Genomic DNA, 56,744 nt, shown 5'->3' with positions numbered 1-56,744 from the left:
GGGATTCGGTACGGGATGCGCGCATCGCGGATCTTCGCCTTCGCGCGCGAGATCCGCTGCGCCATGGTCGGCTCGGGAACCAGGAAGGCGCGAGCGATCTCCGCCGTCGTCAGGCCGCCGAGCAGACGAAGCGTCAGGGCGACCCGCGCCTCGGGCGACAACGCCGGGTGGCAGCAGGTGAAGATCAGGCGGAGGCGGTCGTCCGGGATGTCCGTGCCCGCATCCTCCTCGCCGCCGGCGGTGAGCTCCGCGAGCAGCGCAGCCTCGCGCTCCCTGTCGCGGCCGATCGCGTCCCGCCGCATCCGGTCGATCGCGCGGCGGCGGGCGGTGGTGATGATCCAGCCGGCGGGCGCCGGCGGCACGCCGTCGCGAGGCCAGCGGGCTACGGCGACGGCGAACGCCTCCTGCACCGCGTCCTCGGCGCGGTCGAGGTCACCGAGCACGCGGTACAGGACGGAGACGGCGCGGCCGAACTGCTCGCGGAACACGAGCGCGATCGCGGCCTCGTCCATCCGGTCAGTCCCGGAAGGGCCGCACCTCGATGGGCAGCGTCGTGGCGAGCGCCACCCGGCGGCCCCACTCGAGCGCCGCATCCAGGTCGGGCACGTAGACGATGGTCAAGCCGCCCAGGTGCTCCTTGCCCTCGGCGAACGGACCGTCGGTGACGAGCACTTCCCCGTCGCGCGGCCGCAGCATCGTCGCGGACGACGGCGGCAGCAGCCCGTCCGAGAACACCCACACTCCGGCGGAGCGCATGTCGGCGTTCACCGCGTCCACGTCGCGCATGATCCGGGACAGCACCTCCGGCTCCGGGATGGGGCCGTCGGGCTCGTAGACGCTGAGCAGGTACTGGGTCATGATCCTGATCCTCTCCGCGCCGCCGGGATGGACGGCGCTCTCACCGTCTACACGAACAGGCTGCCCCTATTTCGACACGTCGTGCTCCAGCAGCGCCACCCCGATCTTCGAATCCGCCATCCCGTAGAAGACCCAGGTGCGACCGTCGACCTCTTCGATGGCAGTCGGGAAGACGACGTTCGGCACGATCCCGCTGCGCTCGTCCTCTGTCTCCGCCGACAGCAGCGGCTCGCTCGTTCGGTCGATGACGCGCCAGGGTTCGTCGGCGTCGAGGATCATGGCGCCGGCCGCGTAGTTGACGTTCTTCTGCTGGGCGACGCCCGACTCCAGCCGGCCGGTCACGCCGTGGTGAAGCAGCAGCCAGCCCTCGGGGACGCGGATCGGCGCGGGTCCTGCACCGATCTTGAGCTCCTCGAACGGGAACTCCGGTCCGGCGAGGAAGCGGTTCTGGCGCCAGCGTGCCAGCTCCCCGAGGTCGCGCTGCACCGCCTCGAGCGGGATGAAGGCGATCCAGATGCTGGGACGGGTCTCGCCGGCGGGTGGATGCTCGCCCTCGCCGGGCCGGATGTCGCCCAGATCCCAGACCGGCCGGTGCAGCACCGCGAGGCTGGGAGTGCCGTCGGGAGCCGTGACCGGCTCGGGGAAGAACACGGTGTCCTTGTTGATGAACAGGGCCAGGTCGATCCCGAGAGTGTCGTCGTACTCGAACGACACCGGGCCGAGCCGCCGCCAGGCGCGCAGGTCCTCCGACACCGCGACGGCGGTGCGCGGGCCGAGCGGGCCGTACGCGACGTAGGTCATGACGTGGAGGCCGAGCGACGGGATGAACGTGACCCGCGGATCCTCGACGCCCGCATTCGACCGGCCGCGTTCGAACGGCCGGTCGGGTTCGAGGACCACGCCCTCCCGCTCGACCCCGACCGGGGTCCCGTCCTCCACGACAACGCGGGCGAGGCCGACGCGCGACACGTTGCCCTCGGCCACGAGCCTGGGGAGCAGATACAGCTCGCCGTCCGGGCCCCGGCCCGACGCCGGGTTGAGCACCCCCTCCGCCTCAAGCGGGTCGCCCGCGACCGGCGTCATCACGACGTCGGCGCGAGACAGTCGATACGGAAACGCGCTCACGCGTCCACCTCCCGGTAGAAGTACAGTTCACGGACACCGGCGGGCGCATCCCAGCCCTGGGCGAAGGACCACCGGCCGCCCAGCTTCTGGAGGCCGCCCCAGGCGAGCGAGCCGCCGCGGTTCAGCTCCAACTGGGTGAACGGGTCGTCGACCCGGTACAGCGCCTGGGCGGCGGCGAAGTCGCCGTCGGCGTCCGCGTAGAAGAAGTCGAGCACGAGGTCGTCCCCGTCGACCACTGCGCAGGCGACCTCGAAGAGGGAGCCGTGCAGCGTCGTCAGGTCGAGGTACGGCTGCGCCTCGAACGACCAGTCGAGGCCGTCCCGGCTGCGTCCGACCGTGGGGCGGCCGCCGCATCCCTCCGAGAGGAACATGAGGTACTCGCCGCCGATGCGCACAGCGCGACCCCGCTCGTCGCGCGGAATCACGGCGCCCTTGGCCCAGTACTCGGACACGTCGTACGGGACGACGAGCCCGCGCTTCTCCCAGTGATCGAGGTCGTCCGACACGGCCGACATGATGTCGACCGCGACCGAGCCGTCCTCGCGCCGCCAGATCGCGTTGTAGAACAGCACGTACCCGTCGTCGAGCGCGTAGATCTTGGGATCCTCGCAGCCGAGCGTCTCGTTCTCGAACGTCGGGTAGATCACCGGGTTGAGCGGCGAATCGTGCCACACGCCGTCCCGCCGGACGGCGTGCCCGATCCGGCTGGCCGTCGACTCCTTCCGCGGCGACGCCCGGTAGAACAGGTGCAGCTCGTCGCCGCGCTCGATCACCGTCGGGTTGAAGATCGAGTCGCTCGTCCATCCCACCCCGGTCGGGTCGTCCCACTGCCCCTCCAGCCGGAAGGTCAGCTCCTCGTCGCGGGCGAACGGTCCGATCGCCCAGCCCGGGCGCGTGGGGTAGTGCGCCGAGAACTGGTCCGTCGAGATGCGGTCCGTGAGCGCGTTCGTGTGCGCGAGCGCCTCGCGGTAGCTCTCCAGCAGCGCGTCGTGGTCCGCGAGAGGGATGCGGTCGATGTCCATGGTCTCCTTCGGTCCGCTCATCCCTTGACGGACGAGCCCAGGTCGGTCGAGGTGAAGTAGCGCTGGAACACGATGAACAGCACCACGACGGGAGCGGCCAGCACGACGGCGCCGGAGAGGATGGCGCCGTACGGGTTGGCGGTGGAACCCGCGACCGTCGAGATGTAGTTCGCCAGCGAGACGGCCAGCGGCTGCAGGCTCGCCTCCTTGGTGATCAGGAACGGCCAGAGGAACTCGTTCCACGGCCCGATGAACGTCAGCAGCAGCACGGTCACCAGCGCGGGCCGGACCAACGGCAGCGCGACCCGCCACAGCAGACGGAACTCGCCGGCGCCGTCGATGCGGGCCGCGTCGAACAGCTCACGCGGCAGCTGCAGGAAGTACTGCCGGAAGATGAGCACCGCAGCCGAGTTGATCGCGAACGGCAGGATCATCCCGAGGTAGTTGTCGGCGAGCCCGTAGTTACGTGCGATGAGCACATACAGCGGGATCATCAGCAGCTGGAACGGGATGGTCTGCACCAGCAGCGCCAGCGCGAACGTCACGCCGCGTCCGCGCCACTGCAGCACCGCGAGCGAGTACCCCGCGAGCACTCCGAACACGGTCGTCCCGAGGAGGACGCCGCCGGTGAAGATGCCGGAGTTCACCAGGCCGGTCACCAGGTTGATGCGGGAGTTGATCTCCGCATAGTTCTGCAGGGTCAGGTTCCCGGGATTCGGAAAGGCGCCCGCGATGGAGGTATCCGGCGCGGTCTGCAACGACCCGACCAGCATGTAATAGAAGGGGAACAGGAACGCGATCGCCCCGAGGGCCAGCACGATCCCCTGCAGGATGGCCTGGCCCCGGCTGAGGCGCCTCGGCGTTCCGAGATCCTTCCGGCGGCGCGTCCGCACCTTGGGCGCCGGCCGCGGTGTCGTCTCCGTGGTCATGACTGGTCCCTCCCTCCGACGAAGCGGTTCTGCAACCAGCCGATGATGAGCACGCCGATCACGAGCACGACGCCGATCGCGGCCGCGTACCCGGGGTGCCCCTGCTGGATGCCCTGTTGATAGATCAGCAGCACCGGCGACGCCGAGCGTCCGTCCGGTCCGCCGCCCCCGGTGAGGAGGTACGGCTCGGTGAAGAGGTTCGCTCCCGTGATCGTGGCGAGCAGCAGGACCAGGACGGTGGCGGGCCGGACCCCCGGCACGGTCACCGAGAAGAACTGCCGAACCTTGCCCGCGCCGTCCGTGGCCGCCGACTCGTACAGCTCGGTCGGCACGTTCTGCAGCGCAGCGAGGTAGAGCAGGATGTAGAACCCCAGCCCCTTCCACGTCACGTAGATCGCGATGGACGGCATGGCCAGAGTCGGACTGGACAGCCAGCTCGGGCTCGGCGCCAGCGATCCGAGGATCTGGTTGACGAGTCCGTTCTGCCCGAAGAGGAACAGCCACACGGCGATCGTCGCCACACTCGCGGTCACGTAGGGCACGTAGTAGCTGACGCGCAGGAACGTGCGGAACCGGACGATGCTGTTCAGCCCCGACGCCAGCAGCAGCGACAGGATGACGGTCAGCGGGACGTTGATGATCAGGAAGATGCCGACGTTGACGAACGACTGCAGCACCGCCGGGTCGGTGAACGCCTGGACGTAGTTGTCGAGGCCGACGAACGGCCGGTCCACATTCGCACCGGGGGCGGCGAAGAAGTAGTCGAAGAACGACATGTAGACCGAGAAGGCCAGCGGGAACGCGAAGATCGCGATCACGAACACCAGGTACGGTGCGCTGAACAGCCAGCCCAGCGGGTTGGCGCCCAGGATGCGCTGGATGAGCGGCGCCTTGTGCTTGCGCCCCTGACCGGCGGCGGATGGTCCACCCGCCGCCGGTCGTGCAGCCGTCTGGCCGCGAACGGAGGTGCTCATGGTTACTTCTGGGCCTGCAGCTTGTCGATCTTCTGGGCGGCCGTCTTGAAGGCGTCCTCCACCGAGCCGCTGCCGTTCACGACCGCCTTGGTGTAGGCGTCACGGAGAGCCTGCATCTGCGCGATCGTGTTGGTGCCGGTCGGGTCGTCGACCGTGCGGGCGCTCTGCGCGCCGAACTCCTTGTACGCGGGGTGCGACGAGAAGTACGAGGCGTAGGTGGTCGCCAGGTCGGAACGGATGGGCATCTGGCCGCTGACGTCGAGCAGCTTGCCGTCCTGCTCCTTGCTGGTCGCGAACTTGAGCACATCCCACGCCGTGCCCTGGTTCTTGCACGAGGTGTACATCCCGATGTTCTTGGCGTCCGGGAAGGTGTAGGTCTCATCGGCCGACTTGCCGTCCTTGGTCGGGACGGGGACGGAGCCCCACTGGACCTTGTCGCCGTAATAGGCGATGGCCCACGGTCCGACGATCGCCATCGCGGCCTTGCCGTCCTGGAACGCGTCGCCCTGGTACTGCTCCTTGCCCGCCAGGCCGTCGCTGTAGATCGTCTTCCAGAAGTTGGCGACGTCGAGCGAGTCCTGACCGGTGATGGTGGCCTTGCCGTCCTCGATGAACGTCTTGCCGCCGGTCTGAGCGGCGAGGAGCGGCAGGTAGTCGAAGTTCACCTGGAAGAACTCGCTGGTCGGCGCCGGGTAGACGGCGTACGGCGCAGCGCCCGAGGACTTGATCTTCTGGGCGGCGGCCAGGAACTTGTCGTAGGTCGACAGGTCCGGCTTCTCCGGGTCGAGTCCGGCCTTCTGGAAGATGGCCTTGTTGTAGAAGATCATCACCGGGTTCTGCTTCCACGGCATCTGGTAGTAGTCGCCGTCGGCCGACTTGTACTGCTTCGCCGCGTCGCCGCTGCGCGCCTCGATGTACTTGGCGCCGTCCGAGAACTTGGACAGGTCGACGAGGCCGCCCTGCTTCTGCCACTGGCCGGTGGCTGCGGGGAGGTTGTTGAAGACCAGGCACGGCGTCGTGCCGGCGGTGATGGCGGCGCCGATCACCTCTTCGGTGCTTTTACCGGCCGGCACCTCCTGAGCCTTGATCTGCTCCTTCGGGTGCGCCGAGTTCCAGGCCGAGACCATCGACTTCCCCCATTGCACCTCCTGGGTGTTGTTGGAGTACCAGATGGTGATCGGTCCGTGCGCCTTCATGGCGTCGCTGGACCCGCCTCCGCTCGAGCCGCAGGCGGCGAGGGTGCCGGCGATCAGGCCGGCGGTAACGAGGGAGACGGCGATTCTGCGCTGTCGCATGGTGAGCCTTTCCGGGTTGTGAGGGTGTTCAGCTGTTGGCCGGCGGCGCCGTGGAGGCGCGCACCACCAGCCGTGCCGGGGGGAGTGCGACGTCGTCCGCTTCGCCGTGGTCCGCCAGCCGCAGCAGCGCGGTGGCGGCGGCGGTGCCCCAGCCGGCCGGGTCGTTGTCGAGGGTGGTGAGGGAGGGGTAGATGAACGACCCGATGTGCGAGCCGTCCAGTCCGGTGACCGAGAGCTCGGCCGGAAGGTCGAGTCCCCGCTCGTGGGCGACGCCCATACCGGCGATCGCCATGGGGTCGTTCCCGTAGACGATCGCGGTCGGGTGGTCCTCCCGATCGAGCAGGGCCTTGGTTGCCTCGGCGCCCTGCTCGGGGGAGAAGTCGGTGGTGAGGATGACGGGCGAGATCCCGGCGGCACGGGCCGCGCTCTCGAAGCGCTCGCGCCGGCGGAGCCCGTGCAGCATCCGCTCGTCGCCGGAGACGTGGGCGATGCGCCGGTGGCCCAGCCCAACGAGGTGGGCGACGAGCTCGTCGATGCCCGCGTCGTAGTCGCGGGTGATGACCGGGAACGGGCTGCCGCCCGGGGGAGCGCCGAGCGAGACGGCGTACGAGGCGAGCCGGGCGATGAGCGGGATGCGCTCATCCGCCGAGCGGAGGTCGGTGAGCAGGAAGCCGTCGACCCGCTTGTCGGCGACGAGCCGCTCGTAGGCGCGCTCCTCCGCCTCACGGTCGGGCACGACGGTGAGGACCAGCACGTGACCGCGTTCCGACAGCACCGTCTCGACACCGGCGATGAATGCGGCGAAGAACGGGTCCACCTCGATCGTCCGGGGTTCGCGCCGGAGCACGAGCCCGAGGGCGTACGCGCGCCGGGTGGTCAGTCCCCGGGCGCCGGGATGCGGGGTCCAGCCGAGGTCGCGCGCCGTCTGCAGGATGCGTTCCCGCGTCTCCGTCGCCACCCCCGGACGCGAGTTGAGGGTCAGCGACACGAGCGACTTGCTGACGCCCGCGGCGCGGGCGACGTCGTTGATCGTGACGTTGGCCGGACTCATCGCGGGCTCACCGTGGTGAAGCCTCCCGGCTGGACGAGCACGATGCCGCGGGAGCCGACGGTCTGGGCGCGTCCGACCTGGTGTCCGGTCGAGTCGTACCGGGTCACGGTCACGGGGCCGGCCGCGTCGAGCTTCTGCGGCACCGGCAGCCGGGTCGCGTTGACGTAGACGTCGAGCGACGTGCTTCCCGCGAGTCCGAGGTGCGAGACGACCGGCTGCACGAGCAGCGCGTCGAGGCGCGCTGTGCCCGACACGCGGGCTGTCACCGACGTGGCCTGCGCGGGGACCGGGACGGGGAGGGTCTGCGGCAGCAGGAACACCGGGCTGGGCGCGATGCCCTGCGCGCCGGGGCGCACGTTGTCGGTGCGTCCGAGCGGGAGGGTGAAGCGGCCGACGGAGGCGGTCCAGTTGGTGGTGCCCGAGCCGCCGGGACCGAGGTCGGCGATCGGCAGGATGCGCGCGGCCGGGTGACCCGCGGGGAGCGCGATCGTCACCGTCGACCCGTTGCCGGCCTGCAGGTAGGCACCCCCGGACCAGTTGGCCGAGCCGGTCCATGCGGACGGCGGGGTCACGACGGTCGCGGGCCCGGTCGTGGTGCCGGTCTCCGCCTCGGCCACGGTCAGCCCGACCGTCGCGGTGGTGCGGGTGAGGGCGGTCGCGGCGCGGGCGATGGCGGGATGCGCATCCAGCGCCAACATGCTCAGCTGCGTGTGGATGACGGACTCGGCGCCGCAGTTGCGGTTGACCGTGCCGTCGGCGGCGATGCCGTCGACGCAGACACCGGTCGCCGGGTCGTAGGCGGGCGTCCCGGCGCGGTTGGCGCCGAAGTACCAGGCGCCCTGTGCTCCGGCGAGGGCCGCGAGACCGGTTGCGCCGGTCGCGTCGGACGCGGCGACCAGGCCTTCGAGCCGCGAGTCGACGCCGTAGGCGATCTGGGTCCGGTCGGCCGGGGTGGGCGTCCATCCGTTGTCGGGTCCGCCGGTGGCGAGCAGTTGCGCGGTGAACTGGGCGAGGTCCGTAGTGGCGGCGCGCTGCAGCGAGGAATCGCCGAGCACGGTGGCGGCGGCGGTCAGAGCCGCCGGCTCCATCCCGGCCCAGGCGTGCCAGAAGGTCGGGGAGTTCGCCTCGGGGAGCAGGGCGCCGAACGGCCACTGACCGATCCCGCCGCTCTGCAGCTTGGCGATGCCCGCGGAGTAGTTGGCGAGCGCGGTTCGAGCCGCGGTGTCGGACGGCCGTGCGGCGGCGTAGGCGCTCAGCCCGAGCACCGCCTCCGCTGTCGCGCCGGCACTGCCGACGATCAGCCAGCCGGGGACGGTGACGCCGTTGGCCACCTGGGTCTGCGGGTACTGGGCGAGCGACTGACGGCCGAGCGCGGCGAGCGCCAGGTCCATCCGGTCGGCCAGGAAGGACGCGAAGGCCGGATCCGCGGTCCGGAAGCCGGCGTAGCCCTCGCCGAGGGCCCACACCGTGCGCGCCAGCCAGAACGACTCGGCCGAATCGGACGGGTCGGGCAGTTCCTTCGGGATGGCGGACGGGTTCAGCGTGCCGTCGTGCTGCTGCCACAGCACAACGTTGCCGGCGTTCGGTCCGTCCGCGGTCTGCAGGTAGGTCAGGGAGCGCAGGAGCTGGTACGCGCTGGTTCGGCTCGTCGCGGTGCCGTTCTGCTTCCAGTCGCGGAGGTAGACGACCGCGGCGCGCGAGATGTCGTCGGCGTCGTAGGCGCCCTGGGCGTACCAGCCGCGGGCCGCGTCGGTGATCGGTCCGCCGCCCACACGGTGGAAGGTGCCGTCGGACTGGCGGTCGGCGTACACCCACGGGGCGCGGGCCACGGGTTCCTCCGCGACGCGGTAGGTGGTGTGTCCGGCGACGCCCGGGAGCAGCGGGTCGTCGTCGAGCAGGAAGTCGAGGTGCGCCAGATTCGTCAGCTTCGGCTGAGGCGATGGAGTCGCGGCAGCGCCGGCGGCCGGCGCGGTTCCTGTGCGGGCGGCGGCCTCAGCGGCCTGCGCCGGCAGGCCCGTGGCCGTCACCGCGAGTGCGGCGCCCAGGGCGAGAGCGAGCGCCGCCCACGGCATCGTCAGTTGTCGGTTGCGCATCATTGCGTACCCCTCATGGAATGGGGCGGCTCCGATCGGAGCCGTCATCTAAACCGGTTTAAAGGACGGTATGCCTTCGTATCGAGAAAGTCAACGTGAGTCTTGTGAAGCGCCCGGTCGCACGACCAGACTGGCCGCACCGCGACCGACGACGCCGCACCGATGGGGCAGGAGGAGCTTCCGTGGAGTACAAGGACATTCCCACCAAAGCCGACGTCGAAGGGTTCGCCGCGATGCGGCAAGCCGGCTGCGTGAGCATCTACCTTCCGACCGGCACCACCCCGCCGGAGGCGGACCGGGCCCGGATCGAACTGAAGAACCACCTCGCCAGCGCCGTGCGAGCACTCGAGAAGCTTTCGGTGCCGCGGGATCGCATCCAGGCCGTGCAGGCCGAAGGGGAGCTCATCCTCGAGGACCGCGACTTCTGGCGATATCAGTCCCGCTCCCTCGCGGTCTTCCTCGACGGCGACCTCGCGCAGACCTTCCGCCTGCCCAACCGTCTGACGACGGCGTGCGAGATCGCCGACCGGTTCTACATCAAGCCGCTGCTGCGCGCGCTGACCTTCCCCCAGTCCGCGATGATCCTGGCGCTCGCGGGCAACTCGGTACGGTTGCTGCACATCACACCCGACCGCCCGCCGGAGCGGATCGACGTGCCCGGAATGCCGCGGAACGTCGCCGATGCGGTGGGGCTGGACTCCGTGAGCGGCCGGTCGCCGGACGGGCGGATCCAGGGGTCCGAGGGTCACAAGGTGCGGATGCTCGAGTACGTCCAGGCCATCGAGCGCGTGCTGCACCCCGTGCTGGTCAACTCCACCGAGCCCTTGATCCTTGCCGCGGCGGAACCGCTCGCGGGCATCTTTCGCGGTGCCGGCGAGCATCCCCGGCTCGTCGCCGAGACGATCAGCGGAAACCCGGAGGACAAGACGGATGAGGAGCTCGCCGCCGCCGCGCGGGGCGTGCTCGACCGCCTCTACGCGAGCAAGGTCGCGGACCTCCGCGAGGCGTACGAGGCCCGCATCGCGGCGGGGACCGCGCTCGTCGACCTCAGCGACATCGCCCGCGCGGCCACGTTCGGAGCCGTCGAGTCGCTCGTCATCGACATCGACCGCCGCGTGCCGGGCGCGGTCGACGACGAAACCGGTGTGATCGAGTTCGGCGACGACGACGAGCCGGGAGAGTATGGCGTCGTGGACGAGATCCTCCGCCGTGCGCTCGGGTCCAAGGCCAAGGTCTATGCGCTGCGTGCCGAGGACGTCCCGGGCGGGGGAGCGGCGGCCGCCGCCGTGCGGTACCCGGTCTAGTCGAGCGCGGGGAGCTACCGGCGCGGACGGACGGCCAGCACCAGCAATTCCTGCACGCCGGCCAGCCAGTCGTAGACCGCCCGCTGCATCGCCGACTCGTCGTCGTGCACGTCCCCCTCGTCGCCGTCCTCACGGATGCCGAGGCGGGCGGCGAGCACGAGGCGCAGGTCGGTGATCGTCCGCAGCCACGCGGTCGCCTGGGCCTGGTCGAGCACGACCTTGACCGAGCCGGTCGACGGCTGCGAGAGACTGTCGATCAGCGCGCGGGCGTTGAGCTCCTTGCGGTCGGCCAGTCCCGCCGCGGTGAACCGCCGGAACTCGGCGGATGCCTCCGGGTCGTCCGGGTAGGCGTCCGGGAGGAGCCTGCCGAGCGCCGGGTCGGTGACGTGGTTCTCCGGTGCGGCCGCCGCGCGTGCCAGCTCGACCGCCTCCTCGGCGAGCGAGAGCAGCAGCCGGGCCTCGTCGCGCGAGAACGTCGCCGCGACCGTGCCGTCCCGGCGGCGGCGGAACGGGATCACGCGTCCGCCTTGGTCAGGGTCGCCCACAGCCCGTACTCGTGCATCGCCTCCACGTGGCGTTCCATCTCCTCCCGCGTCCCCGTCGCCACCACGGCCCGGCCCTCCGTGTGGACGAGCATCATCCGGCGCTCGGCCTCGGGCCGGGGGAACCCGAAGTACGTCTGGAACACGTAGGTGACGTAGCTCATCAGGTTGACGGGGTCGTTCCACACGATCGTGACCCACGGGGAGCCGAGCTGGAGGAGGTCCTCGGTGCTCGTCTCCTCCGCGATGCCGGGCTGCTGCAGGGTGCCCGGGCCGGCGTTCACGACGAGGGTCACAGCTGCGCCCCGGCGATCGCGTCGGCCGCGCGGACCAGCGCGAGATGCGTGAGCGCCTGCGGGGTGTTGCCCGCATGGGAGCGGGCCTCGACGTCATATTCCTCGGAGAGCATACCGACGTCGTTCGCCAGCCCGACCAGCCGGTCCATCAGCCGCACGGCATCGTCGTGACGACCCGAGGTGGCGTACTGCTCCACCAGCCAGAACGAGCAGGCGAGGAAGGGATGCTCGCCCGGCGGCAGGCCGTCCACCCCGCTCTCGGTGCGGTAGCGGAGCAGCAGGCCGTCGCGCAGGAGGTCCTCCTCGAGCGCGCGGACGGTCCCCAGCATCCGTGGGTCGTCGGCGTCGACGTAGCCGACCTGGGAGAGCTGCAGGAGTGACGCATCCACCTCGGTGGTGCCGTAGTGCTGCACGTACGTGCCGCGGTGCGCATCCCACCCGTTCGCCTCGATGTCGGCGCGGATCGCTTCGCGCTCGCGCTTCCAGCGCTCGACCGGTCCGTCGAGGCCGAACTCTTCGACGCCGCGGATGGCGCAGTCGAAGGCCGCCCACACCAGGGCGCGGGAGTGCGTGAACTGCTGCGGTTGGTCGCGGATCTCCCAGATGCCGTGGTCCGGCTCGCGCCAGTGCGCCTCCAGGTAGCCCATGAGCGCCCGCTGCAGCGCCCAGGAGAACCGCGTCTCGGCGTTGCCGGCGCGACGGCCGTGGTCGAGTCCCAGCATGACCTCGCCGATGACGTCGGCCTGGAACTGGTGCGAGGCGTCGTTGCCCACCCGGACCGGATGCGCCCCCTGGTAGCCGGGGAGGCTGTCGATGATCCGCTCGCTCAGGTCGCGCTCACCGGCGAGGCCGTACATGATCTGCACATCGCCCGGGTCGCCCGCGATCGCGCGCAGCAGCCAGTCGCGCCAGTGGTCGACGTAGTCGTTGTAGCCGTGGGAGAGGAGCACTCCGATGGTGAGGGATGCGTCCCGCAGCCACACGTAGCGGTAGTCCCAGTTGCGCTCGCCGCCGAACGCCTCCGGAAGGGAGGTGGTGGCCGCGGCCACGATGCCGCCGGTCTCCAGGTGCGAGAGGGCGCGCAGGATGATCAACGAGCGGACGACTTCGTCGTGGTAGGGCCCCTGGTGGGCGCATCCCCTGGCCCAGTCCGTCCACCACTCGCGCGTGTGCTGCAGCGCGGTCTCGACATCGAGTGCGGCCGGGGCATCCCGGTGCGACGGGAACCAGGTCATGGTGATGTCGACCGTCTCGCCGGCCCGCACCGTGAACTCGCCCTGGTGCGAGTGATTGGCCGGGTGGAGCTGGGCGCCCCGCACGACGATCGCGTCGGGCCCGGCCACCGCGATCAGCGTGTGGGGGTGCTTGGTCTTCTCCTGGCGCACCCAGGGCATGGCGTCCGCGTAGCCGAAGCGGATGCGCAGATCCTGGCGCATCCGCACCGTGCCGCTGACTCCGCGCACGCGGCGGACGATGTCCGCGCGGTGGTCGTCCATCGGCATGGCGTCGACGACTTCGACCTCGCCCTCGTCGGTGCGCCACCTGGTCACGAGGATCATCGTGTCCTGCTCGTACCGGCGGCTGCTGGTCGCCGACGCGTCGCTCGGGGCGAGCAGCCAGCGCCCGTGGTCCTCGGTGCCGAGGAGCGCGCCGAAGGTGGAGCGCGAGTCGTAGCGCGGAAGGCACAGCCAGTCGATGCTTCCGTCCTTCCCGACGAGGGCCCCGGTGAAGCAGTCACTGATCAGGGCGTAATCCTCGATGGGGAGCGACATATTCCCAGTATGGACGTACTGTGATCGGCATGACGCAGTCCGTGGACACTCTTGTGATTCTCGGAGCATCCGGCGACCTCACGTCACGGCTCCTCCTCCCTGCCATCGGCCAGCTGCTGACCGACAAGCCGGACCGGGCTTTCACGTTGATCGGCTCGAGCAGCGACGGTCTCGACGACGACGGGTGGCGCTCCGTCGTCGAGAAGTCCTTCGCGACGGTGGACGCGAAGGGGGAGGCGGTCGAGCGGCTGCTGAAGGAGACCCGCTACGTGAAGGCCGACGCCACCAGCGCGGACGACCTGAAGAAGCTGCTGTCGGAGACGAAGGGCGTGCCCGCGCTGTACTTCGCGCTGCCGCCCGCGGTCACCGCGAAGGCGTGCGAGGCCCTGGGGACGTTCGACCTGCCGAAGGGGCTGACGCTCGCCCTCGAGAAGCCGTTCGGCACGGATCGCGAGAGCGCCATCCGGCTCAACGAACAGCTCGCCCGGCTCGTCCCGGAGGACCAGATCCACCGGGTAGACCATTTCCTGGGCCGCTCCAGCGTGTTCAACATCCTGGGAGTGCGCTTCGCCAACAGCATCCTGGAGCCGATCTGGGACGGCCTGCACATCGAGCGCGTCGACGTCATCTACGACGAGACGCTCGCTCTCGAGGGCCGGGCGCGCTACTACGACGGCGCAGGCGCGCTGATGGACATGATCCAGAGCCACCTGCTGCAGGTCATGGCGGTTCTCGCGATGGAGCCGCCCTCGACCCTGGGCGCAGCGGACCTGCGCGATGCCAAGCAGCTCGTGCTGCGCGCGACCCGGGTGTGGAACGACGACCCGGTCACCGCGAGCCGCCGGGCGCGGTATGCGGCGGGCGAGATCGACGGCAAGAAGCTCCCCGCGTACACCGACGAGGAGGGCGTCGACCCCTCGCGCGAGACGGAGACGCTGGCGGAAGTGACCCTGGAGGTCGACACGTGGCGGTGGAAGGGCGTGCCCTTCACGCTGCGCTCGGGGAAGGCGCTCGGCAGTCGCCGCCGGGAGATGGTGATCACGTTCGCGCCGGCCCGGCACATCCCGACGGGGTTGACCGGGAGGACGGAGCCGGCCAAGCTGCGCCTGATGTTCGCCCCCGACTCGATGTCGTTCGAGATCAACATCAACGGGTCCAACGATCCGTACGAACTGGAGCGCGCCTCCCTCACCGCTGATTTCGGCCCCGGCGAGCTACTGGCCTACGCGGAGGTGCTCGAGGGCATCCTCGACGGCGACCCCACGCTGTCGGTGCGGGCGGATACCGCTGTCGAGTGCTGGCGCATCGTCGAGCCGGTGCTCACGGCATGGCATCACGGGCGCGTGCCCATCGAGGAGTACCCGGCCGGCTCGGAAGGTCCGGAGGGGTGGAAGGAACTCGGCTGACGCCGACCCCTGATCCGCTCTAGGCGGGAGGGAGATCAGGCGGCGGTGCGGTGCGAGACGACCGGGAACTCGCCGGTCACCGGCTTCCGCAGGTCCGTCCACTGGGTGATCGGAGCGGGCTCCCAGCCGAACGCGGCAGGCTCGAGCTCCGCCTCGGGGACGGTCTCGGTCACAGCGGTCGACGGTTCGTCGGCGAGCGCAGAGGCCGTCGGCTGCTCTTCGCCGCTGACAGGGGCGTCGGCGACCGACGGGGCGAGGTGCTGCGGCTCGGAGAGCGCTTCTCCCGCCTCGAGGCGGCGACGCGCCTCGGCGAGGGCAGCGGCGATCCCGACCGAGACCGACTGCGCGAGGATCGAGTGGAAGATGGTGTCGGTGTCGTCGTGTGCGCGGCGGATGACCGTCCACTCGCCGTTCACGCCGATCAGCTCCGCCACCTTGGTGTGCACGAGCTCGAGGATCTGGGCGTCCGTCAATTGAGGGACTGGAGCCGCCGGAACTACGGCGGCGTGCCGCCTACGACCAAACATCGCGCAACCCCTTCCAGGTTCACCTGAATACAAGTGTCCTGGACGGATACGCAACGAACCTGCTGGACACGCCGAGAGATTCGGCGGAAATCAGCGGGTCAACGGCCCTTTCGGGCTCCGACGGGGTTGGATTCGCGCTCGGACGCCTCCCGCGACTCCTGGATGACCGCTCCGACGGCCAGCGCGAGCGAGATCCCGGCGTTGATCCACATGAGGGGCACGCGCCAGTCGCGGACGCCGTTCCTCGATGACTGGACCGTGGTCCACAGGCCGAACGCCGCGCTGATGATCGCGCCGTTGAAGAGGTACTTGCGCATCCTGTTCCTTTCGATGTCGCCCCGTAGCGTACGCTTCCAAAGTCCGGACCGGGAGGAGGAGGATGCGCACCGCAATCGTCGGCGCCGTGCTCCTCGTGCTCGGTGGGATCGCCGTGGCGACGGGCCTGCTGCCCGCCTCGGAGGCGGTCGAGCTGTGGGACCGTGTCTGGCCCATCCTGCTGTTCGTCGTGGCCATCACCGTCGTGACGGAACTCGCGGCCGAGGCCGGCGTGTTCACCGTGCTGGCGCAGCAGACCGCGCGCTGGGGCCGCGGCCGCGCGTGGGTGCTGTGGCTGCTCGTCGTGGTCGTCGCCGCCCTCAGCACGATCTTCCTGTCCCTCGACACCACCGCGGTGCTGCTCACGCCCGTGGTGATCGTGATGGCGCGGCACGCCGGCCTGAATCCGCTGCCCTTCGCGCTGACGACCGTGTGGATGGCGAACGCGGGCTCCCTGCTGCTGCCGGTCTCGAACCTGACCAACCTGCTGGCCCAGCACGCGATGGGCGATCCGTCTCCCGCCGCGTTCGCGTCCCTCATGCTCGCTCCCGCGCTGGTCGCGATGATCGTCCCGATGGTGGTCGTGTTCCTGATCGCCCGGCGTTCGCTGCTCGTCCGGTACGAGACGGGCGAGGAGGACGGCATCGAGGACCCGGTGCTGTTCTGGGTGTCGGGCGCGGTCGTGGTGGCGCTCATCCCGCTCCTCGTCTCCGGGCTGCCGGTGTGGCTGCCGACGACCATCGCCGCCGTAGCGCTCGGCGTTGTGTTCCTGTTCCGCAAGCGCGGGGTGCTGCGGTTCGGCCTGCTGCCCTGGCAGCTGGTGCTCCTCGCGTCCGGCTTGTTCCTCTTCATCGAGGCGCTGCACGCCGTCGGCCTGGGCGTGCTCATGGCCACGATCTCCGGCTCGGGGGAGTCGCCGCTGGCACTGCTCCGGCTTTCGCTGACCGGCCTCGTTGGCGCGAACGCGATCGACAACCTTCCGGCGTACCTGGCGCTCGAGCCGGTGGCGAACAGCCCCGCCCGTCTGGCGGCGCTGCTGATCGGCGTGAACGCCGGGCCGCTGATCACGCCGTGGGCGTCGCTCGCGACCCTCCTCTGGCACCAGCGGCTGACGTCCTTCGACGTGGAGATCCGCTGGAGCCGCTACATGCTCCTGGGGCTGATCGTCGCGCCCGTCACGGTGGTGCTCGCCACGCTCGCGCTCGCCGCGACCACCTAGTTGGCGCAACACGCCGCCCGGCGGGGTGCCGTGACGGCGTGTTGTGACAACTGGATGCGGCGGTGACGGGCCCGGCGGCTACTCGGCGGGGAGCAGTTGCGCGGCATTGACGACGCGGCGGCGGGCGACCGCGATCAGCGCGAGCGCGAAGCCGAACGCCGCCCACAGGAGCAGCCCGCCCAGTCCGCGCCAGGCATCCGCCGACCCGTCGATCGCGCCCTGCATCGCCGTGATCGCGGGAGCGGTCGGCAGCCACGGCACGGCCGCCCCGAAGAATCCGGGCGCGGTCGACACGATCCCGGAGGCGAGGGTCACCACCACGACGAGCATCGACAGGAATCGTCCGACGCCCCCGAGCAACGCGACCAGGCCGTGGTTGACGGCGGCGAAGGCGACGCCCGAGGCGGCCGCGAGAGCGGCGAAGCCGAACCACTGGCCGACGTCGAGCGAGAGGGCCCGCGTCATGATGCCGGCGACCAAGACGCCCTGGACCACGCCGAGCGCGGCGGCCGGGAGGAATCCGTCCAGGGCGATCCGGCCGGCGGCCCGGGAGGTCAGCAGCGCGCGCCGCGAGAGGGCCTGCAGCACCAGGAAGGTCGCCAACGCGCCGAGCCACAAGGCCACCGAGGCGAAGAGCGGGATGCTGGACGTGCCGAACGCCGTCTCGCCGGCGGTCTTCTGGGTGACGGGCTGGGCGGCGACGTCCGCGAGGCTGGTCCGCTCTCCGCTGTCGTAGCTCGGCAGTTGCTTGACCGCGGTGTGGAGACCGGTCGCGAGCGAAGCCGCGCCCGCTGCGGACTGGTCGGCGCCCGAGGCGAGGGCGGGGATGCCGTCGCTCAGCTGCTGCACTCCGGCGGCGAACTGCTGTGCGCCGTCCGCCGACTGGGAGGCCCCGGACGCCAGCTGCGATGCGCCGGACGCCGACTGCGCCACACCGCCGGACAGCTGGGATGCGCCTCCCGCCGACTGCGCGATGCCGTCGACCAGCGCCGGCATCCCGGCGGCCAGCTGCGACGTGCCGCCGGCGACCGTGGACGCCAAGCCTGTGAGGCTGGGCTGTCCACCCTGCCCCGTGGTCATGCCCGCGCGCGTCGCGGCGATGCCCTGGCACGTCGGATCCGCGGCCGTGTGCAGCGCGACGCACTGCGTGTACAGGCCGCCGAGGCCGTCGGCCGTCTTCTGCACGCCGGTCGACACCCCGGCCGACCCGGCCGCGAGCTGTTGCGTCTGAGCAGGGAGCGAGGAGGTGTTCTGCTGCAGCGTCTGCAGACCACCGGCGAGAGAGGATGCGCCGCCCGACAGCTGCCCGAGTCCGTCGGACAGCTGCGACGTGCCGTCCGAGAGCTGGGAGACTCCGCCGGCGAGCGAGGAGGCGCCGGTCGCGAGCTGGGCGGCTCCGTCGGCGAGCTGATGGGTCCCGCCCGCGAGCTTCGTCAGGCCGCCGGACAGGCCGTCCGCTCCGGTCGCGGCCTTTCCGAGCTGTTCGCCGAGCGTATTGAACCCGACATAGACGTTCGCGATGTACGTCGACGTCAGCTGCTTGTTGAGGACGGACGTCGCGGTGCTCGTCACGGCCTGGCTGATGGCCGGATCCACCAGCTTCGACTGCCGGCTCGTGCGCACATCGATCGTCGCCTGCGTCGCGTCCGCTGCGGCTCCGGCGGTCGAGGTGGCGGCCTTCGAGAAGTTCTCAGGGATGGTGACCACGGCCACGTACTCCCCGGAGGCGATGCCCTTGTCGGCATCCTTCTTGTCGGTCAGCACCCAGTCGAAGTTGTCGTTCTTGGTGTCGAGGAGGCCACCGGCCAGCTGCCGGCCGAGCGGGACGGTCTGCCCGTTCACCTTCACCGGCTGGTCGAGGTTGACCACGGCCGCCTTGACGTCGCCGAGGCGCTCGGTCGGGTTCCACAGCGCCCAGACGAGCAGGCCGCCGATCACGATGGGGACGAGAAGGATCCCGACGACGGTCAGCCACGTGACCCGCTTGTCGGAGCGCATCCGCTCCAGCGAGAACAGGGAACCCGGGCGGCGCAGGGGAGAGCGGGGGATGGTCATCGGGCGTCGGCCTTCTCACGGTGGGCGCCGTGGTCGGCGCGTTCGATGTCGGTGAAGTCGGGTGTGGTGCGTGGATGCGAGGCCGCGTCGAGGTCGACGGCGGTCGGCTCCGCTCCGTCGGGGAGCAGGTCGTCGAGCGCCGACGGCTCCACGCAGCTGACGACGAGGGCGAACGGTCGTTCCTCCACCCGGGCACGGGTGAGAGCGGCGGCGAGTTCGCCGCGGATGCGGCGGCGCTCGCCGGGGTCGGTGACCGAGTCGACGCTGTCCAGGGCGAGCAGCTGCGGGCGGCTGGCGAGGGCGAGCCGGATGTCGTCCACGGGCGTTTCGGCCGCATCCAACCGGACCAGGGAGGTGCGGGAACGCACCGCCGCTCCGCGCGTCGGGAGCACGAACCCGGCGACCTTGACCGTCCCGGCGTCCACCCGCGTGTGCCCGGTGACCGCCATCAGGACGGCGAGCGCCGCCGTGCGGTCGCCGCCGTGCACGACGAGCACTTCGCCGTCACCGAGCCGGAATGAGACGTCGCCGACCAGGCGCCGTCTGCGTGCGCTCACGCCCAGCCCGTCGGCCGCCGCAACGATCCCGGCGCCGGCCTCCGGCCAGTCTGCGAGCTCGAGCTCCTTCTGCAGGCCGTCGCCCTCCACGTCGAACGAGGGGAGGATGCGGTCGAGCCATCGCGGCATCCACCAGGCCTTGTCGCCGAGCAGTTGCAGCACCGCGGGCACGAGGGTCATGCGCACGATGAAGGCGTCGACGAAGACGCCGACCGCGAGTCCGAGGGCGATGGGCTTGATCGACGCGTCCCCCTCCGGGACGAAGGCGGCGAACACCGAGATCATGATGATCGCCGCAGCCGTCACGACCTTCGCCGAGCTGACGAACCCGCTCTGGATGGCACGGCGGGCGTTCCCGCCGTGGACATAGTCCTCGCGGATGCGGCTGACCAGGAACACCTCGTAGTCCATCGCCAGGCCGAACAGCACGCCCATCAGGATGATCGGCATGAACGAGATGATCGGTCCCGTCTTGTCGACGTGCAGCGCATCCGACAGCCAGCCCCATTCGAACACGACCGTCACCGCTCCGAAGGCGGCGCCGACCGACAGCAGGTAGCCGAGCGCGGCCTTGATCGGGACCGCGATCGACCGGAACACCATGGTCAGCAGGATCAGAGAGAGGCCGACCACGAGGACGCCGAACGGCAGCAGCGCGCCGCCCAGCCGGGTGGATACGTCGATCTGCGCCGCCGTGTTGCCAGTCACCTTGAGGTCGACGCCGTACTCGTCGAGGAAGTGCTGGTGCTTCGCCCGGATCTCGGAGACGAGCTCGGCGGTCTTGGCGTCATCCGGGCCGGTGGTGGGCACGACCTGGACGATGCCGGTGTCCGCCGTCGCGTTCGGGGTGGCGAGCGGCACGGAGGCCACGCCCGGGAGGTCGGCGATCTCGGCGCCGATCTTCTTCATGAGCCCGACCGGGTCGTTGCTGGAGATGATCGAGCCGGTCACGATCAGCGGGCCGTTGTAGCCGGGGCCGAAGTGGTCGGACACCAGGTCGTAGGCGACGCGCGCGGGGGCGCCTTCCGGCTGCGAACCGGCGTCGGGCAGGGCCAGGCGCAGTTGCAGCGCCGGAAGCGCGGCGATGCCGAGCGCGACGACGACCGCCACGACCGTCACGATCGGGAAGCGGATGACCGCGCGGACCCAGCCGCGGAAGAAGCCCGGCGGGATCTCTGCGGTCGCGGCGTGCGCGATCGACGGTGAGGATGCGGGTGCCGGTGTGGGCGCGGGGTCGAGCGACTCGGCCTGCACTGCCGGCGCGCCCTCCGTCGCCTGCGAGCTCTTCGCGCCCTTCGCGGCCCGCGCCGCCTTGCGACGCCCCGGCGTCAGCCGGGCCCCGGCGAACCCGAGCAGCGCAGGCGTCAGCGTCAGCGCCACGAGCACCGCCACCGCCACCGCCACCGAGGCGGCGAGCCCCATGGTCGTCAGGAAGGGGATGTTCGCCACGGCGAGCCCGGCCAGCGCGATGATCACGGTGATCCCCGCGAACAGCACCGCGGAGCCGGCGGTCGCCACCGCGCGTGCCGTCGATTCCTCCGGGGGAACGCCCGCCTTCAGCTGCGCCTGATGCCGGGAGATGATGAACAGCGAGTAGTCGATCCCGACCGCGAGCCCGAGCATGAGCGCCAGCATCGGCGTGGTCGACGAGATCGATCCGAACAGCGTCGCGATGAAGATCAGGCACATCGAGATCGCGACGCCCAGGATCGCGGTGAGCAGTGGCATCCCCGCGGCCAGGAACGACCCGAACGTCAGGATCAGGACGACCAGCGCGACTCCGACGCCGATCAGCTCGATGAGCGACAGGGTGGGCAGGTTCTGCGAGAACAGCTGACCGCCGACGGCCGACTGAGAGCCCTCGGGCAGCTGTTTCGCGAGGTCCGCGCCAGCCTCCTTGAGCGCCGTCTTGGTGTCGGCGGTCACGGTGGTCATCTGACCCTTCAGCTGCACCGTGACGATCGCCGCCGAGCGATCGTCCGAGATGAGGTTCTTGACCTGAGCCGAGTAGGGGGAGCTGACGCCGGAGACACCGTCGATGTCCTTGATCGCAGCGACCGCATCCTCGACCGGCTGCTTGATGGCCGTGTCGTCGACCGTCTGCCCGTCGGGCGCGACGACCACGATCTGGGCGCTGGTCCCGCTGACCTGGGGGAAGGTCCGGCTCAGCGTGTCGAGCGCCTCCTGCGACTCGGTGCCCGGGATGCTGAAGCTGTTGTCGGTGCCCTGGTTGAAGAGCAGTGCGCCGCCACCGAGCAGGGCGAGGATGGCGATCCAGATGATGACGACCAGCCTGCGGGCGCGAAAGGCCCACCGGCCGATCGAATACAGAAGCGAGGACACGCGTTCTCCCGTGGGTGAGTACCGAAAGCGATGGTGGATGTTCGATACACCGTTGTATCCATGCATGACCGTATCCGATACACTTCTGTATCGAAAGTTGGATTCAGGAAGGTTTCAGCTTGGACAGCACGACTCTCAGTGACGACGTGACGACGGACCAGCGCGAGGAGGCGCCGGCCGAGTCAGCGCGCCGCCAGCGCACGCGCGCCCGCCTCCTGGACGCCGCGTTCGACGTGTTCGCCGAACACGGCGTGCGCGCCGCCAGCGTCGAGACCATTGCGGAGGCGGCGGGCTTCACGCGTGGTGCGTTCTACTCCAACTTCTCCAGCAAGGAGGAGCTGTTCTTCGCGCTCATGGAGCGCGAGAAGACAATGCGGCTGGAGCAGCTGAACTCGGGCGTCGCGCAATTCCTCGCGCCCCTGGTGAGCGACGGCGTCCCTGACCTCGGCGACCAGGACGTCCTGCAGACGATCACGCGCATCCTCGAACTGCAGACCGACGATCGGCGCTGGTGGCTCGTGCAGGCGGAGTTCCAGCTCATGGCGCTGCGTGACCACTCCATCGCCGCCGATTACCTCCGCTACCAAGACGAGTTCTTCTCCGACCTCACCGAGATCGTCGTCGAGGCGCTCACCAGCGCCGGCCGCCGCTTCACGATCAAGGCGGAGGAGGCGGTGCGCGTCATCGCCGAGCTCTGCGCGAGCGAGGAGGCCCGCGCCGTGCTCGCGGGGGACGAGCGCACGTTCCCGGAGCGTCTCTCCGAGTCGGTGCCGGCCATCCTGCTTGCCTTGACCGAGCGCGTTTGAGCGTTCGCCAAGCGTCGACCACTACTGTCTGAGGGATGCGACCCGAAGCATCCCCGAACCCGCGCGCTCGCCGAACCCGGCGCGCGCTCGGTGCTGCCGGCGTGCTCGCGTCGGCCGCCCTCCTCGCCCTGCTGACCGCCTGTTCCGGCGCCCCGACCAGCGCCGAGACTCCGCGCGCCGCATCCACCGCCGCTCCCGCGCCGACGGCGACCCCGGATCCGTTCCCCACGGAGCCCGTCACCGCATCGACCCGCTACGTCGCCCTCGGCGACTCGTTCGCGGCGGGCCTCGGGGGAGGCGACGAGCAGGGCAAATGCAGGCTCAGCCCCAACAGCTACCCGTCGACGTTCGCCCGCAAGACCGGCGTCGACCTGGTCGTCAACGCCGCGTGCGCCGGAGCGACCACCTCCGACCTCCTGAAGCACCAGCTGATCGCGCTCGACGACCGGACGGATCTCGTCACGCTCAGCATCGGCGGCAACGACCTCGGCGTCGCCGCCATCGCGGGCGACTGCGCTGCCGGCAAGGCGACCGCCTGCCGGAACGAGGTCACCGCCGCGCTGTCGCTGCTCAACGTGCTGCCCGATCGCCTCGACACGGTCTACAGCGCAGTCGCGCAGGCTGCCCCGAACGCACGGATCGTCGTGACCGGCTACGCCCCCCTCTACGACGCGTCCGACCCCAGCGCCCCCGACTTCCAGACGGCGGCGGCGATCAACGCGGCGACGCTCGGACTCAACGAGGTCATCCGCCAGGCGGTCGAGGAGCAGCGGGACGCCGGCAAGCCGATGATGTACCTGCCCGTCGCCTTCGCCGGGCATGCGATCGGCGATCGCAGACCGTGGCTCAACACGACGGGCGCCGACGTCTTCCACCCGACCGCGGAGGGATACGCCGAGTACGCGAGCCGACTCATCCAGCTGCTCGGGAAGGGGCACTAGCCCGGCTCGCCCGCTCGGGCGATCCCTCGGTGCGGACCGGGAGGGGGCTTGGAGGACGCTGGTACCCTGGCTGGTGTCCACCGCGACCCCTCGAGGGAGTTGACCCACCATCACCACGACGCCTGACTCGACGACGACGAACGCGACCGACGACGACACAGAAACCTACGACCTGGTCATCGTGTCCAACCGGCTACCCGTGGACCGGGTGCTGGACGACGACGGCAATGCCGACTGGCGGCCGTCTCCCGGCGGCCTCGTTGCGGCGCTGGAGCCGGTCATGCGGGCCGAGGACGGCATCTGGGTCGGCTGGGCCGGAGTCGCGGGCGAGGACATCGAGCCCTTCGAGGCCGGCGGGATCAACATCCTGCCCGTCCCGCTCTCCGACCAGGAGCTGCAGGAGTACTACGAGGGCTTCTCCAACGACACCCTGTGGCCGCTGTACCACGACGTCATCGCGCAGCCGAGCTATCACCGCGAGTGGTGGGAGACGTACGTCAAGGTCAACCGCCGGTTCGCGCGGGCTGCGGCGTCCGTGTCCGCCCCGGGGGCGGTCGTCTGGGTGCACGACTACCAGCTGCAGCTCGTCCCCGCCATGTTGCGGGACCTGCGACCGGACCTGGTGATCGGCTTCTTCAACCACATCCCGTTCCCGCCGTACGGCATCTACTCGCAGCTGCCGTGGCGCCGCCAGATCATCGACGGACTGCTCGGGGCCGACGTCATCGGCTTCCAGCGCGTCGCCGACGCGGGCAACTTCTCCCGCGCCGTCCGCCGTCTGAAGGGCTACGAGACGCGCGGCCCGATCATCGAGGTGCCGATCGACACCGACGACCCGGAGGCCGGTTCGCACCGCCACGTCACCACCGACCGCCGCGGCGGCCTGGTGCGCACGGTGCTCGCGCGGGCGTTCCCGATCTCGATCGACGCCAACCAGTACCAGGAGCTCGCCCGGCGCCCGGAGATCCAGGCGCGAGCCCGCGAGATCCGCGAAGAGCTCGGGAACCCCGAGAAGATCATGCTCGGCGTCGACCGGCTCGACTACACCAAGGGCATCGGCCACCGCCTCGCGGCGTTCGGCGAGCTCCTCGCGGAAGACCGGCTGAAGGCCGAGGACGTCACGCTCGTCCAGGTCGCGAGCCCGAGCCGCGAGCGCGTCGAGACCTACCGCCAGCTGCGCGACGAAATCGAGCTGACCGTCGGCCGCATCAACGGCGACTACTCCACCCTCGGGCACACCGCGATCGCCTACCTCCACCACGGCTACCCGCGCGAGGAGATGGTGGCGCTGTACCTGGCCGCCGACGTGATGCTGGTGACCGCACTGCGCGACGGCATGAACCTGGTGGCCAAGGAGTACGTGGCGACGCGCGTGGATGAGGACGGCGTGCTCGTGCTCAGCGAGTTCGCCGGCGCCTCCGACGAGCTCCGCCAGGCGCTGCTCATCAACCCGCACGACATCGAGGGCCTCAAGGACGCCGTGATGCAGGCGCTCGCGATGCCCAAGCGCGACCGCACCCGCCGGATGCGTGCGCTCCGCAAGAAGGTGCTCACCAACGACGTGGCGCGCTGGTCGGCCTCCTTCCTCGACGCCCTGACGCGCCGCGCGCACGGCGACCACCCGCTGCAGGATTCGCCGGTCAACCGGCGCTGACGCGCATCCTGCTGTCCTCCTCCCTCTGAAAGACCCATGACAGACACCGCTTCGCACCGCCCGCCCGCCTCCGCCGTCGCCCTCGCCTCCGCGCTGCAGGAGCTCGCGCGGACCGACCGGCTGCTGCTCGCCCTCGACTTCGACGGCACGCTTGCGCCCTTCGTCGACGTCCCTCGCGGAGCCCGCGCGCTCCCGGAGTCGAAGGCGGCGCTCGACCGGCTGGAGCACCTGCCGGACACCTGGGTCGCGTACGTGTCCGGACGGCCGCTGTCGAGCCTCGAGACCGTGACCGAGGCCGACGAGGATGCGCTGCTCATCGGCTCCCACGGGGTCGAGATCCGCTTCGGGCGCGACGGCGTCTCGCTCGACCTCACGGCGGAGGAGCAGAACACGCTCGCCCGGCTCGGGGAGGCGCTGCAGGCGCTCGTCGACAGCGTCCCGGGGACCAAGCTCGAGATCAAGCCCGTGGGGTTCGGCGTGCACTACCGGCAGGTGGCGGAGGAGCGCGGCGACGAGGTGCGCGCCCGCGCCCGCGAGGCCGCCGCGGCGGTGAGCCCGGACCTGACCATCCGCGATGGCAAGGACATCATCGAGTTCTCGGTGCGCGAGGCGCACAAGGGCGACGGCGTCGAGCGGCTGCGCGAGTACACGAAGGCGACCGCCGTGCTGTTCGCGGGCGACGACGTGACCGACGAGGACGGCTTCTCCGTGCTGCGCCCCGCGCAGGGCGACGTCGGCATCAAGGTGGGAGAAGGCGAGACGGCGGCACAGTACCGCGTCGCCGACGAGCGCGCCATCGCCACCCTGCTGGGCCTGCTGGCCCAGGCGCGCGAGGCGCACCTGAAGTCGTCCACAGACTGACCACCTCCGGGGCTCTCCACGAGTGCCTGACACATGGTCCGAGCGGCATTCGAGACGTCCTAGAGTTGACCTATGCCAGAAGTCGATTGGAAGCCGCGTTCGCGCGTCGTCACGGACGGGATCGAAGCCACCACCAGCCGCGGTATGCTCCGCGCGGTCGGCATGGGTGACGAAGACTGGGAGAAGCCGCAGATCGGCATCGCCAGCTCGTGGAACGAGATCACCCCCTGCAACCTCTCGCTCGACCGTCTCGCGCAGGGGGCGAAGGAGGGCGTGCACTCCGGGGGCGGCTATCCGCTCCAGTTCGGCACCATCTCCGTCTCCGACGGCATCTCGATGGGCCACGAGGGCATGCACTTCTCTCTCGTGTCGCGCGAGGTCATCGCCGACTCGGTCGAGACGGTCATGATGGCCGAGCGCCTCGACGGCACCGTCCTGCTCGCCGGGTGCGACAAGTCGCTCCCCGGCATGCTGATGGCAGCGGCCCGGCTCGATCTCTCCGCTGTGTTCCTCTACGCCGGATCCATCGCGCCCGGATGGGTGAAGCTCTCCGACGGCACGGAGAAGGACGTCACGATCATCGACTCCTTCGAGGCGGTCGGTGCGTGCAAGGCCGGCAAGATGAGCGAGGAAGACCTCAAGCGCATCGAGTGCGCCATCGCCCCGGGCGAGGGCGCCTGCGGCGGCATGTACACCGCGAACACGATGGCCTCCGTCGCCGAGGCGCTGGGCATGAGCCTCCCGGGCTCCGCCGCGCCGCCCTCGGCCGACCGTCGCCGCGACTACTACGCGCACCGCTCCGGCGAGGCCGTGGTGAACCTGCTCAAGAAGGGCATCACCGCGCGCGACATCCTGACCAAGAAGGCGTTCGAGAACGCCATCGCCGTCGCCATGGCGTTCGGTGGCTCGACCAACGTCGTGCTCCACCTGCTGGCGATCGCGCACGAGGCGGAGGTCGACCTCACCATCGACGACTTCAACCGCATCGGCGACAAGGTGCCGCACATCGGCGACCTCAAGCCCTTCGGCAAGTACGTGATGAACGACGTCGACCGCCACGGCGGCGTGCCCGTCGTGATGAAGGCCCTGCTCGATGCGGGCCTCCTGCACGGCGACTGCCTGACCGTGACCGGCAAGACGGTGGCCGAGAACCTGGCCGAGATCAACCCGCCCGCGCCGGACGGCGAGGTCATGCGGTCGCTCGACAACCCCATCCACCCCACGGGCGGGATCACCATCCTCAAGGGTTCGCTGGCTCCGGACGGCGCGGTCGTCAAGACGGCCGGCTTCGACGCCGAAGTCTTCGAGGGCCCCGCCCGCGTCTTCGAGCGCGAGCGCGAGGCGATGGATGCGCTGACCGAAGGGCGCATCTACGCCGGCGATGTCGTCATCATCCGGTACGAGGGCCCGAAGGGCGGCCCCGGGATGCGCGAGATGCTCGCCATCACGGCTGCTATCAAGGGCGCAGGCCTCGGCAAGGATGTACTACTATTGACGGACGGACGATTCTCAGGCGGCACAACCGGCCTGTGCATCGGCCACATAGCACCCGAAGCGGTGGACGCAGGTCCCATCGCCTTCGTGCGCGATGGTGATCTGATACGGGTCGATATCGCGGCTCGCTCCCTCGACCTACTTGTCGACGAGTCAGAGCTGACCGCCCGCCGTGAAGGCTGGGCGCCTCTTCCTCCGCGCTATACCCGTGGCGTTCTCGCGAAGTTCTCCAAACTCGTGCGCTCCGCAGCAGAAGGAGCGGTCACGGGCTGAGCTCGCGCCGGCACCAGAAACCACCACCGTACGTAAGGACTGAAACAGGCATGTCCACGGATGCAACCCCCAGCAGTGTGTTGCCGTCCGCGGCGCCCAGCAGAGCGGCGTCGCCCGAGAATCTGACCGGCTCGCAGTCGGTCGTCCGCACCCTCGAGCTTCTCGGCGTCACCGACGTCTTCGGGCTCCCCGGCGGTGCCATCCTCCCCATCTACGACGCGATCATGGACTCCACCCGGATCCGTCACATCCTCGTCCGCCACGAGCAGGGCGGCGGCCACGCCGCCGAAGGCTACGCGGTCGCGGGCAACAAGGTCGGCGTCGCCATGGCGACCTCCGGCCCGGGGGCGACCAACCTCGTCACCGCGATCATGGACGCGCACATGGACTCGGTCCCGGTCGTGTTCATCACCGGACAGGTGTTCTCCACCCTCATGGGCACGGACGCGTTCCAGGAGGCTGACATCGTCGGCATCACGATGCCGATCACGAAGCACTCCTTCCTCGTGAAGAGCGTCGAAGACATCCCCTCGACGATCGCGGCGGCGTACCACATCGCCGGCACCGGCCGTCCGGGGCCGGTGCTCGTCGACATCACGAAGGACGCGCAGCAGAACACGGCGCCGTTCGTGTGGCCGCCGAAGGTCGACCTTCCCGGGTACCGCCCGATCACCAAGGCGCACGGCAAGCAGGTGCTCGCAGCGGCCCAGCTGCTCGCGGAGGCCAAGAAGCCGGTCCTCTACGTGGGCGGCGGCGTGATCCGGGCGCGGGCCTCGCAGGAGCTCCTCGAGCTCGCCGAGACCACGGGTGCTCCCGTCGTCACCACGCTGACCGCGCGCGGCGCCTTCCCCGACACCCACAAGCAGCACCTCGGCATGCCCGGCATGCACGGCACGGTGCCCGCGGTGCTGTCGCTGCAGGAGGCCGATCTGATCATCTCGCTCGGTGCGCGGTTCGACGACCGCGTGACCGGGAACACCTCCCTGTTCGCGCCCAACGCGAAGATCGTGCACGTCGACGTCGACCCCGCCGAGATCTCTAAGATCCGCATCGCCGATGTCCCCATCGTCGGCGATGCCAAGGACGTCATCGTCGATCTGACCGCCGCCTACCAGGACGCATCGCGCGCGACCGCGCCCGACACCATCGAGTGGTGGACGTACCTGAACGGGCTTCGCGAGGAGTTCCCGCTCGGCTACACGCCGACCACCGACGGCCTGCTGGCGCCGCAGTACGTGATCCAGCGGATCGGCGAGCTGACCGGTCCGGAGGGCGTGTACGCCGCCGGCGTCGGCCAGCACCAGATGTGGGCCGCCCAGTTCATCAAGTACGAGCGTCCGAACTCGTGGCTCAACTCCGGCGGCGCCGGAACGATGGGCTATGCGGTTCCCGCGGCGATGGGTGCGAAAGTGTCGCAGCCGGACCGCGTGGTGTGGGCGATCGACGGCGACGGCTGCTTCCAGATGACCAATCAGGAGCTCGCCACCTGCACGATCAACAACATCCCGATCAAGGTGGCGATCATCAACAACTCGTCGCTCGGGATGGTGCGCCAGTGGCAGACGCTGTTCTACGACGGCCGCTACTCCAACACCGACCTGAACACGGGGCACGACACCGTCCGCGTCCCGGACTTCGTGAAGCTGGCCGAGGCGTACGGCGCTCTCGGCATCCGCGTCACGAAGGAGGAAGAGGTGGATGCGGCGATCAAGCTCGCGCTCGAGACCAACGACCGCCCGGTCGTCATCGACTTCGTGGTGAGCGCTGACGCGATGGTGTGGCCGATGGTCCCGCAGGGCGTCAGCAACAGCTACGTCCAATACGCCCGCGACCACAGCCCGTCGTTCGGAGGGGAGTGACCATGAGCACGCACGTTCTGAGCCTCCTCGTCGAGGACAAACCCGGTCTGCTGACTCGTGTGGCGGGGCTGTTCGCCCGCCGCGGGTTCAACATCCACTCGCTGGCGGTGGGGACGAGCGAGGTCGACGGACTCTCGCGCATCACCGTCGTCGTCGACGTGGAGGAGCTCCCGCTCGAGCAGGTGACCAAGCAGCTCAACAAGCTGATCAACGTCATCAAGATCGTCGAGCTGGATGCGGCCCAGTCGGTGCAGCGCGAGCACCTGCTCATCAAGGTGCGCGTCGACAACTCCACCCGCTCGCAGGTGCTGGAGGCGGTCAACCTCTTCCGTGCCCGCGTCGTCGACGTCGCCACCGATGCGCTCGTGATCGAGGTCACCGGCGACAGCGGCAAGACCCAGGCGCTGCTCAAGGTGCTCGAACCGTACGGGATCAAGGAGATGGCCCAGTCCGGGCTGCTCGCGATCGGCCGTGGCTCGAAGTCCATCACCGAGCGCGTCTTCAAGAACTGACCCGCCTCCGGGCGGCGCACGAACTCACTCTGAACCGAAACCAGCAAGGAGAACCACGAAGTGGCTGAGATCTACTACGACAACGACGCCGACCTCTCGATCATCCAGGGCAAGAAGGTCGCCGTCATCGGTTACGGCTCGCAGGGGCACGCGCACGCGCAGAACCTCCGCGACTCGGGCGTCGAGGTCGTCATCGGCCTCAAGGAGGGCTCGAAGTCGAAGCCGAAGGCCGAGGAGGCGGGCTTCCGCGTCCTGAGCGCGGCCGACGCGGCCGCCTGGGCCGACGTCATCGTCATCCTCGCGCCGGACCAGGTGCAGCGTCACCTGTACTCCGACGACATCAAGGACAACCTGCAGGAGGGCAACGCCCTCGTCTTCGGCCACGGGTTCAACATCCGCTTCGGCTACATCGAGGCGCCCGAGGGCGTCGACGTGATCATGGTCGCGCCGAAGGGCCCGGGCCACACCGTGCGCCGCGAGTACGAGGCGGGTCGCGGCGTTCCCGTGATCGTCGCCGTCGAGAAGGACGCGTCGGGCAACGCTTGGCCGCTCGTCCTCTCGTACGCGAAGGCGATCGGCGGTCTCCGCGCCGGCGGCATCAAGACCACCTTCACCGAGGAGACCGAGACCGACCTGTTCGGTGAGCAGGCCGTCCTCTGCGGCGGCGTCTCGCAGCTCGTCCAGTACGGTTTCGAGACCCTGACCGAGGCCGGCTACCAGCCGCAGGTCGCCTACTTCGAGGTGCTGCACGAGCTCAAGCTCATCGTCGACCTGATGTGGGAGGGCGGCATCGCCAAGCAGCGCTGGAGCGTCTCCGACACGGCCGAGTACGGCGACTACGTCTCCGGCCCGCGGGTCATCGACCCGCACGTCAAGGAGAACATGAAGGCCGTGCTGTCCGACATCCAGGACGGCACCTTCGCAAAGCGCTTCATCGCGGACCAGGACGCCGGCGCGCCGGAGTTCCTCGCACTCCGCGAGAAGGGCGAGCAGCACCCCATCGAGGCCACCGGCCGCGAGCTGCGCAAGCTCTTCGCCTGGAACGCCTCGAACGACGACGACTACGTCGACGGCGAGGTCGCGCGCTGACCTCGGTCCGCATCGCGCACTAGTCTCGGGGTGCCGCACGCGTCGCGTGCGGCACCCCTTTCCGCGTCAGGAGCCGCATGGGCATCGCCGTCGAGATCGCCGTCCAGGACGTCACCGGTGTGCGCGTCGCCCTCGCCGAGGGCGCCGACCGGGTCGAGCTCTGCAGCGCGCTCGGCATGGGCGGTCTCACCCCCTCGGCCGCGCTCCTCCGGGCGGCGGTCGCGGAAGCGCGGTCCGCGGGCCGGAACGCATACGTGCACGTCCTGGTGCGGCCTCGCGGAGGCGGTTTCGTCTACGACGCCGACGAGCTGCGGACGACGCTGGGGGATGTGCGGTTCGCCCGCGAGACGGGAGCAGCCGGGGTGGTGATCGGCGCACTCACCGAGGCGGGCGCGGTCGATGGCGACGCGGTGCGCAGCATCGTCGCCGAGGCCGGGCCGCTCGAGGTCACCTTCCACCGCGCCATCGACATCGCGACCGACCCTGTGGGCCTGGCCGAAGAGCTCGCTGCGCTCGGCGTGACCCGGGTGCTGACCTCCGGCGGGGCGGCTCGCAGCATCGACGGGGTCGCTGGGCTGCGGTCCCTCGTCGAGCGCCTCCACGGCCGCCTGCAGATCATGGCGGGCGGGGGAGTGCGGGCCGACGACATCCAGGCTCTGTCGCGCACCGGAATCGACGCCGTGCACCTCTCCGCCCGCGACACGGTGCTCGGCGCGCCCAGCGGCCCCGGCGGAGGCGACGCTGCCTACGACATCACCGACCCGTCGGCGGTCCGCGCGGCCGTCGTAGCGGTCGCGAGGGTGCGCTGACCCGCGTCGGTCACAACGCGCAGAAGACGCAGAGCGCGATCAGCACGATCTGGAGAACCAGACGCGGCACGAGCGGTGTGGCGAACGCGCCGAACCGGTCCGTCTTCCCGGCGGCGTAGGCGTTCGCCGGGAACACGGCCACCAGGAACACCGCCAGGCAGATCGCCGCAGCCACCCGCGTCGCCGGTATCAGCAGCCCGATACCGCCCGCGAGTTCGCACAGGCCGGTGACCGCGACCAGCACGGCCGGCGGTGCGAGGCGCAGCGCCGGCGGGATCATCGCCGCCATCCCGCGCGAAGGTCCGGGGACGAAGTGCAGAGCACCCATCCCGACGAACACCACCGCGAGCAGGATGCGCACGATCAGCTGGGCGATCTCGAAAAGCGTCACCAGCCCATCCTCTCCCGAGACTGTCCACAGCCGTCGTAACGCAGCGAAAGGCGCGCGTGACCGCCCGCTAGAGTTAACCCGTTCCGCGCCCCATCGACCGTGGCGCACCTTCCCAAGCCAGCCCTCGCACCTCGAAGGAACTGCCACGTGACAAAGCCGGTCGTCCTGATCGCCGAAGAACTCTCGCCCGCCACCGTCGACGCCCTCGGGCCGGACTTCGAGGTCCGATCGGTGGACGGCACCGACCGGCCGGCGCTGCTCTCCGCTGTCGCCGACGCGGACGCCATCCTGGTGCGCTCCGCGACCAAGGTCGACGCCGAGGTGATCGCCGCCGCACCCGTCCTCAAGGTCATCGCGCGCGCCGGCGTGGGGCTCGACAACGTCGACATCAAGTCCGCGACCAACGCGGGCGTCATGGTCGTCAACGCGCCGACCTCCAACATCATCTCGGCCGCCGAGCTCACCGTCGGCCACATCCTGAGCCTCGCCCGCCACATCCCGGCGGCGCACGGCGCGTTGGCGCAGGGTCAGTGGAAGCGCTCGAAGTACACCGGCGTCGAGCTGTACGAGAAGACGATCGGCATCATCGGCCTCGGCCGCATCGGCGCGCTCATCACCGCGCGTCTCCAGGCGTTCGGCACGAACGTGATCGCCTACGACCCGTACGTGACGAGCGCCCGGGCCCAGCAGCTCGGCGTACAGCTGGTGACCCTGGACGAACTGCTCGCGCAGGCCGACTTCGTCACCATCCACATGCCGAAGACGCCCGAGACCACCGGCATGATCTCCGACGACCAGCTGGCGCTGATGAAGAGCACGGCGTTCATCGTCAACGTCGCCCGCGGCGGCCTGATCGACGAGGATGCGCTGTACCGCGCCCTCACCACCGGCACGATCGCCGGCGCCGGCCTCGACGTGTTCGTGTCGGAGCCGCCCCAGGAGTCGCCGCTCCTCGAACTCCCCAACGTCGTCGTCACCCCGCACCTCGGCGCCTCGACCGACGAGGCCCAGGAGAAGGCCGGCGTCTCGGTCGCCCGTTCGGTGCGCCTGGCGCTCTCCGGCGAGCTGGTGCCGGATGCGGTCAACGTCGCCGGCGGTGTCATCGACCCGTACGTGCGCCCGGGCATCCCGCTGGTCGAGAAGCTCGGCCAGGTCTTCTCCGGCCTCGCCGGCAGCCCGGTCACGAGCGTCGACGTGGAGGTCCGCGGCGAGCTCGCCGACTACGACGTGAGCGTCCTGAAGCTCGCCGCCCTCAAGGGCATCTTCACCAACATCGTCAGTGAGACGGTGTCGTACGTGAACGCGCCGCTGCTTGCGGACCAGCGCGGTATCGAGGTGCGCCTCATCACCGACTCGGTCAGCGAGGAGTACCGCAACCTCATCACGCTGCGCGGCGCGCTGAGCGACGGATCGCAGATCTCGGTCTCCGGCACGCTGACCGGTCCCAAGCAGATCGAGAAGATCGTCGGCATCAACGGCTACGACGTCGAGGTCCCGGTCGCCGAGCACCTGGTGGTCATGGTCTATGACGACCGTCCCGGCATCGTCGCGGTCTACGGCCGCGAGTTCGGTGAGGCGGCGATCAACATCGCCGGCATGCAGATCGCCCGGACCTCGGCCGGCGGCAAGGCGCTCAGCGTGCTGACCGTCGACTCGCGCGTGCCCGACGGACTGCTCGAGAAGGTGCGCATCGCGATCGACGCCGACCTCATGCAGGAGATCGACATCACGGAGTCCTGACGCGACGCCGGGAAAAGAATTCTCTTCCCGGCTGTCGATTCCGGCGGTTGACTTGCGTCGTAGGGGTGTCGATATCCCTACGAACGCAAGGAGACACCATGTCCGACGAGTACGTCCTGCTCATCCGCGAGCCCAACTGGGACCCCGCAGCCATGACCGCCGAGGACTGGCAGGCCGGAATGGCCGGTCACGCGGCCTTCCAGGAGGCGGTCGCCGCCGCCGGCGAGCGCATCGTCGCAAGCAGCGCCCTCCAGGAGGCTGCGCGCGCCACCCGCATCACGCCCGGCGCCGACGGGCCGGTCTTCACCAGTGGTCCGTTCGGCGAGACGAGCGAGGCGATCACCGGTTTCTACAGCTTCACGGCGTCCACTCCCGAGCAGGCGCGCGAGCTGGCGGCGCTGTGCCCGACCCAGGGCACGATCGAGCTGTACCCGGTGCTGGTGCTGGATGCGGTGCGCTGAGTGACGGCGGTCGCGTGACCGCGGAGGCCGGCCGCCTCGCCCTCGAACGGGCGTGGCGCGACGAGTCGCCGCGCATCCTGGGCGCCGTCGCACGCACGACGGGCGACCTCCTGCTCGCAGAGGACGCGGTGCAGGAGGCGCTCGCGCGCGCCGTCGTCGAGGCCGACCGCGGGCGGGCGCCCGCCAATCCGGCGGCGTGGGTGACGACGGTCGCCCGGCGGATCGCGCTCGACGCGATGCGCCGGGAGCGGACGGCTGCGCTCGCGGCGCCCGCTCTCGCGGCGGAGACGGCCCGCGCGATGGAGGCCGCCCGGGCGGCGGAAGCCGCCGACGAGGGGGAGGAGGAGTTCGTGTTCACCGGGGACGAGCGGCTGGAGCTGATCCTGGTCGTCGCCCACCCGGACCTCTCTCCCGAGGCGCGGGTGGAGCTCGCGCTCCGCTTCGTCTGCGGGGTTCCGACCGCGGGCATCGCCGAGGTGTTCCTGGTCTCCGAGCCCACGATGGCGGCGCGGCTCACCCGGGCCAAGAAGCGCATCCACGACGCCCGGCTGCGGCTCGTGCTCGACGACCCCGCCGCGGTGGCCGCGCGCATGCCCGATGCGCTGACCACGATCTACCTGCTGTACACGGTGGGCCACCAGACGGTGGATGCGGCCCTGCGCCGGGACGCCATCGAGCTCGCCCGCGACGCCCACCGTGTCGCAGGCGAGGCCGAGAGCGCGGGGCTGCTGGCGCTGCTCCTGCTCACGGAGGCGCGGCAGCCGACGCGGCTGACCGAAGCGGACGAGTTCGCCACCCTCCGCGAGGCGGACCGACGGCGGTGGGATGTGGCGCTCATGGCCGAGGGCGAGGCGCTCGCGACGGTGGCTCTGGCGGGCGGCGGACGCTACGCGCTGCAGGCGGGCATCGCCGGCCTGCACGCTGTCGCGCCGACGTGGGAGGCGACGGACTGGCCCGCGATCGCGCGCCTCTACGAGGGCCTGGTGAGGCAGTGGCCGAGCCCGTCCGCGCGGTTGGGGAGGGCGGTCGCGCTCGGTCACAGCCCGGATGCGGGCCCCGAGGTCGCGCTGGCGGCGCTGGACGCCGATCCCGCGCTGACCTCCGGCGTGCTGGCGGCCGAGGCGTACGCCGCCCGGGCGGACCTGCTGCTCCTGGCGGGGAGGGACGAGGAGGCTGCGGAGGCGTTCCGGGCGGCGATCCGGAGCGCCCGGGACGACCGCACGGCCCGCTCGCTGGAGCGGCTGCTCGCCGAGGTCCGCTGACGCCGCCGTCGCGTGCCTGCCGCGCGACATTCGTGACGAACGGCGCGCATTCGTGACGAATCGTCGCGATTCGTGACGAATGGTCCGGGCGGTGGGGTGGTGGGCCGGCGGAGGCGGGACCGCTACCGGTCCGCCGCGATTCCGCGCACCAACGCGATCAGCTCGTCGACGTCGGTCTCGTCGCGCAGCACGGTGTTCGCAGCCGGCAGCAGCGCGGTGTTGTAGTACATCCCGTCGCCGATCAGCATGACCATGCGCGCCGCCAGCGGGTCGCCGACCGCCTCCTCCAGCACACCCAGCCAGAGCCGCTGGGCGTCGGCGAGGGCGTCGCGCGCCCGCGGGTCGGCGGCCTGCGCGAGCCGGGCGACGGCGACGACCGCCCGCTCGAAGCGGGAGTCGGTGGGGATGGACGTGCGCAGGAAGTAGTCGACCGGCCCCGCTTCGGCTGTGCGCATCCGCTCGACGTCTTCCGCCACCAGGGCGGCGAACCGGTCCAGCACGCCGGCGACCAGCGCCTCCTTGGAGGCGAAGTGGTACAGCAAGCCGCCCTTGGACACGCCGGCGCGGGCCGCCACCGCGTCGAGTGTGGCCGCGCGCTCGCTCTGCTCGGCCAGCAGCTCCTCGAACGCGTCGAGCACGCGATCGCGCGCAGAGCGGGACGAGGAGGGGGCGGTGGATGCGTCGCTCGGCATGACCACATGCTAGCCGGGGGAGCTTGCTACTGTACCGTCCAGACGGTACAGTAGTCGCATGTCCCTCACCGCCGGCACACGCCTGCCCGTCGCCGTCCCGCCCCGGGCCGGCCGTCGCGCGTGGGTGGCGCTCGCGGTGCTCATGCTCCCGACCCTGCTGGTCTCGGTCGACAACACGGTGCTGAGCTTCGCGCTCCCGTCGATCTCCGAAGCGCTGAAGCCCTCATCGACGGGGATGCTGTGGATCGTCGACGTCTACCCGCTCGTTCTCGCCGGGCTGCTTGTCGCGATGGGAAGCCTCGGCGACCGCATCGGCCGCCGGCGTCTCCTGCTGATCGGGGCCACCGGCTTCGCGGCGGTCTCCGTCGTCGCGGCCTTCGCGCCGACCGCCGAGCTCCTGATCGCATCGCGGGCCGCCCTCGGCGTCTTCGGCGCCATGCTCATGCCGTCGACGCTCTCCCTGCTGCGCAGCATCTTCGCCGACCGGGAGCAGCGCCGCCTGGCGATCGCGATCTGGGCGTCGGGCTTCGCGGCCGGTTCGGCCCTCGGCCCGATCGTGGGCGGCGTCCTGCTCGAGCACTTCTGGTGGGGCTCGGTGTTCCTCCTGGCCGTGCCCGTCCTCATCCCGCTGCTCGTGCTCGCGCCGTTGCTGGTGCGGGAGTCGCGCGACCCGGCTCCCGGGCCGGTCGACGTGCTCGGCATCGTGCTCTCGCTGCTCACCATGGCGCCGATCGTCTACGGCATCAAGGCGCTCGCGGTCGACGGCTTCTCGCTCGTCGCCGTCGTCGCGATCGCGGTCGGCGTGGGATGCGGTGCTCTGTTCGTCCGCCGTCAGCTGCGCCGTCCGGTTCCGATGCTCGACATGCGCCTGTTCACACGGCCGGCCTTCAGCGGCGCCGTGGTCGTGAACCTGCTGAGCGTGGTGTCCCTCGTCGGCTTCCTGTTCTTCGTGTCGCAGCACCTGCAGCTGGTCATCGGACTCACGCCGCTGCAGTCGGGGATGGTGCTCCTTCCGGGGCTGCTCACGATGATCGTCGCGGGGCTGGTCGTCGTGCCGATCGCGCGACGCATCCGGCCCGGTGTGGTGATCGCCGGCGGACTGACGCTGTCGGCGACGGGGTATCTGCTTGTCGCGCTGACCGGCGGCGGTGCGCCGTGGAGCGTGCTGCTCGCGGCCTTCGTCCTCCTCGGGGCGGGCATCGGGGCGGCCGAGACGGTCTCCAACGAGCTCGTGATCTCGACAGCGCCCGCGGCGAAGGCGGGAGCGGCGTCCGCCGTCTCCGAGACCGCGTACGAGCTAGGCGCCGTGCTGGGCACGGCCACGCTCGGAACGCTGATCACGGCGTCGTACCGCTCGGCGCTCGTCATCCCGAACGGTCTGACGGCCGCCCAGGCCGGCGCGGCGGGGGAGACCCTCGGCGGTGCGGTGACGGTCGCCCGCGGTCTGCCCGGTCCACTGGCCGAGCAGCTGCTCGCCTCGGCACGTTCGGCCTTCGACAGCGGCGTCGGCCTCACCGCGGTCATCGGCATCGCGCTGGTCGCGATCGCCGCCGTGGTCGCTCTGGTGACCCTCCGTCACGTCCGCTCCTGACGGCCCGCGATGTCGCGGGGCGGCGATAGGGTGGCACTACCGATTCCGCCCATCGATCAGCGCAGGAGTGCCATGTCCCGATCCGTCAAACTCGCCGTCATCCCCGGGGACGGAATCGGTCCCGATGTCATCGGCGAGGCGGTGAAGGTGCTCGATGCGGTGGTCGACGGCAGCGACCTGGCGTTCGAGAAGACGCACTTCTCGCTGGGCGCCGACCGCTACCTGGCGACCGGCGACGTGCTGACCGATGACGACCTGCAGGCGATCACCGCTCACGACGCCATCCTGCTCGGCGCCGTCGGAGGCCGGCCCGGCGACCCGCGACTGGCCGGCGCGAACATCGAGCGCGGCCTGCTGCTGAAGCTGCGGTTCTCGCTGGACCATTACGTGAACCTCCGCCCGACGACGCTCTTCCCCGGCATCGCCAGCCCGCTGGCGAACCCGGGCGACGTCGACTTCGTCGTCGTCCGCGAGGGCACGGAAGGCCCGTACGTCGGCAACGGCGGCGCGATCCGGCAGGGCACGGAGCATGAGATCGCCAACGAGGTCTCGGTGAACACCGCGTACGGCGTCGAGCGCGTCGTGCGTTTCGCCTTCGAGCAGGCCGAGCAGCGCCGCCGGAAACTGACACTGGTGCACAAGACGAACGTCCTCACCTTCGCCGGCGGCCTGTGGAAGCGGATCGTGGATGCGGTCGCGGCCGAACATCCCGAGGTCACCGTCGACTACCTCCACGTCGACGCCGCCACCATCTTCCTCGTCACGGATCCTGCTAGATTCGATGTGATCGTCACGGACAACCTCTTCGGCGACATCCTCACCGACCTCGCGGCCGCGATCAGCGGCGGCATCGGGCTGGCGGCCTCGGGCAACATCAACCCCGCCGGGGCCTTCCCGAGCATGTTCGAACCGGTTCACGGATCGGCTCCGGACATCGCCGGCCAGCAGAAGGCCGACCCCACCGCCGCGATCCTCTCCACGGCGCTCCTGCTCCGCCACCTCGGCGAGAAGGAGCTCGCCGAGCGTGTCGAGCAGGCGGTGACCGCCGACCTCGCCGCCCGCACGGGCGCGTCGCGAACAACCGCCGAGATCGGCGACGCGATCGCCGCACGAGTGGCGCAGAATTGAATCACCGTCGCGTAAAGGACCTGTCATGACCTCGACCAGCATCTCTCTCACCAGCGGACCGACCGAGACCTCGGGCCTGCTCTGGAACGTCTCCCGCAACGAGGCCGCGCGCGATGCGGCCGCCCGCGCGGAGATCCTCGCGGACCCGGGCTTCGGCAACTACTTCACCGACCACATGGTCGACATCTGCTGGTCGGCGAAGGGCGGGTGGCACCGGCCGCGCGTCTCGCCGTACGGACCCATCCAGCTGGAGCCGTCGGCCGCGGTGTTCCACTATGCGCAGGAGATCTTCGAGGGGCTGAAGGCCTACCGGCACGCGGACGGCTCGATCTGGGGCTTCCGCCCCGAGGCGAACGCCGCCCGCATGCAGCGCTCGGCGTACCGTCTTGCGCTTCCGGAGCTGCCGGTCGAGCACTTCCTCGACTCGATCAAGCAGCTCATCGCGGTGGACGGCGACTGGGTGCCGGATGCCGCAGAGACGAGCCTCTACCTCCGGCCGTTCATGTTCGCCAAGGAGGCGTTCCTCGGCGTCCGTCCGGCCAATAAGGTCGCGTACTATCTGATCGCCAGTCCGGCCGGGGCGTACTTCCCGAGCGGCGTGGCGCCGGTTTCGATCTGGCTGTCCGACCGCTGGTCGCGCGCAGGCAAGGGCGGAACGGGTGCCGCGAAGACCGGCGGCAACTACGCCTCCAGCCTGCTGCCGCAGTCGGAGGCATACGAGCACGGTTGCGCCCAGGTGCTCTTCCTCGACTCGGTCGAGGGCAAGTACCTCGAGGAGCTCGGCGGGATGAACGTGGTGCTCGTCTACAAGGACGGCACCCTGGTCACCCCGGAGTCCGACAGCATCCTCGAGGGCATCACGCTCGACTCGGTGCTGCAGCTGGCACGCGACCGCGGCCACAAGGTCGAGCGCCGCAAGGTGACGCTCGACGAGTGGCGCGACGGCGTGGAGTCCGGCGACATCGTCGAGGTCTTCGCCTGCGGCACGGCTGCGGTGATCACCCCGATCGGCGAGCTCAAGTCGGACACCTTCACGGTCGGCGACATCACGGCGCCTCCCGGCGAGCTGACCATGTCGCTGCGCCAGGAGCTGACCGACATCCAGTACGGCCGCGAGCGCGACCGTCACAACTGGATGTACCGCCTCGACGCGTAGGCCTTTCGCCGAGGTGCTCGCCGTTGCGCCCGACACGCCGTGTGCCGCTGCAACGACGAGCACCTCGGCGCCGTTCGATGAGGGGAGCGCAGCGTGACGGACGGTAGCGGGACGGACGCGGACGGAACAGTGTTCGCGGTGGTCGGACCGGGGGCGGTCGGCGGCCTGCTCGCGTGGCTGCTGCAGCGCGCCGGTCACGACGTCGTCGCCGTCGGACGCCCGGCGACCGTCGACGCGATCAACCGCGACGGACTCGAGGTGCGCAGCGAGCTGTTCGGCGACGGCGTGGAGCGGGTGCGCGCCGTCACCGAGGTCCCGGCCGGCGCGAGCGTGATCGTGGCGACCAAGGCGTACGGACTGGACGACGTGCTCCCGGGAATCGTCGCCTCGCGGCCCTCCGAGGTCGTCTCGTTCCTCAACGGCATCGAGCACATGGCGCCGCTGCGCGACGCGCTTCCGGGCGTCCCGGTCGCCGGCGCATCCATCGCGGTGTCGGCGCTGCGCGCATCCACCACGGTGATCGACCACCGCAGTCCGTTCGTCCGCATCGAAGCTCCGGAGGCGGCGGCCGGGTTCGCGTCGGTGCGTGCGCTGACGGATGCGGGACCGAGCGTCCGGGTCGGCGGCAGCGAGGCGGAGGTGCTGTGGGCGAAGTTCCGGCTCCTCGCCTCGCTCGCGTTGCTCACCTCGTACTGGCGGCAGCCCGCGGGCGCCGCCCTCAGCGAGGATCCGGAGCTCACCGAGGCGGTCGTCTCCGAAGTCGTGGCGTGCTCCACCGCCGAGGGCGTTCCGGCGTCGGAACTCGACCTGGTCCGCGCCCTGCGAAGCGTCCCGGGCGGGATGCGGACCTCCCTGCAGGAGGACCTCGCTGCGGGGGCGCCCAGCGAACTGGACGCGCTCGGTGGTGCGCTGATCCGCGTCGGTGAGCGGCACGGGATCCCCACTCCGGCTCTCTCGCGCATCCTCACGGCGCTAGGCTCGAACGCGTGAAGATCGCACGTTTCAGCCACACCCGCGACGGTTCCAGCTCTCCGGCCATCGACTACGGGATCGTCGACGACGACGCGCTGGTGGTGCTCTCCGGCGATCCGATGTTCACCGGCTTCGACACGACCGGCGAGCGCGTGCCGCTCGGCAAGGTCGGCTCGCTGCTGGCCCCGGTCATCCCGCGGTCGAAGGTCGTCGCGGTCGGCAAGAACTACCGCGAGCACGCCGCCGAGATGGGCGGCGAGGCGCCGGGGGAGCCCCTGCTGTTCCTCAAGCCGAACACCGCGGTGATCGGCCTCGGCGACGCGATCATCATCCCTCCGCAGTCGGAGCGCGTCGACTATGAGGGCGAGCTCGCCGTCGTGATCGGGAAGATCGCCCGCAACATCCGTCCCGAGGACGCCGCGGAGCACATCTTCGGCTACACGGTGGCGAACGACGTGACCGCCCGCGACCTGCAGGAGAAGGACGGCCAGTGGACGCGCGCGAAGGGCTTCGACACCTTCTGCCCGCTCGGCCCGGTCATCGAGACGGAGCTGGCTCCGGATGCGGTGCTGCGGACGCGCCTGAACGGCGAGCTGAAGCAGGAGGCGCCGATCTCGGACATGGTGCACGACATCCCGTCGATCGTCGCCTACGCCTCCAGCGTCTTCACCCTCCTCCCCGGGGACGTCATCCTGACCGGAACGCCGTCTGGAATCGGCCCCATGAAGGCGGGCGACACGGTCGAGGTGGAGATCGACGGCCTCGGTTCGCTGGTGAATCCGGTGCGCGCCCCGAAGTAGGCCTCCCGGTAGGATCGAAGACGTATGTCTGACTCGATCGCTCACCCGTTCTCCTCCGCCCAGGGCGCCGATGTGCGCGTGCGCTTCTGCCCGTCTCCGACGGGTACGCCGCACGTCGGCCTGATCCGCACCGCCCTCTTCAACTGGGCGTACGCCCGCCACACCGGCGGCAAGCTGATCTTCCGCATCGAAGACACCGATGCGGCCCGCGACAGCGAGGAGAGCTACCAGCTGATCCTGGAGGCGCTCCGCTGGCTGCGCCTCGACTGGGACGAGGGCATCGATGTCGGCGGCCCTGACGGCCCGTACCGGCAGTCGCAGCGGTACGGCATCTACCGCGACCTGATCGAGCGGCTCCGCGCATCCGGCCACATCTACGAAAGCTTCGCGACGGCCGAGGAGATCGAGGCGCGCAACGTCTCGCTGGGACGCGACCCGAAGCTCGGCTACGACAACTTCGAGCGCGACCTCACCGACGAGCAGAAGGCCGCGTACCGCGCGCAGGGCCGTGAGCCGGCCCTGCGACTGCGCGTCCCGGACGACGACCTCAGCTTCGACGACCTGGTGCGCGGCGAGATCACCTTCAAGGCCGGATCGTTCAGCGACTTCGTCGTCGTGCGCCCGAACGGCCACCCGCTGTACACGTTCGTGAACCCGGTGGACGACGCGCTCATGGGCATCACGCACGTGCTCCGCGGCGAGGACCTCCTGTCCTCCACCCCGCGCCAGATCGCGCTGTACCACGCATTGATCGACGCGGGCGTGACCACCTTCGTGCCGCGCTTCGGCCACCTGCCCTACGTGATGGGCGAGGGCAACAAGAAGCTGTCGAAGCGTGACCCGGAGTCGAACCTGTTCCACCACCGCGACCGCGGGTTCATCCCCGAGGGCCTGGTGAACTACCTGGCGCTGCTCGGCTGGTCACTCACCCACGACCGCGACGTGTTCTCGCTCGAGGAGATGGTGGCCGCCTTCGACGTGAAGGACGTGAACCCGAACCCCGCACGTTTCGACCTGAAGAAGGCCGAGTCGATCAACGGTGACCACATCCGGCTTCTCGACGTGTCCGACTTCGCCGAGCGCACCATCCCGTACCTGGTGGCGGCCGGTGTCGTCCAGGAGCCGTTGACGCCCGCCCAGCACGAGGTGCTCACGAAGGCGGCGCCGCTGGTTCAAGAGCGCGTGCAGCTGCTGGGGGAGACCCCGGGGATGCTGGGCTTCCTGTTCACCGATGCCGCATCGCTCGTGGTGGAGGACGACGCGCGCGCGTCGCTTCCCGCCAACGCCGGTGAGATCCTCGCGGCCTCGCTCGGTGCACTCGAGCTGGTGCCCGAATCCGAGTGGACGCACGACGCCATCGAGTCCGCGCTGCGCGATGCCTTGATCGAGGGACTCGGGCTGAAGCCGCGCGTCGCGTTCGGTCCGCTCCGCGTGGCGCTGTCCGGTCGCCGGGTGTCGCCGCCGCTGTTCGAGTCGATGGAGATCCTCGGCAAGGCGGAGACGATCGCCCGGCTCGACCGCTTGTCGGCGTCGCTGGGATAACCGATATGGCCGGGGACGCTGCAGGCGTGGAGTCGTCGTACGAGGTCGTCGTCATCGGCGGCGGCCCCGCCGGGCTGTCGGCCGCGCTGAACCTCGCGCGGGCGCGCCGGAAGGTGCTGGTGGTGGACGGTAACCGTCCGCGCCACGCAGCGACCCTGCTCGCCCACGGCTTCCTGACCCGCGACGGCATCTCGCCGCTCGAGCTGCGCCGGATGGGCCGCGAGGAGGTCGACGCGTACGACAACGCGACGGTGGTGTTCGCCCAGGTCGGCGGCGTCGGGGTCGAGGACGACGGCTTCCGGGTGACGGGCCGCGGCGTGCGCGGGGGCGCGGACGTGGATGTGCGGACCGACACCGTCCTGATCGCCACCGGTGTCACGGAGGCGATGCCCGCCATCCCGAGCCTGCGTGCGTTCTACGGAACCCAGCTGCATAGCTGCATCGAGTGCGACGGGTTCGAATCGTCGGGCAAGCCGCTGGCGTTGATCGGGGAGACCCCGGACCTCGCCGAGCGCGCTCTGCTCCTCACCCAGTGGACCGACGACCTCATCGTCTTCACCAATGGCGCCGAGACCGTCGGGACGGACGAGGAGCGCGCCCTGGCGCGGCTCGGTGTCTCCGTGGAGCGCCGCCGGATCGAGGATGTGGTGGGCGAGAAGGGCGTGATGACCGGCGTCCGTCTGGAGGACGGCACGGTCGTCGAGCGGGCCGGCGGATTCGTCCGCCCGGTTTGGTCGCCGGCGCTGTCGTTCGCCGAGACGCTGGACCTCGACCGCGACGCAGAGGGGTACCTCCTCACCGACGCCAGCGGTCGCACCTCGCTGCCGGGCGTGTACGCCGCGGGCGAGACGACGGCCCCCGGACCGCAGCAGCTGATCGTGGCCGCGGGGTCGGGCGCAGTGGTCGCGGCGGCCGTCAACAGGGACCTCATCGGCCTCTCTCTGGAGGACGCCGCCGTTTTGTAGTCCGGCCCGCGGGTAGGCTAGAGTTGGTTCTCGTGCCCGGGCCACGGTTCGGAGCAGTGGGGTATGGTGTAATTGGCAACACGGCTGATTCTGGTTCAGTTGTTCTTGGTTCGAGTCCAGGTACCCCAGCAGTGATATGACGTCGAAAGGCCCGGAAATCCGGGCCTTTTTCCGTTCGTGATCGGCCATTTCGCGTCGCCCGCCGCGCCCGGCGCCCGCGGAGTTTCTTCTTCTCGAAATCATCGCTGGTCATTGCAGATCACCCCAAGTTGTTCCAGTTTTCTGCGACTTTTCTGCAACTCTGAACGACCACCGGCACAGCAGAAATGCCCCCGCCGGGTCGACGGGGGCATCCAGTGGTCGAAGCCTCAGCGAAGCTGGCTGGTCACACTCGAGACGTCGGGTGCCATCTGAACCCGCTCGATATACGACTCCCTGGTGGTCGCGACCGAGGCGTGCCCGAGAGCTGCAGCCGCTGCCTCTTCGCCGTGCTCCCGAGCGACCGCGTTGCCGACAGTCCTCCGCATCGTGTGCGTGGAGAGCCAGCCTTCGAAGTCGGAGCCACCGATAACCTCGCGAAGAGTCCGTCGCAGGTTGTTGAGGTTCAGCGGCTGACCGGTTTCCGTCGCGAACAGGAGCCCTGATTCGGTGGCACCGGCGCGCCGAAGTAGTACAGCCGCCGCCCACTCATCTGCCCACACCAGACGCTTCTGGTTCGTCTTGATGTGCTCTTGGATGATGTATCGCCCAGGAGTCTCGTAGACCGGCCGCTTTCGTCCGGGCACGGTAGTTCTCGTGCCACTCGCTTCCCTGTACACCACGGCGCCGTGGACGCTGACTTGTACGCGTCCGTCGGGCCGCAGGACCACGTCTTCGGCACGGAACGCCGCGACTTCGCTCACTCGTAGGCCGGTTCCGAGTTGCACGGTCAGCACGTCCCGAAGCGTGTCGTGAGCGCGCCGGGACTTGGGGCCGCCGCGAGGACGCTGACTGTCGGACTCCAGCATCGTGAATAGCGCCTTGACCGAGTTAGCGGACAGGGCGCGGACCTCGCCGCGACGCCGGATGAGGCGCTTGGGGAGGCCCGAGATCCAGTCGTCTCGAATCGCCCTGCCTCCCTTCGTGTGCATCTTGCGGATGATGGTGCGGCAGCTACGGGCCTCGCTGGGGTGCTTCGAGTTGAGGGTCGTGAGGAACTCGCCGAGGAGGTGTCCGTCGACCTCATCGAGGAGGAGATCACCGATGGTCGGGATGATGTGGTTGCGGATGGAAGCCCGGTAACGGCTCACCGTCTGCGTCGCCAGGTCGGCGCTTTGCTCGTACTCCCTGAGGACGAGTTCCGCCAGCTCGCGGATTGTGGACTCGGATGTGAGCGTCGACATGCTGCTGCCGGTCCGGCGGCCGTTGATCTTCTGGGCGGCATTGAGACGTAGCTTGTCCGCGGCAGCACGGGAGCCGCCCGTCCGCTGTATGCGATGGGTGGTTCCCCACGGGTCTCGGTATGCACCGCTCACCCGGACGCGGCCGTCAGCGAGTGTCGTGTAGGCGAGTTTGCCCCACGTTCCCAGTGAGGTGCGCGGGCGGCCAGTCATCGGGCGCTCCGACGCGGGCCGAAGAAGGCGATCACGTCGTCAGGGCGCCACCGCCGAGACCGCCCGATGTTGTCCACCGGCACGGGAAGCTGTCCTCGGGAGGACATGTTGCGGACGGTGCCGACCGCAACCTGGAGGTATGCCGCGATGTCGTCCGTCGTCCAGAGCCGGTCGACTCGCAAGGTCTTCTTCGTGGTCTTGTCGCTCATGTGGTTCTCTCTCCCGCAAGAGGCCGGTCGTCTCCGAGGCGGGCGAGGCGACCGTTGAGCTTGGTGCTCTGGAGCGGAAGCGATCATCCGGGATCACTCGGGCTCAACACTGCTATGCGCGGGATCGGCCGGTCGGGTGTGAGCCATCGGCGGAGCGCCGTCTCCGATGCGGGGACATATGGAGATCGCTGGTAGCGCTCGGCGGGCAATGACTCCACGCCGCCCCGCCTGGCGCACCGTGCGCCGAGGCGCACGCTCACCACAGCCGCAGTCTGTTGCAGGGATGAAGCGGGAGTAGCAGAAGGCGACTGTCCGCAGACGAGCCGCCACCTTAACCGCATCATCGGTATAGCCAGTCCGACACCGCGTGTGAGGGTCCTGGCCGCGCCGACCACATCTTCAGCGCAGGCGCACAGTGCGTCCACACAGGTCTCCGGAAGGACCCCACCATGATCAGCATTCAGGCCACCAAGGGCCAGGTCATCGGCGCCGCCATCGCCATCAGCATCGGAGTCGCCGGCATCTTCGGCACCTTCTCCTACGTCAACTCCGTCTACGCGGCCGCCGCCACCCACAGCGTCGCCCAGTCGCGGTAAGCGAACAGGGAGCCCGCGAACCGACTGTGGGAGGGTGCCGCCTGCGCCGACCACATGGTGACAGGGCGGAGAAGCCGCCCCGGAGACGAGTGAGAGGACTCGCAGAACATGACCGCAGTACTCGCCGTGGCAAGGACAGGACTCCGCCGCCGGGCCGTCCTTGCGATCGCCGTCAGTATCGCCGTCGCGCCTGTCGTGACCAGCGCGCTGGTCTTCGACCACGTCGTCTCTTGCCAGGAGGGCGCAGCGCACCAGTCCTCGACGACAGTCGTCGAGCTCACCCGGAGGGTCCACCTTCCAGCGCGAGCCTCCGGCGACAACTGACGGGAGGACGAGCAGCCGCATCTTCATCAACGAAACCCAGCAGTAGACACCCATCACCACATCACCCGAAAGGACCACAGCACCGCATGACCAACCGATCCAACCGCCGCTCCAACGCCGTCCGGCTCGCAGCTGGTGTCATCATCGCCAGCGTCGCCTTCGGCGCTGCCGGTTGCACTACGCAGCAGCAGGCGCCGATTGCGGCGCAGCAGCCGCACACCACAGCATCCGCAGCACCGAAGACCGCCGAGACGAAGCAGCACCCTGCGCAGCAGACTCCGCTGCAGACCTTCACCCCACCGGTCGTGCAGCAGCCGGTGATCTCCACCCCCGTCATCCAGACCATCCAGGGCCCCCGCGGAGCCACCGGCGCGCGCGGAGCCACCGGCGCACCTGGTGTGGGGAGCCCCGGGAACGACGGCCAGCCAGGCCAGCCAGGCCAGGCGGGCCCAGCAGGCCCCGCGGGCCCGTCAGGCGGCGATGACAACGGCGGCAACCCGCCGGTACGTGACACCACGCCGTGGAATATCGCCGACCCGACGTTGGCCACGGCTATTCGCGTCTCCCTCGGGCTTCCTGACTCGGCCCAGCTCACGCTAGACGACGCTGCGCGTCTCAATGACAACAATGACGCGCCGGTTCGGAAGTACGCTTCGATGGCCGGGGGCGCGGCGACGTACGAATACCGGGGCCTGGAGGCGGCGACGAACGTCACGCAGCTCGACACCGTCTACACCTCCGGTCCGACCCCCTTCGACGGCCTAGAGAACATCCGCTACATCGGTGACCTGGAATCGAGTGGCGCCGTGGGCGATGTGAGCCTTCCCAACCTGACCTCGATCGGCCAGATGATGATCGGCGCCGGACCTCAGACCGGGGACATCTCGCTACCCGCCCTGATCCAAGGTCTCGGCGACGTGGTGATCTACTGCAACGGCAACACGGGGATCACCAACGTCGACCTGTCGGCTCTTCGGGAGGCCGCTGGAGCAGTTGGCGTCATGGGATGCCCGTCCCTCACCACTCTCGAGCTCCCGTCGTTGGAGTCCACTGGCACCCTCTCATTCTTGGACTCGCCGTCCGCCACCAGCATCGGCGTTCCGTCGCTTGAAACCGCAGGAGCCCTGTCTGTCAGCGGCACCCGCATCACTGACCTTGAGCTGCCCGTTCTGAGGCAGGTCGGGCAGTTCGCCGTGTTCAACAACCCTCTTCTCCAGTCGCTGCGAGCAAATGCGCTCACGACCATCTCGCAGAGTGCAGGCATGTGGGCTGACCCAAGCCTCATCTGGGACCCCAACGGCTTCCCATCCCTGGTCGGGCCAGCACCGGCGGGATTCAGTTCCTACCTGCCGGACTGGCCGGTCACGGATCTGCCGACGACGCTGCAGGCGTACCTCGCCGCCAACTAGCCCCTGGCACCGAAAAGGCCCGAGCTCACCGCTCTCGGGCCTTTTCGCGTTCCTGCGTTCAGGGGCCGACGATGTTGTTGGCAATCTGACTGCTGTGGATGAGGCGCCCCTGCGCGCGGCCAGGGGTGATCACCGTGCCGTCCAAGTAAGCACTACCGACCGTGGTGGATGTCCAACCCGTACTAGCCACCTCGGCTGGTGCGGTCCCTGGCGCCAACGTGGGTGACCCGGCGGTGTAGGTGACGTCGCGCCCGCCGAGGTTGCGATAGTGGAAACTGACCCCGGAGTTGCCGGGCAGCAACGTTTCCGTGGCGGCCGGCGCCAGCGCCGTGCCCGCGCAAGACGTCCCGGTGAGCGTCGGGTAGACCGTGGTGGCAACTCGGAGCCCGGAGGCCCTGTCGAACGTCCAGCTGTCGGTCCGGCACCCGGTCGCTGCCGGCACGGTCATCGTGACGGTGTGGTCGTCGGCGGGGGTGATCTGGACGGCCTGCCGGACGCTCTCGCGCCAGCGCATGTCTGTCGTCGTGACGTCGCGGATGGACGCGGCCGTGGCGGCGACGCTGTGATTCAGCGTCGTCAGCGCGATCACGCCCGTGCTGATCGCGCCCATCATCGTGGCGGAAACGACGACGGCGATAATCGTCTCCGGCAAGGTGGCTCCGTCGTCGCGGACAAGACACTCCCGGATCCGCTTTGCCACTGTGGAGACGCGGGCGCGGCGCCCTGCGGTGGTTGCTGATGTCTGCATCGACCCTCCTCAAGTCGCGACGGCCGAACGACCCTCACCGTGTACAGATGCGCCGGAGTGGAAACCGTCCGTCCCTCTGGCCGAAGCGCGGGAGGGTGAGCCGCTTGCCGACCACATCCCCCACGAGAGGGGAGCTGTGAAGGAAGCTCCCCGCCGTAGGGAGAAACCACCACCATGCACACCATCATCAGCAGCCGTGTCCGCAGCGCTATCGCCCGGTTACGCAGCGAACGCTCCACCTTGTTCACCGCCGAGAGCGGTGTCGTCGACCTCGCCTCGATCATGGTCGGCATCCTGGTCATCGGAATCATCGCCGGCGTCATCGCAGCCACCATCGTCGGGGTCGTCCCCTGGGCACAGCAGCAGGCCGCCCAGTCGTCGTTGCGCGGCGTCGTCGACGCGCAGGCGATCGCCCGGATCAACAGCGGCGGCACGTACACGGACTCCGCCGGGTTGCAAGCGGCCAAGCTCCTCCCGGCCTCCGACCTCCATGTTGCGACAGACGCCAGCGGGCGATGCTGGGTTGCCACCGCCACGGCCGCCGGCAAAACCTACATGGCCTGGTCCGGCGACACTAACCCAACGATCCTCACTGACGGACAGAACACCCCCTGCGCGCCGATCACCGCCGCCGAGGAGACCTCTGACCCAGCGCCGACGTGGGCGGTCCCGGACGCTGTCGTCGCCGCCGGGGTCCGCGCCAGCCTCGGCCTCGACGCCTCCCAGCCGCTCCTGCTCAGCCACGCGGCCACGCTGGCCGACTCGAACGACGGGCCGCTGCTCACCGCCATCAAGGGAGCCACCTCAGGCGTCGACCTCTCCGGTCTCGAGCTCGCGAAGGGCGTCACAAAGCTGGGCGTCGGGGCGGTGACGCTCAAGTCCGAGAATGGACTGGGCAACATCACGTCGGCCGGTACGGTCTACTTCAACAGCGTCAAGGGCGCGATCTCTCTCCCTTTCACCTCCGTGACGTCGATCCAGGTCCGCGACGGTGACGGTGTCACAGAGCTCTCGGCGCCGGCTCTCAAATCGGTCACGAACGTGATCAACGTGACCTCCTCCGCCATCACGGCGATCAAGGCACCATCCCTCAGCACCGTCGGCTCGATCAGCGCCCTCTCCGCGGCCACGCCCGCCACCGCTCTCAAGACGCTCGACCTAAGCGCGCTCAGCACCGCCACCGTGGGGATCTTCCTGCAAGGCACAGGGGTGACCGACTTGTCGCTCCCGTCTCTGACCCAGGCGGGCAGCATGTCCCTCGGTGGTGCGTCGCTGGCGTCACTCGAGGTGCCGAAGCTCACCGCGTTCGACGGCGGCCCGGGCAGCGCGGTAACGATTAAGGGAACTGGGCTCGCCTCCGTCGACTTCAGCGCGCTGACCAGCGCAGAAGACCTCTACGTGCAGCAGAACAAGTCCCTTATGAGCGCGCGCTTCCCCGCTTTGAAATCCGCCGGGTACCTGAACTTCAGCAACAATCCGGTCCTGGACCTCGGCACCAGCGGTTTCCCAGCACTGAAGACCTTGAGCAAGGCCGGGTCGATGGGCGTCACCTGGATCGCGAGCTCGCCCACCGCCCTTCCCATCACGGTCCACGACCTCATCAAAGCGACGGGCATCTGGGGTTACAACTAATCCACGCGCAGTCGAGTCCGCCGAGCAGAAGATGAAGCAGCTGATCGGCGCGCTCAGCGAACGAGCCGTCGACGTCACTGAGAGTTCCTGGGAGCGCCAGCGGGGTCGTAGCCCTCCTTCGATGTCGGGCACGCGTCGCAACATCAGCCCCATGAGCACACGCCCCGACTTCATCGCAGACGGAATCCAGAAGCAGCCGTCAGCTGACCGCCTCGCCATGGTCAACGTCCTCACGATCCTCGATGTCGATGGTGTCGTGCTGCGTCAGCCGCCGCGTCCCCATGTGAAGCACCCGCAGTACGAGGACGCCGAAGGCCGCGTGTACGACCTGGACGGTTCGATCGCTTGGAGGAGCTGGACGTCGCGATCGAAGATGGCTCTGAGGCCGGGGTGGAGCTCGCATGGCTGACCTCCTGGGCGGCCATCCCTTACGACCTTGCCGGTGTTCTACAGCGACTGCCTCGCCGGCCGTTCGCCGGAGGGTGGATCCTGCCCGGACAAGCGGTGCGTGCCACGCCCGACCTGACGTGGAAGTTGAACGCGGTGAAGCGGCTCGAGCGGGAGCTCCCTTCGAGCGTCGCCCTCCTCTGGATTGACGACAACCTCCGGGCGATGCGGGCTCTCGACCCGAGCTGGGCGGCCGACCGCAGCCGCGATCGCCTGTTGCTCGCCCCGCCCCCGACCACGGGGCTGCTCCCAGGTCATCTTCGCCAGATCCGTGAGTTCAAGCGGCGCACCAGAACTAGGCCGGATTCGGTGTGAAGTAGCGCCCCACTAGTGCTTAGGCCGCTTATCGCTAGTGAAGGGACCATCCCGCGCATAGGTGGAAGGTGGACCCCGAGATGACCGTTCCCGTCGAGCTGTCGGACTCCGCCGAGCTCGCAACACCGACCGACCCGGCCGCCTACCTTCCCGGCATCGCCCAGAGGGTCGAGTCGGCCCTCAGCCCGAACACCCGCCGCGCATACGCGAGTTCGCTGCGCCAGTTGGACCGGTTCGCGGACGAGCATGGCTGGGACCCCAACTTCCCGGCGACGATCGCGTCGTTCCTGACCTGGGCCCTGGACGAGCGCACCGACGCGTCAGGGAAGAAGACCGGCATCTCCAGTTCTGCCATCGACATCCTGCTCGCGGCCGTCCGGCGCCGCGCTCGAGAGCTCGGCCTCCCCAATCCCACCGAGACCCGGGTGCTGCAAGACTTCATCGCCGGCGCCCGCCGCGAACTCGCCGGCCACCGTGTGCGGAAGGCGAGCGTGTTCACCACCGACCAGTTGCGGCAGGTGGTCGCCGCCATCGACCTCACCAACCCGGTCGGGCGTCGGGATGCGGCGTTGATCCTCACCGCGTACGCGGCCGCCCTCCGTCGAAGTGAGCTCGTCGCCCTCACCGTCGGTGACCTCACCTTCACCCGTGACGGGGTCTTGGTCTACATCAGCCGGTCAAAGACCGACCAGCAGGGGAGGGGCGAGGAGCTGGCGATCGCGCGCGGCACGGGCATCACCGACCCGGTCGCCCACCTTGAGGCGCTCGTCGAGCAGCGCCGTCGCGAGGTGGGGCGCCTCACCGACGACACGCCCCTGTTCGTCCGGGTCTGGTCCAACGGCCGCGCGTTGCACCAGGCACTCACTGGTCAGTCCGTTCCGCTGATCCTCCGCGCCCGGGCGGAGGCTGCCGGGGTCGACCTTCCTGCACTGACCGGCCACTCACCGCGGCGCAGCCACATCACGACCGCGGCCGGTGCAGGCGTGTCGCTGGAGCGGATCGCCAAGACGAGCCGCCACAAGAACCTCTCGGTGCTCGCCGGCTACGTCGACCGGGGGCGCATTTTCGAAGCGACCACGTCCCGCGAGCTCGGGCTCTGACTCCTGTCAGTCCGAGAAGCGGGCCCGGATGACGGTCGCCTGGTCGTCATCGAGCTCCCACCGGGTTCCGTGGACGTGGTCAGCGAACTCCTCTCGGAGGAAGCGTCGGATGGTCTTCGCGCTGACGTCGAGTTCTTCGGCGAGCTCGTTCGGGGTTGTCGTCATGGCACTGACTCTATGTGCGGGCCAGCGCTCGTCGCTGTCGCTTCTCGCGCGCGTCACTGCGGCGCCGACGACCCGTTTGGCGTCTCGACGCCCGCAGCCGGCGAGGACGGTCTTCGGCTCCTCCTGCCTTGCGGCTGGCCGGATCGAAGTGCGAGTCGGCGACTGGGGCGCTCCACTACAAGAAGATGCCTGATTGCTTGTGAGCCTGTGCATAGCGCGAACCGAGTTGCCGACCTGTGAGGGAAAGCGCAGCCGCCGGAACTCCAGCGGCCTTACACACGCTCAGTGTGAGGAGAAGACGCGTTGCATCTCGTACTGCGCGAAGCTCAGCATCCGTCATCGCATCCTTCGCGCCTTGCCCGCGTGGTGCTCCCTCGTGCGCGATCTGATTGCGCGCTCGGAGCGCTAGTGTCACCAATACATCGCGGGCGATCCGTGCCTCGGAGACATGGTCGCCAAGGTCATCGAGCATGGCGCGCAGATGATCACCGAGCGTGGTGTCGGCGGGCTTGTTCCGGCGAACGCGGCGGACGAAGGACTTCTGAGCCTTGTCCATGTCCGGGATGGCCTGCAGTGCCTTCACGATCGGCGCGAGCTGCCTATCGGTGAAGGGAGCTGCACCCTGGATCTCGAAGGCATTGCGTGACCAGACCTCTGCGGCGGCGAGCAGAGCTATCGCCCCGCTCTCGACAAAACCACCCTGATATAGCGTCCCCGCCAATATCTGCGTGACTGGGCGGGCTTCCGTCCGAGCCTCCCACCACCACGCAAAGAGCTGTGGAGCGCGGGCATTTCCTAGGCGCATTGCAAGGTCGTACACCTTCGGTGCCGGTTTCCTGAACGGAAGGTAGCGGGTCTGCCCCAGGATCGCGATCTCGCGTCCAGTGGTTGTCATCCCGGTGACTGCTTGGACCGCGCTGGGCTTGTTGCAGCAGAACGTGATGAGGTCCTCAAGCGCGGCAACGTGGGGAAGGAGTGCGGCCAGCAGAGCGCCGTCCGCTGGCGTGATAACCAGGTCTCCGTTCTCGAGCGTCAGTTTCGCGGGTGGTGCTTCGTCGATGGCTGGCAGCGGAATCTCGATCTGGCCTACCGCGGCACCGTCGTCGAAGCGGTAAGAGAACGCCAGGGAGGCATTCTCGATTGCAAGACGCAGCGATTGCAACTCTTCTTGAAGGCTGTCCGTCCCGACGCGCAACTCGTGGAGGGCAAGGAAGTGCACGCCGTGTCGGATGGCCACGTAGCCGCGAGCGGCTGCTCGCGTGCCACGCACCTTGAAGGTGAAGTCGCCCGCACGCCTTAAGTCGTAGAGGTCGCCCTGGGCGCAATCGACACGGAAGCGCTCCTCGACGGAGTCGTAGCTGAGGACCCCAGGGACGTCACCTTGGCGTGTGGAGAGCCTCACTGGCGCTGGAAGTCTGATGCGCTTCCCAGAAGCTGTAGCGAGCTCTTTCGGCTCGCGACTGTCTCGCTGGAGTCGCGCCACGACGCGACCTGCTCCAATAATGCGAGTGTGAAGCAGTCTTTCACTGCCCGCTTCTCGGCTGCGACGCACTTGCCGGCGAAGCGCGGAGAATGCGGCGGCTCCGATTCGTCTCACGTGTCCGTCCTCGGTCGACAGGCTCCGGCGGAGATCCGGGTCCCCCGCTTCGCGATCTTCCACCCAGCATTATTGGCGACGGCCAGAGTCCGACGCTTCATGAATCCCCCATTCCAACAGCGCAGATGTGGCCGGTCAACCCTGATGCGGCGACGAGGATGTCCCAGTCGCCGGCGTCCGAGGCAAGCCGCAGCAGCCGTATCAATCAGTTTCGGTTCATCCCGTGCGCGCGGGTATCCAGCGCCTGCTTCCAGAACGACTCCCGCAGCAGAATCACCTCCGGCCGGGTCTTCGGGTCGAAGATCTCGAGGATCGTGTACTGGAAGTTCTCGACCAGGAACGAGTCGCCCCGCTCCGCGCGGAGGTGTTCGAGCTCGCGGTTCCCGCCGGTGAGGTTGCTGAGGTTCGCGTACGCGGACCACCGCTGCCAGAGCCCGTTCGCCTCACCCGACGCCGAACCCACGTAGAGCCGGCCGCTGGTGAGGTCGGTGATCACGTAGACGCCCTTCACGGAGGAGAGTGCATCCTTCCAGCTGGGCTCGTCGTTCGCGATGATCCGCTGTAGCTCATGATGGCGGAGCTTCACGTTCTGGTACCCGGGGAACGTCCCGAGCTTGGTGTCACGCGCGAGCTCGTACACCTCCGGCCGAAGCTGCTCCTGCACGCTCTCGTACCGTCGGAGGTATACGTTCCGGCCGATCGGCTCGTTGAGCTTGATGATGAGCCGCTTGACGTACTCGGAATGCTGGGGAAGGGGTGTCACCTCGTACCCGTAGGCGTTGAGCATCTCCGGGACCTTCGGCTGAACGTCGTAGAACCCGCCGAAGATGAAGTACTGCGGCCCGTACGGGTAGTACTGGGCGAACGCGAGCAGATAACGCGCGTCAGCCATGTTGTTGTTCGTCTGCCGGGTCCGCCACCGGCTCATATTGAGCCACTCCTCGTGGTCGTCGAGGAGCAGATCCCACGCCTCACCGCCGCCACCGCCGGCCCGCATGTTGAACTTCACCTTCGTCAGCCCAGGCTCCGGAACAGGCAGTAGGTCGGTGAGCTTAATCATGTTTCCTCCTGTCTATGTGGCGGTCGGTCAACCCTGTTGAGCGACGACGATGTCCCAGTCTCCGGCGTCCGGCTGCGCGGCGATGAGCTCCTGCGCCTTCGCGACAGCGGTAGCCTCGTCGTCCCAGCCGTTACCACCGACGCCGGCCGGGAGGCTCTTCTCGAGGCCTCCCATGATCACCCACTTCAGCCCGTTCGTGCTGTAACTGGTTGCCACCGGGATCTTGCTGATCAGAAGGACGTGACGGCCGGTGCGGTAGCTCGACGCGCCGGCCGCCGCTGTTGCTGCTTTCGCTCCCGCCAGCCCGTCGGCGGCCGCGGTACCCGCCGGGACCGCGAGCTGGTCGAGCTGCGCCTGCTCGGCCGCCATCACCTCGGCCGGCATCGGCTGGTGCCGGTTCGTCTTGATCCATCGCCCGTCGGGCGTCTTGTACGCGAAGTCGCCGTTGTCCGGCATCTCGCGTCGCAGCTCGAGCGCGGTCTCCTCGTCGAGGACCCCGCCGACCGGGACGACCGTCGGCGTCGACGTCGCAGTGTGCGTCTCGACCGCGGCGGCCGCGGGCTTCCCGGCACCGATGCGGAACGAACCGTTCATCGAGTCGAGCAACGCCCACCCGCCGACGCCTACGGCGGCGAGGACGACGACCGCGATCGAGGTGGCGATGATAGCGGTGCGGGTTCGGCGGGGCACGGGGGTCTCCTGGGTCATTGGCTGACGATGATCTCGACGCCGGGCTTTGCGGCCTGGGTCGCAGCGATAGCGGATGCGGCGTCTGCGAAAGGGTGCTGGCCACCGAGGGCGAGCGACAGCCACGTCCACTCGTACGCGTCGCCAGCTGCGTTCGCGGTGTAGACGTGGGCGACGACTAC

General features: G+C 69.4%; 55 protein-coding genes and 1 tRNA gene (2 of these 56 only partly in view). 30 read left to right on the top strand and 26 right to left on the bottom strand.

Annotated elements, in window-relative coordinates:
• From QRN40_RS18345 to QRN40_RS18305, 9 genes are all read right to left on the bottom strand, one after another.
• On the bottom strand, positions 1–512 hold the 5' portion of the coding sequence (locus QRN40_RS18345) for an RNA polymerase sigma factor (protein ID WP_285117380.1). It extends 715 nt beyond the left edge of the window; 512 of the gene's 1,227 nt are visible here — the first part of the coding sequence; its start codon is at positions 510–512; its stop codon lies off the left edge, out of view.
• Between the two features lie 4 nt (positions 513–516).
• Positions 517–858, bottom strand: a complete 342-nt coding sequence (locus QRN40_RS18340) for a YciI family protein (RefSeq protein ID WP_285117379.1) — start codon at positions 856–858, stop codon at positions 517–519.
• 66 nt (positions 859–924) lie between these two features.
• The gene (locus QRN40_RS18335; protein ID WP_285117378.1) at positions 925–1,983 is read right to left on the bottom strand and encodes a glycoside hydrolase family 130 protein; all 1,059 of its coding nucleotides are present in this window, start codon (positions 1,981–1,983) and stop codon (positions 925–927) included.
• Positions 1,980–3,026 carry a glycoside hydrolase family 130 protein gene (locus tag QRN40_RS18330; RefSeq protein WP_285117377.1) on the bottom strand — a complete coding sequence of 349 codons (1,047 nt, stop codon included), beginning with the start codon at positions 3,024–3,026 and terminating at the stop codon, positions 1,980–1,982. The genes QRN40_RS18335 and QRN40_RS18330 overlap by 4 nt, the downstream gene beginning before the upstream one ends.
• Positions 3,023–3,934, bottom strand: a complete 912-nt coding sequence (locus tag QRN40_RS18325) for a carbohydrate ABC transporter permease (protein ID WP_285117376.1) — start codon at positions 3,932–3,934, stop codon at positions 3,023–3,025. Before QRN40_RS18325 ends, QRN40_RS18330 begins: the two co-directional genes overlap by 4 nt.
• Positions 3,931–4,908 carry a carbohydrate ABC transporter permease gene (locus tag QRN40_RS18320; protein ID WP_285117375.1) on the bottom strand — a complete coding sequence of 326 codons (978 nt, stop codon included), beginning with the start codon at positions 4,906–4,908 and terminating at the stop codon, positions 3,931–3,933. Before QRN40_RS18320 ends, QRN40_RS18325 begins: the two co-directional genes overlap by 4 nt.
• Before the next feature lie 2 nt (positions 4,909–4,910).
• Entirely contained in the window at positions 4,911–6,203 is a 1,293-nt protein-coding gene (locus QRN40_RS18315; RefSeq protein ID WP_285117374.1) for an ABC transporter substrate-binding protein, read from the bottom strand.
• A gap of 28 nt (positions 6,204–6,231) precedes the next feature.
• Positions 6,232–7,254, bottom strand: coding sequence for a LacI family DNA-binding transcriptional regulator (locus QRN40_RS18310; protein WP_285117373.1), 1,023 nt, complete (start codon positions 7,252–7,254; stop codon positions 6,232–6,234).
• Positions 7,251–9,350, bottom strand: a complete 2,100-nt coding sequence (locus QRN40_RS18305) for a hypothetical protein (protein WP_285117372.1) — start codon at positions 9,348–9,350, stop codon at positions 7,251–7,253. Before QRN40_RS18305 ends, QRN40_RS18310 begins: the two co-directional genes overlap by 4 nt.
• Before the next feature lie 179 nt (positions 9,351–9,529).
• Here QRN40_RS18305 and QRN40_RS18300 point away from each other — a divergent pair, with 179 nt between their 5' ends.
• The gene (locus QRN40_RS18300) at positions 9,530–10,651 is read left to right on the top strand and encodes a baeRF11 domain-containing protein (RefSeq protein WP_285117371.1); all 1,122 of its coding nucleotides are present in this window, start codon (positions 9,530–9,532) and stop codon (positions 10,649–10,651) included.
• A gap of 14 nt (positions 10,652–10,665) precedes the next feature.
• Here QRN40_RS18300 and QRN40_RS18295 read toward each other — a convergent pair whose 3' ends face one another.
• The 3 genes from QRN40_RS18295 to QRN40_RS18285 are packed head-to-tail and all read right to left on the bottom strand — an operon-like array spanning position 10,666 to position 13,261.
• On the bottom strand, positions 10,666–11,169 hold the full coding sequence (locus QRN40_RS18295; protein ID WP_285117370.1) for a DUF2017 domain-containing protein: 504 nt from the start codon (positions 11,167–11,169) through the stop codon (positions 10,666–10,668).
• Positions 11,166–11,456, bottom strand: coding sequence for an ATP-dependent Clp protease adapter ClpS (gene clpS, locus QRN40_RS18290; RefSeq protein ID WP_502878943.1), 291 nt, complete (start codon positions 11,454–11,456; stop codon positions 11,166–11,168). Before clpS ends, QRN40_RS18295 begins: the two co-directional genes overlap by 4 nt.
• Positions 11,457–11,485: 29 nt before the next feature.
• Complete coding sequence (locus tag QRN40_RS18285) at positions 11,486–13,261, bottom strand: glycoside hydrolase family 15 protein (protein WP_285117369.1); 1,776 nt, start codon at positions 13,259–13,261, stop codon at positions 11,486–11,488.
• 29 nt (positions 13,262–13,290) lie between these two features.
• On the opposite strand from QRN40_RS18285, the gene QRN40_RS18280 reads away from it, so the two are divergent.
• On the top strand, positions 13,291–14,667 hold the full coding sequence (locus QRN40_RS18280; protein WP_285117368.1) for a glucose-6-phosphate dehydrogenase: 1,377 nt from the start codon (positions 13,291–13,293) through the stop codon (positions 14,665–14,667).
• Positions 14,668–14,702: 35 nt separating this feature from the next.
• On the opposite strand, the gene QRN40_RS18275 is transcribed toward QRN40_RS18280, so the two are convergent.
• Together QRN40_RS18275 and QRN40_RS18270 are read right to left on the bottom strand one after the other, a co-directional pair.
• The gene (locus QRN40_RS18275) at positions 14,703–15,140 is read right to left on the bottom strand and encodes a hypothetical protein (protein WP_285117367.1); all 438 of its coding nucleotides are present in this window, start codon (positions 15,138–15,140) and stop codon (positions 14,703–14,705) included.
• Positions 15,141–15,292: 152 nt separating this feature from the next.
• Positions 15,293–15,511, bottom strand: a complete 219-nt coding sequence (locus QRN40_RS18270) for a hypothetical protein (RefSeq protein WP_285117366.1) — start codon at positions 15,509–15,511, stop codon at positions 15,293–15,295.
• 62 nt (positions 15,512–15,573) lie between these two features.
• On the opposite strand from QRN40_RS18270, the gene QRN40_RS18265 reads away from it, so the two are divergent.
• Positions 15,574–16,728: an SLC13 family permease gene (locus QRN40_RS18265; protein WP_285117365.1), complete on the top strand. Its 1,155-nt coding sequence runs from the start codon at positions 15,574–15,576 to the stop codon at positions 16,726–16,728.
• A gap of 78 nt (positions 16,729–16,806) precedes the next feature.
• Here the strand turns inward: QRN40_RS18265 and QRN40_RS18260 are convergent, their stop codons facing one another.
• Positions 16,807–18,783: a YhgE/Pip domain-containing protein gene (locus QRN40_RS18260; protein WP_285117364.1), complete on the bottom strand. Its 1,977-nt coding sequence runs from the start codon at positions 18,781–18,783 to the stop codon at positions 16,807–16,809.
• Complete coding sequence (locus QRN40_RS18255; RefSeq protein WP_285117363.1) at positions 18,780–21,683, bottom strand: MMPL family transporter; 2,904 nt, start codon at positions 21,681–21,683, stop codon at positions 18,780–18,782. Before QRN40_RS18255 ends, QRN40_RS18260 begins: the two co-directional genes overlap by 4 nt.
• Positions 21,684–21,802: 119 nt before the next feature.
• On the opposite strand from QRN40_RS18255, the gene QRN40_RS18250 reads away from it, so the two are divergent.
• The 9 genes from QRN40_RS18250 to QRN40_RS18210 all read left to right on the top strand — a co-directional run bounded on the left by QRN40_RS18250 (position 21,803) and on the right by QRN40_RS18210 (position 31,981).
• Positions 21,803–22,489 (top strand): TetR/AcrR family transcriptional regulator, encoded by a 687-nt coding sequence (locus QRN40_RS18250; protein ID WP_285117362.1) that lies wholly within the window; start codon positions 21,803–21,805, stop codon positions 22,487–22,489.
• Positions 22,490–22,524: 35 nt separating this feature from the next.
• Entirely contained in the window at positions 22,525–23,430 is a 906-nt protein-coding gene (locus tag QRN40_RS18245) for an SGNH/GDSL hydrolase family protein (RefSeq protein ID WP_285117361.1), read from the top strand.
• Positions 23,431–23,611: 181 nt separating this feature from the next.
• Positions 23,612–25,084 (top strand): alpha,alpha-trehalose-phosphate synthase (UDP-forming), encoded by a 1,473-nt coding sequence (gene otsA, locus QRN40_RS18240; RefSeq protein ID WP_350224766.1) that lies wholly within the window; start codon positions 23,612–23,614, stop codon positions 25,082–25,084.
• 36 nt (positions 25,085–25,120) lie between these two features.
• A complete protein-coding gene (gene otsB, locus QRN40_RS18235) occupies positions 25,121–25,945 on the top strand; it encodes a trehalose-phosphatase (protein WP_285117360.1) in 825 nt (274 codons plus the stop codon).
• Positions 25,946–26,017: 72 nt separating this feature from the next.
• Positions 26,018–27,712, top strand: coding sequence for a dihydroxy-acid dehydratase (gene ilvD / locus QRN40_RS18230; RefSeq protein WP_285117359.1), 1,695 nt, complete (start codon positions 26,018–26,020; stop codon positions 27,710–27,712).
• A gap of 50 nt (positions 27,713–27,762) precedes the next feature.
• Positions 27,763–29,571, top strand: coding sequence for an acetolactate synthase large subunit (locus QRN40_RS18225; protein ID WP_285117358.1), 1,809 nt, complete (start codon positions 27,763–27,765; stop codon positions 29,569–29,571).
• 2 nt (positions 29,572–29,573) lie between these two features.
• A complete protein-coding gene (gene ilvN / locus QRN40_RS18220) occupies positions 29,574–30,083 on the top strand; it encodes an acetolactate synthase small subunit (RefSeq protein ID WP_285117357.1) in 510 nt (169 codons plus the stop codon).
• Positions 30,084–30,143: 60 nt separating this feature from the next.
• Positions 30,144–31,172: a ketol-acid reductoisomerase gene (gene ilvC, locus QRN40_RS18215; RefSeq protein ID WP_285117356.1), complete on the top strand. Its 1,029-nt coding sequence runs from the start codon at positions 30,144–30,146 to the stop codon at positions 31,170–31,172.
• Between the two features lie 77 nt (positions 31,173–31,249).
• Positions 31,250–31,981, top strand: coding sequence for a copper homeostasis protein CutC (locus QRN40_RS18210; protein ID WP_285117355.1), 732 nt, complete (start codon positions 31,250–31,252; stop codon positions 31,979–31,981).
• 10 nt (positions 31,982–31,991) lie between these two features.
• Here QRN40_RS18210 and QRN40_RS18205 read toward each other — a convergent pair whose 3' ends face one another.
• Positions 31,992–32,372 (bottom strand): DoxX family protein, encoded by a 381-nt coding sequence (locus tag QRN40_RS18205; RefSeq protein WP_285117354.1) that lies wholly within the window; start codon positions 32,370–32,372, stop codon positions 31,992–31,994.
• Between the two features lie 147 nt (positions 32,373–32,519).
• Here QRN40_RS18205 and serA point away from each other — a divergent pair, with 147 nt between their 5' ends.
• The 3 genes from serA (at position 32,520) to QRN40_RS18190 (ending at position 35,835) form a co-directional block, all read left to right on the top strand.
• Entirely contained in the window at positions 32,520–34,112 is a 1,593-nt protein-coding gene (gene serA, locus QRN40_RS18200) for a phosphoglycerate dehydrogenase (RefSeq protein ID WP_285117353.1), read from the top strand.
• A gap of 98 nt (positions 34,113–34,210) precedes the next feature.
• Positions 34,211–34,573 (top strand): YciI family protein, encoded by a 363-nt coding sequence (locus QRN40_RS18195; RefSeq protein WP_285117352.1) that lies wholly within the window; start codon positions 34,211–34,213, stop codon positions 34,571–34,573.
• Between the two features lie 14 nt (positions 34,574–34,587).
• Positions 34,588–35,835, top strand: a complete 1,248-nt coding sequence (locus tag QRN40_RS18190; protein WP_285117351.1) for an RNA polymerase sigma factor — start codon at positions 34,588–34,590, stop codon at positions 35,833–35,835.
• Between the two features lie 122 nt (positions 35,836–35,957).
• Here the strand turns inward: QRN40_RS18190 and QRN40_RS18185 are convergent, their stop codons facing one another.
• On the bottom strand, positions 35,958–36,527 hold the full coding sequence (locus tag QRN40_RS18185; RefSeq protein ID WP_285117350.1) for a TetR/AcrR family transcriptional regulator: 570 nt from the start codon (positions 36,525–36,527) through the stop codon (positions 35,958–35,960).
• A 58-nt stretch (positions 36,528–36,585) separates the two neighbouring features.
• Here QRN40_RS18185 and QRN40_RS18180 point away from each other — a divergent pair, with 58 nt between their 5' ends.
• The 8 genes from QRN40_RS18180 (at position 36,586) to QRN40_RS18145 (ending at position 44,810) form a co-directional block, all read left to right on the top strand.
• Positions 36,586–38,118, top strand: coding sequence for an MFS transporter (locus tag QRN40_RS18180; protein ID WP_285117349.1), 1,533 nt, complete (start codon positions 36,586–36,588; stop codon positions 38,116–38,118).
• Positions 38,119–38,190: 72 nt separating this feature from the next.
• Complete coding sequence (locus QRN40_RS18175; RefSeq protein WP_285117348.1) at positions 38,191–39,246, top strand: 3-isopropylmalate dehydrogenase; 1,056 nt, start codon at positions 38,191–38,193, stop codon at positions 39,244–39,246.
• A gap of 25 nt (positions 39,247–39,271) precedes the next feature.
• Complete coding sequence (locus QRN40_RS18170) at positions 39,272–40,402, top strand: branched-chain amino acid aminotransferase (protein WP_285117347.1); 1,131 nt, start codon at positions 39,272–39,274, stop codon at positions 40,400–40,402.
• A gap of 93 nt (positions 40,403–40,495) precedes the next feature.
• A complete protein-coding gene (locus QRN40_RS18165) occupies positions 40,496–41,392 on the top strand; it encodes a ketopantoate reductase family protein (RefSeq protein ID WP_285117346.1) in 897 nt (298 codons plus the stop codon).
• Positions 41,389–42,174: a fumarylacetoacetate hydrolase family protein gene (locus QRN40_RS18160; RefSeq protein ID WP_285117345.1), complete on the top strand. Its 786-nt coding sequence runs from the start codon at positions 41,389–41,391 to the stop codon at positions 42,172–42,174. Before QRN40_RS18165 ends, QRN40_RS18160 begins: the two co-directional genes overlap by 4 nt.
• A 24-nt stretch (positions 42,175–42,198) precedes the next feature.
• On the top strand, positions 42,199–43,716 hold the full coding sequence (gene gltX / locus QRN40_RS18155; protein WP_285117344.1) for a glutamate--tRNA ligase: 1,518 nt from the start codon (positions 42,199–42,201) through the stop codon (positions 43,714–43,716).
• 5 nt (positions 43,717–43,721) lie between these two features.
• On the top strand, positions 43,722–44,681 hold the full coding sequence (locus QRN40_RS18150; RefSeq protein WP_285117343.1) for an NAD(P)/FAD-dependent oxidoreductase: 960 nt from the start codon (positions 43,722–43,724) through the stop codon (positions 44,679–44,681).
• Positions 44,682–44,738: 57 nt separating this feature from the next.
• Positions 44,739–44,810 (top strand) — tRNA-Gln (locus tag QRN40_RS18145).
• A gap of 239 nt (positions 44,811–45,049) precedes the next feature.
• Here QRN40_RS18145 and QRN40_RS18140 read toward each other — a convergent pair.
• Both QRN40_RS18140 and QRN40_RS18135 read right to left on the bottom strand, forming a co-directional pair.
• Positions 45,050–46,273, bottom strand: coding sequence for a tyrosine-type recombinase/integrase (locus tag QRN40_RS18140; protein WP_285117342.1), 1,224 nt, complete (start codon positions 46,271–46,273; stop codon positions 45,050–45,052).
• Positions 46,270–46,482, bottom strand: coding sequence for a helix-turn-helix transcriptional regulator (locus QRN40_RS18135; RefSeq protein WP_285117341.1), 213 nt, complete (start codon positions 46,480–46,482; stop codon positions 46,270–46,272). The genes QRN40_RS18140 and QRN40_RS18135 overlap by 4 nt, the downstream gene beginning before the upstream one ends.
• A gap of 449 nt (positions 46,483–46,931) precedes the next feature.
• Here QRN40_RS18135 and QRN40_RS18130 point away from each other — a divergent pair, with 449 nt between their 5' ends.
• From QRN40_RS18130 to QRN40_RS18120, 3 genes are all read left to right on the top strand, one after another.
• Positions 46,932–47,078 carry a hypothetical protein gene (locus tag QRN40_RS18130; RefSeq protein ID WP_285117340.1) on the top strand — a complete coding sequence of 49 codons (147 nt, stop codon included), beginning with the start codon at positions 46,932–46,934 and terminating at the stop codon, positions 47,076–47,078.
• A 108-nt stretch (positions 47,079–47,186) separates the two neighbouring features.
• Positions 47,187–47,402, top strand: a complete 216-nt coding sequence (locus tag QRN40_RS18125) for a hypothetical protein (RefSeq protein ID WP_285117339.1) — start codon at positions 47,187–47,189, stop codon at positions 47,400–47,402.
• Between the two features lie 86 nt (positions 47,403–47,488).
• Entirely contained in the window at positions 47,489–48,811 is a 1,323-nt protein-coding gene (locus tag QRN40_RS18120) for a collagen-like triple helix repeat-containing protein (RefSeq protein ID WP_285117338.1), read from the top strand.
• 58 nt (positions 48,812–48,869) lie between these two features.
• Here QRN40_RS18120 and QRN40_RS18115 read toward each other — a convergent pair whose 3' ends face one another.
• Entirely contained in the window at positions 48,870–49,559 is a 690-nt protein-coding gene (locus QRN40_RS18115; RefSeq protein ID WP_285117337.1) for a hypothetical protein, read from the bottom strand.
• 174 nt (positions 49,560–49,733) lie between these two features.
• On the opposite strand from QRN40_RS18115, the gene QRN40_RS18110 reads away from it, so the two are divergent.
• The 4 genes from QRN40_RS18110 to QRN40_RS18095 all read left to right on the top strand — a co-directional run bounded on the left by QRN40_RS18110 (position 49,734) and on the right by QRN40_RS18095 (position 53,053).
• On the top strand, positions 49,734–51,191 hold the full coding sequence (locus tag QRN40_RS18110; RefSeq protein WP_285117336.1) for a hypothetical protein: 1,458 nt from the start codon (positions 49,734–49,736) through the stop codon (positions 51,189–51,191).
• Positions 51,192–51,222: 31 nt separating this feature from the next.
• A complete protein-coding gene (locus QRN40_RS18105; RefSeq protein WP_285117335.1) occupies positions 51,223–51,600 on the top strand; it encodes a hypothetical protein in 378 nt (125 codons plus the stop codon).
• Positions 51,537–51,953 (top strand): hypothetical protein, encoded by a 417-nt coding sequence (locus QRN40_RS18100; protein WP_285117334.1) that lies wholly within the window; start codon positions 51,537–51,539, stop codon positions 51,951–51,953. Before QRN40_RS18105 ends, QRN40_RS18100 begins: the two co-directional genes overlap by 64 nt.
• A gap of 80 nt (positions 51,954–52,033) precedes the next feature.
• Positions 52,034–53,053: a tyrosine-type recombinase/integrase gene (locus QRN40_RS18095; RefSeq protein WP_285117333.1), complete on the top strand. Its 1,020-nt coding sequence runs from the start codon at positions 52,034–52,036 to the stop codon at positions 53,051–53,053.
• Between the two features lie 6 nt (positions 53,054–53,059).
• On the opposite strand, the gene QRN40_RS18090 is transcribed toward QRN40_RS18095, so the two are convergent.
• The 5 genes from QRN40_RS18090 to QRN40_RS18070 form a co-directional block, all read right to left on the bottom strand.
• Positions 53,060–53,218, bottom strand: a complete 159-nt coding sequence (locus QRN40_RS18090; RefSeq protein WP_285117332.1) for a hypothetical protein — start codon at positions 53,216–53,218, stop codon at positions 53,060–53,062.
• A 175-nt stretch (positions 53,219–53,393) separates the two neighbouring features.
• Positions 53,394–54,620: a hypothetical protein gene (locus QRN40_RS18085; protein WP_285117331.1), complete on the bottom strand. Its 1,227-nt coding sequence runs from the start codon at positions 54,618–54,620 to the stop codon at positions 53,394–53,396.
• Between the two features lie 400 nt (positions 54,621–55,020).
• On the bottom strand, positions 55,021–55,875 hold the full coding sequence (locus QRN40_RS18080; RefSeq protein ID WP_285117330.1) for a GIY-YIG nuclease family protein: 855 nt from the start codon (positions 55,873–55,875) through the stop codon (positions 55,021–55,023).
• 27 nt (positions 55,876–55,902) lie between these two features.
• Complete coding sequence (locus QRN40_RS18075) at positions 55,903–56,565, bottom strand: hypothetical protein (RefSeq protein WP_285117329.1); 663 nt, start codon at positions 56,563–56,565, stop codon at positions 55,903–55,905.
• Between the two features lie 14 nt (positions 56,566–56,579).
• Positions 56,580–56,744, bottom strand: partial view of a hypothetical protein gene (locus QRN40_RS18070; protein WP_285117328.1) — the 3' end only. It continues 372 nt past the right edge of the window; the window shows 165 of its 537 coding nt (coding positions 373–537); its start codon lies off the right edge, out of view; the stop codon is at positions 56,580–56,582.

The organism is Leifsonia sp. fls2-241-R2A-40a (assembly GCF_030209575.1).
In the GTDB taxonomy this organism is placed as follows: Bacteria; Actinomycetota; Actinomycetes; order Actinomycetales; family Microbacteriaceae; genus Leifsonia.
This window is presented reverse-complemented; position numbering and strand designations above follow the sequence as displayed.

Excerpts from the sequence above, each read along its gene's own strand:
- QRN40_RS18120 (WP_285117338.1), top strand. The coding sequence starts at position 47,489 with ATGACCAACCGATCCAACCGCCGCTCCAACGCCGTCCGGCTCGCAGCT.
- QRN40_RS18225 (WP_285117358.1), top strand. The coding sequence starts at position 27,763 with ATGTCCACGGATGCAACCCCCAGCAGTGTGTTGCCGTCCGCGGCGCCC.
- QRN40_RS18315 (WP_285117374.1), bottom strand. The coding sequence starts at position 6,203 with ATGCGACAGCGCAGAATCGCCGTCTCCCTCGTTACCGCCGGCCTGATC.
- QRN40_RS18105 (WP_285117335.1), top strand. The coding sequence starts at position 51,223 with ATGAAGCAGCTGATCGGCGCGCTCAGCGAACGAGCCGTCGACGTCACT.
- QRN40_RS18265 (WP_285117365.1), top strand. The coding sequence starts at position 15,574 with ATGCGCACCGCAATCGTCGGCGCCGTGCTCCTCGTGCTCGGTGGGATC.
- QRN40_RS18130 (WP_285117340.1), top strand. The coding sequence starts at position 46,932 with ATGATCAGCATTCAGGCCACCAAGGGCCAGGTCATCGGCGCCGCCATC.
- QRN40_RS18285 (WP_285117369.1), bottom strand. The coding sequence starts at position 13,261 with ATGTCGCTCCCCATCGAGGATTACGCCCTGATCAGTGACTGCTTCACC.
- otsB (WP_285117360.1), top strand. The coding sequence starts at position 25,121 with ATGACAGACACCGCTTCGCACCGCCCGCCCGCCTCCGCCGTCGCCCTC.
- QRN40_RS18185 (WP_285117350.1), bottom strand. The coding sequence starts at position 36,527 with ATGCCGAGCGACGCATCCACCGCCCCCTCCTCGTCCCGCTCTGCGCGC.
- ilvN (WP_285117357.1), top strand. The coding sequence starts at position 29,574 with ATGAGCACGCACGTTCTGAGCCTCCTCGTCGAGGACAAACCCGGTCTG.
- QRN40_RS18140 (WP_285117342.1), bottom strand. The coding sequence starts at position 46,273 with ATGACTGGCCGCCCGCGCACCTCACTGGGAACGTGGGGCAAACTCGCC.
- QRN40_RS18175 (WP_285117348.1), top strand. The coding sequence starts at position 38,191 with ATGTCCCGATCCGTCAAACTCGCCGTCATCCCCGGGGACGGAATCGGT.
- QRN40_RS18280 (WP_285117368.1), top strand. The coding sequence starts at position 13,291 with ATGACGCAGTCCGTGGACACTCTTGTGATTCTCGGAGCATCCGGCGAC.
- QRN40_RS18110 (WP_285117336.1), top strand. The coding sequence starts at position 49,734 with ATGCACACCATCATCAGCAGCCGTGTCCGCAGCGCTATCGCCCGGTTA.
- QRN40_RS18195 (WP_285117352.1), top strand. The coding sequence starts at position 34,211 with ATGTCCGACGAGTACGTCCTGCTCATCCGCGAGCCCAACTGGGACCCC.
- QRN40_RS18115 (WP_285117337.1), bottom strand. The coding sequence starts at position 49,559 with ATGCAGACATCAGCAACCACCGCAGGGCGCCGCGCCCGCGTCTCCACA.
- QRN40_RS18170 (WP_285117347.1), top strand. The coding sequence starts at position 39,272 with ATGACCTCGACCAGCATCTCTCTCACCAGCGGACCGACCGAGACCTCG.
- QRN40_RS18340 (WP_285117379.1), bottom strand. The coding sequence starts at position 858 with ATGACCCAGTACCTGCTCAGCGTCTACGAGCCCGACGGCCCCATCCCG.
- QRN40_RS18260 (WP_285117364.1), bottom strand. The coding sequence starts at position 18,783 with ATGACCATCCCCCGCTCTCCCCTGCGCCGCCCGGGTTCCCTGTTCTCG.
- QRN40_RS18150 (WP_285117343.1), top strand. The coding sequence starts at position 43,722 with ATGGCCGGGGACGCTGCAGGCGTGGAGTCGTCGTACGAGGTCGTCGTC.
- QRN40_RS18270 (WP_285117366.1), bottom strand. The coding sequence starts at position 15,511 with ATGCGCAAGTACCTCTTCAACGGCGCGATCATCAGCGCGGCGTTCGGC.
- QRN40_RS18125 (WP_285117339.1), top strand. The coding sequence starts at position 47,187 with ATGACCGCAGTACTCGCCGTGGCAAGGACAGGACTCCGCCGCCGGGCC.
- QRN40_RS18080 (WP_285117330.1), bottom strand. The coding sequence starts at position 55,875 with ATGATTAAGCTCACCGACCTACTGCCTGTTCCGGAGCCTGGGCTGACG.
- QRN40_RS18325 (WP_285117376.1), bottom strand. The coding sequence starts at position 3,934 with ATGACCACGGAGACGACACCGCGGCCGGCGCCCAAGGTGCGGACGCGC.
- QRN40_RS18320 (WP_285117375.1), bottom strand. The coding sequence starts at position 4,908 with ATGAGCACCTCCGTTCGCGGCCAGACGGCTGCACGACCGGCGGCGGGT.
- QRN40_RS18330 (WP_285117377.1), bottom strand. The coding sequence starts at position 3,026 with ATGAGCGGACCGAAGGAGACCATGGACATCGACCGCATCCCTCTCGCG.
- QRN40_RS18245 (WP_285117361.1), top strand. The coding sequence starts at position 22,525 with ATGCGACCCGAAGCATCCCCGAACCCGCGCGCTCGCCGAACCCGGCGC.
- QRN40_RS18090 (WP_285117332.1), bottom strand. The coding sequence starts at position 53,218 with ATGACGACAACCCCGAACGAGCTCGCCGAAGAACTCGACGTCAGCGCG.
- gltX (WP_285117344.1), top strand. The coding sequence starts at position 42,199 with ATGTCTGACTCGATCGCTCACCCGTTCTCCTCCGCCCAGGGCGCCGAT.
- ilvD (WP_285117359.1), top strand. The coding sequence starts at position 26,018 with ATGCCAGAAGTCGATTGGAAGCCGCGTTCGCGCGTCGTCACGGACGGG.
- QRN40_RS18210 (WP_285117355.1), top strand. The coding sequence starts at position 31,250 with ATGGGCATCGCCGTCGAGATCGCCGTCCAGGACGTCACCGGTGTGCGC.
- QRN40_RS18305 (WP_285117372.1), bottom strand. The coding sequence starts at position 9,350 with ATGATGCGCAACCGACAACTGACGATGCCGTGGGCGGCGCTCGCTCTC.
- QRN40_RS18135 (WP_285117341.1), bottom strand. The coding sequence starts at position 46,482 with ATGAGCGACAAGACCACGAAGAAGACCTTGCGAGTCGACCGGCTCTGG.
- QRN40_RS18095 (WP_285117333.1), top strand. The coding sequence starts at position 52,034 with ATGACCGTTCCCGTCGAGCTGTCGGACTCCGCCGAGCTCGCAACACCG.
- QRN40_RS18310 (WP_285117373.1), bottom strand. The coding sequence starts at position 7,254 with ATGAGTCCGGCCAACGTCACGATCAACGACGTCGCCCGCGCCGCGGGC.
- QRN40_RS18180 (WP_285117349.1), top strand. The coding sequence starts at position 36,586 with ATGTCCCTCACCGCCGGCACACGCCTGCCCGTCGCCGTCCCGCCCCGG.